The following is a 54,890-nucleotide window of genomic DNA, read 5'->3' on the forward strand; positions in this document are numbered from 1 at the left end:
TGGCTAAATCGAACTCCGATAGCAATGGCCTCCGGCAGGATCAACCGGAATGGTCCCGAGCTCAAGGCTCGGGGGGTGGCGGGACACACTCGAATAGAGTGTGTTCCTCACATTGCAAATGGATCTGGTTCGACGCATCCGATCGGATGTCGCCGAACCGTCGAGGCTAACATCAGATTCCGTCTTGACGGCGGACCGCAGGGGCGGAATCCTCATACGTTGGCGCCCGGGGCGTCCCGGGGCGCCGTTCACATTATTTTGAAATGGCTGGTCCATACTTAACCCCGTTGTTTCGGTCGTGCGCCTGCTATCGGTTCCCATCCTCGAAGGTACCTAAGGGCGTCGTTTCGAGTACATAGTCGGTTGGTTTTGATGCAGTTCTTTGGCCTTCGAACGTATTTTTGGGGTGTTGTATATAGCTAGAAGCTGCCGAGGCTGGCTTGGATGTCGCGCGTTGCTGGTTCGGGCGTGACGTCGTGGCCGACGAGGTCGCGGAGGTCGGTGGCGTAGGTGGTGTCGTTGTGGTCGAGGACGAGGAGGCGGCCTTTGGTGCCGCGGATGGTGCCGGTGGCGAGGGTTTCGGCGACGGGTTCGGTGTCGAGTTGGGGGCCGTGGTCGTACGTGTAGGTGTCGAGTGGGTCGTGTTCGTCGAGGAGCGCGGTCCAGGCGTGGTCGTCGACGGTGGTGGCGAGACTCTGTCGTTTGGTGGGGGTGCGGACGCGGTCGGTGAGGGTGCTGGCGATTTCGGCTTCGAGTTGCCGCGCGATGCGGCCGTCGGGGACGGTGTTGATGTGCGCACCGCGGTCGGCGCCTTGTTCGTAGAGGCGTGTTTGGAGGCGCCAACTGCGTGTGACGCCGACTTTGAAGGTGTCGGGGGCGAACGCGGCGAGGTAGATGGCGTGTTCGTCGGTACAGGCGTCGAGTGGGAGGTTGCAGTCACCTGTGCAGCGCGCGCAGGCCCACGTGCGGGTGTGTTGGTGGCAGTGGGGGGCGTCGTCGTTGGGGCAGGGATGGTGACTGGTGTCGTCGCTGTGGCCGGCGCAGTGTCTGTCGTGGAGGGTGTACGCGAGTTCGGTCTTGGGTGTTAGTTCGAGGTGTTGGACGATGCCGCCGTCGGCGACGTGGAGGGTTGCGGGTTGGGCCGGCTGGTCGGTGGGTGGTCTTGCGGGGTCGTAACCGACGATTTGCACGCGTGGTGGTTGGGGTGGGTGTCGTTTAGCGGTACCGTTTGGGTGGGTTGGCTTGGGTTGTTCGGGTGGGGTTCGGTGTCGACGTGTTCGTCCGAGTGAAGATGCTGAAGGTTTTCTGGCGGTCGGTCGGGATTTCTTGCATGTGCCTTCGGAACCCATGGATAGTTTTAAATACCATTGGTTATCACCATTGGTGTGCATGTCTGGTAAGGACAAGCATACTTCGCGACGGGATGTACTGAAGGCGGCGACTGGTGCGCTCGCGGCGACGGGCATCGTCGGGATGGCCGAGGCGCGGCCTGCGGACAAGGTCGAAGTGAACGTCGGGTTCGACGACGTTCGTGGGAAAGCGGCTGTGGAGCGAAAGGCGGACTCGGTGGTGCGAGAGTTCAACTTCGACGCGATGACCGTCCGATTGCCGAAGAAGGCGGCGGACGCGCTCGGCCGGAACCCGAGCATCCGCTACGTCGAGGAGAACGGCGAGATGCACGCGCTCGCGCAGACGACACCGTGGGGCATCGACCGCACGGACTCGGAGGTTGCGCACGCGAACGGCGAGACGGGCTCGGGCGCGGACGTGGCCATCATCGACACGGGTATCGACTCCGACCATCCCGACCTGCAGGCGAACCTGGGTGCGGGGAAGTCGTTCGTCCAGTGTTCGACGAAGGGTGGGTGTCGGTACGGAGCGAAGCCGGCGGACAACACGTGTTACACGTCGTGGGACGACGACAACAACCACGGGACGCACTGTGCGGGCATCGCGGGCGGTGTCGACAACTCGGAGGGCGTCGTCGGCGTCGCGCCGGACGTGACGCTGCACGCGGTGAAGGTCCTCGACAAGTGTGGGTCGGGGTCGTTCAGCGACATCGCGGCGGGCGTGGAGTGGGTCGCGGACCAGGGCTACGACGTCGGCTCGATGAGTCTCGGTGGTTCCTCTGGGTCGTCGGCATTGAAGGACGCGGTCCAGTACGCGACGGACAAGGGCGTGTTCCTGGTTGCGGCGGCGGGTAACTCCGGACCCTGTAGCGACTGTGTCGGGTATCCGGCGGCGTACTCTGAGGTGATGGCGGTGTCTTCGACGGCGAGTGACGACACGCTCTCGGACTTCTCCTCGACCGGTCCGGAGGTCGAGATCGCGGCGCCGGGGACGGACATCTACTCGTCGGTCGCGAGCAACGGTGGGTACGACACGTATTCGGGGACGTCGATGGCGTGCCCGCACGTCGCGGGTGCGGCCGGCCAGTTGATGGCTGACGGCGCGACGGCGTCGGATGCGCGCGGTACGCTGAGGTCGAGCGCGGAGGACATCGGTCTCGGTAGTAACGAGTCGGGCGCGGGTCTGCTGGACGTCGCGAGCGCGCTCGGGCTCGATTCGAGCGACAACTGAGTCGGGCGCGCCCCAGGTCTGCAGCGGGAAACGAAGCCACCACCGGATTCTTTTCGCCGCCGAAGCTGCTAGATGTATGTTGCATTCCACTGGATTTTCTTTATTCCGTCCCCTTCCCACACAGATATTTTCATATTAGCTGGTTGTTTTCCGCGCTGACTGGGAAAGCTTTAATTACTATCCGCTATCACCGTTGGTTGTATGGTAGACAACGACAGGCGGGTGAGTCGGCGTCAGGCACTGAAAGTGGCGGGGTCCGCGGTCGTCGGGGCGAGCGCTGCGGGACTCGCGAGCGGGGAGCCGGCGGAGAAGGTCGAGGTGAACATCGGGTTCTCGGGGACGAGAGGGCGAGCGGCGGCGGAGAAGGCGGCGGATTCGGTGAGTCGACGGTTCGGGTTCGACGCCATCACAGCTGAACTTCCGCGCAAGGCCGCCAAGGGGCTTCGGAACAACCCGAACATCCGGTACGTCGAGAAGAATGACCTGATGCACGCCATCGACCCGGTGGAGTCCAGTGGCGGCCCGCCGGGGTCCTGTGACCCGTGGCCGGACTGTCGTGGGAGCGACGGCGGCGACGGCGGTGACACGAGTCAGACGCTCGAGTGGGGCGTCGACCGCGTCGACGCGGAGGTTGCGCACGCGAACGGCGACACGGGCGCAGGTGCGGACGTCGCCATCCTCGACACGGGCATCGACTCGGACCACCCGGACCTTCAGGCGAACCTAGGCTCGGGGAAGGCGTACGCGACCTGTAACGGCTGCAACGAGTCCTGGGACGACGACAACGACCACGGCACGCACTGTGCGGGCATCGCGGGCGCGGACGACAACACCGAGGGCGTCGTCGGCGTCTCGACGGAGGCGACGCTGCACGCTGTGAAGGTTCTCGACAGTCAGGGCTCGGGGTCGTTCAGCGACATCGCGGCGGGCGTGGAGTACGTTGCGGACCAGGGCTGGGACGTCGCGAGCATGAGTCTCGGCGCGTCCTCCGGGTCGTCGGCGTTGCAGGACGCCTGTCAGTACGCGGCCGACAAGGGCGTGTTCCTGGTTGCGGCGGCGGGTAACTCCGGGCCCTGCAGTGACTGCGTCGGCTATCCGGCCGCGTACTCGGAGGTCGTCGCGGTGTCCTCGACGGCGAGCGACGATTCGCTGTCGTCGTTCTCGTCGACGGGATCGCAGGTCGAGATCGCGGCGCCGGGCTCGGACATCCGGTCGACGATTCCGGGCGGGTACGACACGTTCTCGGGGACGTCGATGGCGTGCCCGCACGTCGCAGGTGCGGCCGGTCAGCTGATGGCGGGCGGGATGTCCGCGTCGAACGTCCGGAGCACGCTGAAGTCCAGTGCGGAGGACATCGGACTCGGCGGCAACGAGTCCGGGTCCGGCCTGCTGGACGTCGCGAGCGCGCTCGGCTACGACTCGAGCGACAACTGAGTCGGGGAGTGGCGCCCTGCGGACGCGCGAGAGCGCGTCCGCGCACACGCGAAATCGAGAATCTCTTCTTTCGAGGTGGCCGTCGTCGGACGGTGCGTCTCCCACCGAAGGCACCCGGTGATCGTGCTATGGGGGAAGAGTTTACGTCGCGTCCGCGGGTACGGCTGGGCATGACGCTTTCCGGGTCGTTGTCTGCGACGGTCGACGAGGGGACGGTCGAGTTCAGGTACGAGGTGACGAACACGGGTGATGAGGCGGTGGAGCTCCAGTTCTCGAACGCGCAGACCCACGACGTGGTGGTGTTCGAGGACGGCGAGGAGGTGTGGTCGTTCGCGGCGGGTCGGATGTTCGCGCAGATGCTCCAGTCGGAGGCGTGGGCGCCCGGCGAGTCGTCGTCGTACGGCGCGACGTGGGAGGATGCGCCGTCGGGCGAGTACGAGGCACGAGCGTGGCTCGCGTCGAACGACGTGGACGCGGAGGCGGCGACGTCGTTCTCGGTGTAGTCCGGGGGCTCTCGAAGCGGTCAGTTCCATCGTCGAGCCGCCGCGCTACTGCGTGCGGCGTGCTCGAAGGGTCAGTATTCGTCGCGGAGTTCGGCGGCGAGTTGGCGCGTCGCTTTCTCGACGGATTCGTCGCTGGAGCGCGGCGGTTCCCAGCCGAGCGCGCTGAGTTTCTCGATGGAGAGCCGCATCTTCGGGACGTCGCCGGTCCACCCGCGGTCGCCGCCGGTGTACTCGTAGTCGGGGTCGCAGTCGAGTTCGTCGGCGACGATGTCGGCGATGCGGTTGACGCTCGTGGTCGTTCGCGTGCCGAGGTTGTACGTGTTGAGGTCCGCGTCGGCGTGTTCGACGACGTGGATCATGGCGTCGATGCAGTCCTCGACGTGCATGTAGGACTTCTCCTGGCGCCCGTTCCCGAGTATCTCGAGGGTCTCCGGGTTCTCGAGGAGTTTCTCGATGAAGTCGGGGACGACGTTCCCGCGCTGGTTCGGGCCGACGATGTTCGCGAACCGGTACACCCACGCCTGGATGCCGTAGGAGTGCGCGTACGTGGAGATGATGGCTTCGTCGGCGAGTTTGGAGGAGCCGTAGATGCTGATGGGTTCGAGGGGTGCGTAGTCCTCGGGCGTGGGCATGGGCGCTTCGCCGTACACGGTCGAGGAGGAGGTGAACGCGAGTTTGTCGACGCCGACGTCGTGCATGCGTTCGAGGACGTTGTACGTCATCCCGCCGTTCTCCTCGAAGAGCTTGCGGTCGTCGTCGTAGTTCGTGTCGGTGTACGCGGCGAAGTGGAAGACGACGTCGACGTCGCCGGTGATGGTGTCGGCGACGTCGGCTTCGTCGGTCATGTCTCGCTGTCGGAATTCGACGGTCTCGGGGACGCGGTCGCGCGTGCCTTTCGAGAGGTCGTCGACGGCGAGGACGTCGTTGTCGGCGGCGAGTTCGGCGGCGAGGTGCGAGCCGACGAGGCCGGCGGCGCCGGTCACGACGACGCGCTTGTCGGTGAGGTCCATGCCTGGGACGTCGCCGGAGTCGCGTATGAGATTTGTGATGTTACGATGCGCTCGTAGCTGGCAGTGGGTGGGACAGTGGCTTCGGGCGGGTCGTGGTCAGTCGTCGCTGGCTGGCGTGGGTGGGTTGGCGATGAGGGATTCGGTGCGGTCCCAGAGTTCGCGGGCGAGGTCGTCGTCGCGTGCGGTCGCGGACGGTGTCTTCGGGTTGGTGTTCGAGAAGTACTCGCCGGTGACGTCGTAGTCGTCGGCGGCGGCGAGGTAGACGCTGGTGGCGGCGGCGGTCTCGACGGTGTCGGCGATCCGTTCGAGGACGAACGCGGGGAGGACGCCGAGTGCAGGCATGAGGGCGGAGACGGGGAAGGAGGCGTCGCGCCAGAGTTCGCTCCCGGGGACGAACCCGGGGTGCAGCGAGTTCACGAGCTTGTCGGGGTTGCGCGCGGCGAGTTCGCGCGAGAAGAGGACGTTCGCGAGCTTCGAGCGCGCGTACGCCTGGAAGCCGTCGTAGTCGTCGACGGTGGTGACGGCTTCGGTCGTGAGGTCGCTCGCGGTGGCGCGTCCGTGGACGGCGCTGGCGACGGTGACGACGCGCCCCTGGGGGGCGAGGTCGTCGAGGAGTTCCCGCGTGAGTTCGAACGGCGACAGGTGGTTGACGCGGAACGTGCGTTCGACGCCGGCGGCGAGGCTCGGGCCGTCGAAGTGCGCGCCGGCGTTGTTCACGAGGACGTCGAGTTCGTCGACGCGGTCGGCGACGGCGGCGGCGAGTTCGCTCGGCGCGTCGGGGTCGGCGAAGTCCGCGCGGACGAAGACGGGGTTGGCGTCGAGCTCGCGGAGTTCGTTCGCGAGGGCGCGCCCGGCGGTTCGGTCGCGGCCGTGGACGAGGACGCGCGCGCCGAGTCGGCCGAGCGCGAGTGCGGTCTCCCGGCCGACGCCGTGCGTGGCGCCCGTCACGAAGACGGTTCGCCCGTCGAGGTCGGCGTCGGCGACGCCGGCGACGGCTTCGGGTCGTGTCATGCCGGGGATTTCAATCGCTCGCGGGATAAGTCCCCGGTCGTGCGTCTGCGATGCAGCGGCGCGAGTGGTCATGCGTCGAGGATGCAGCGACGCTGGTGGTCGTGCGTCGGCGACGCCAGGCCGGCGTTCGTGCACGCGCGCCATCGGTATTTTGCCCGTTGGCGTCAAAAGGTGGGTCGTGTCGCTTTCGACGTCGACGGTCCTGTTGGTGCTGGTCGTGGTCGGCCTCGGCGGGGTCGTGAAGGGACTGGTCGGGTTCGGGTACGCGATCGCGGGGACGGCGGTGCTCGCGTCCCTGTTGTCGCCGACGACGGCGGTTGCGTTGATGATCGTGCCGATGCTCGCGGCGAACCTCCGGTTGCTCGGCGAGCTCACTGGGAGTGGGTTGCGGTCGTGCGTCGGCCGCTTCTGGCCGTTCGTCGCGGCGGCGGTCGTCGGGACGGTCGGTGGGATGGCTGTGCTCTCGGTCGTCCCGGGCCGCGTGGTCGCGACCGGGCTTGGGGCGTTCACGCTCGCGTACGTCGTCCTCCAGCAGGACCGCGTCCGCGTGCCGGGCGTCGCGGCGTTCGAGCGGACGTGTTTCGTGGAGACGACGACGATGAAAGCGCTCCTCGGGTTCGCGTCCGGCGTCGTGTTCGGCGTCTCGAACGCTGCGGTCCAGGTGGTCGCGTACCTCGACAGCCTCGACCTCGACCGGGAGACGTTCGCGGGCGTGCTCGCGATGATACTCGTCGGCGTCTCCACCGTCCGCCTGGGTGTCGCCTGGCAGTTCGGACTGTTCGAGGCGGGGAGCACGCTCTGGGTGTCCGCGGCCGCGGCCGTTCCCGGTGTCGCGGGCGTCGCGCTCGGCGAGCGTTTCCGTGACCGCGTCGACGACGCCGTCCTCGCGAGGGTGGCGCTCGCGCTGTTCGCGGTCATCGCCGTCCGCCTACTCTCGAAGGGCGTCCTCGGCGTGTGACCGGGAGCCTGCGCCGGTCGGTTCGCGCGAAGCGTAACCCGCTTACGCGCACCAGCCGAATCGTGCGGCATGCAGGGTGAACACGAGGTCGTCGTCTGCCGCCTGGAGCACCGGCCGGGGCGCGACGACCGGATGACGACGCACGTCGGGCTCACGGCGCGCGCGCTCGGCGCTGATCGACTCGTGCTCCCGGACAACGCCGCGCAGGCCGAGGAGACGGTCGTCGACATCACCGCGCGCTTCGGCGGGCCGTTCGACGTGGAATGCACCGAGGGCACGGTCGGGTTCGTCCGGAACTTCGAGGGCACCGTCGTCCACCTCACGATGTACGGCGAGCGCGTCCAGGACGTCGAGGACGACGTGCGAGCAGCTCACGCGGACGGCCCGGTCCTCGTCGTCGTCGGCAGCGAGAAGGTGCCGTTCGACGTGTACGAGCACGCGGACTTCAACGTCGGCGTCACGAACCAGCCCCATAGCGAGGTCGCGGGCCTCGCCGTCTTCCTCGACCGGCTCTTCGACGGCCGCGAACTCGACCGCGAGTGGGCGGACCCGGAGGCGGTCGTCCTCCCACAGGACACCGGGAAGCGCGTCGTCGACCCCGAGGACGCACCCGCCGACCGCGTCGCAGGGGGCGACCAGGTCGCGAGCGGCGACGACGAGTGACCACCCGACACCAGGCGACGCCCGTATGCTCGTGCGGGCGGGTCGTTCCGCTCGCCACACCCTCAACCAATGGAAACGGCCGCCTGGCGGCGGCCGTATGCTCGTGCGGGCGGGTCGTTCGGTAGTTTTAAACTCGCCAAGACCCGCTTTTCGTACAAGATGGCTTTTGAGGACCTCCTCGAAGACCCCGTGATACAGAAGTACCTCCACGAGTTGGTCGGCCCGAAGGGGATGCCGGTTGCGGCTGCACCCCCGGACGGCGAAGTGACCGACGAGGAGCTCGCCGAGGAGCTGGACCTCGAACTGAACGACGTGCGGCGCGCGCTGTTCATCCTCTACGAGAACGACCTCGCGGAGTACCGGCGGCTGCGCGACGAGGACTCCGGGTGGCTCACGTACCTGTGGACGTTCCACTACGAGAACATCCCGGAGAACCTCGAAGAGGAGATGCATCGCCTGCTGGAGGCGCTCGAGGACCGCGAGGAGTACGAGCGCAACCACGAGTTCTACCTCTGCGAGGTGTGCTCGATCCGCTTCGAGTTCGGTGAGGCGATGGACTTCGGGTTCGAGTGCCCCGAGTGCGGGTCGCCCCTGGAGTCGATGGACAACGACCGCCTCGTCACCGCGATGGACGACCGGCTCGCGGCGCTGCGCGAGGAACTGAACGTGGAGTCGGGCGCATAATGGTCGTTCTCGCGACGAAAGTCTACGTGTCCGGTGACGCTCGCGACCGCGTCGTCGACAGCCTCAAGAGCCTCGTGGGGAACGAGCTCGCGGACCTGGACGTCGAGTTCGACGTCGGCGTCCGTCAGGACGGCTTCCCGTCCGTGACGGTCACGGGCGAGGACGAGGTGGTGGCGCGGAACGTGCTCGCCGAGGAGTTCGGCGAGATAGACGCGCACATGGACGAAGGCGAGACGTACGTCGGCACGTTCGACTCGTGGAGCGAGGAGGGGTTCGTGCTCGACGCGGGCGAGGACGTGTACGTGCCGGCCGAGGACATCGGGCTCGGGCAGGGGACGCCGAGTCAGGTCCGCGAGCGGTTCGGGCTCGTCCAGCACATGCCCCTGGAGTTCGTGTACGGCGGCGAGGGGAAACCCAGTCGGTTGAGTGACGCGCAGCGCGACGAACTCTACGAGTGGACGCGCGGCGACGGGCGCGTGAACGTGAACTCGGCGACGCGCGCCGAGGTGCGTGCGACCGTGAACCGCGCGGGGCACGCGCGCGACATCGTGACCGTGGAACGCATCGGGCTCCTCGAGCAGAGCATCGTCTGTAAGGAGGGCACGGACCCGCCGGGGTTGCTCGCGGCGATCGGCGAGTACCTGCCGGCGGAGATCCGCTGCGTCATCCCCTGAGGTATGACTCGGAAACGACTCGTCCTCGCGGTGCTGTCGCTCGCAGCGCTCGCCGCTCTCGCGGGCTGTACGTCGCCGTTCGGTGGTGGCGTCAACGAGGAGCGCCTGAACGAGAACGCGACCTACGAGTGGAACGACTCCGCGGACGTCTACGTGAACGTCACGGGCGGCCAGTACAAGGCGGTGTACGACGTCTCGGGGTTCGAGGGCACCGAGTTCGAGCTGTGGCGACCGGGTATCGAGTCCCGGAATCCGCTCCCGATAGCGGCGCTCAAGTACCGATATCCGAACGGGACGACGGTGACGGCGGACAACCTCACGGTGGAACGCCGCGGCGGGGCGACGGTGGTGAACCTCCCGCAGTCGTCGGGGAAGGTGGCGTTCACGGCGCGGACCGACCAGAAGTCACTGTTGCTCCCGTCGTACCTCGAGGGGTCGTATCACGTGGTGCTCCCGGAGAACATGCGGGTCGGGTTCCCGCTGTTCGGGCAGGTGTCGCCGGGCGCTGACGAGCGGTCGCTCGACGAGGCGACGGGCCGCGTGCACCTGCGGTGGGACGAACTCTCGCGGAACATGTCCCTCCAGTGGTATCTGGCGCGGGACATCTGGCTGTTCGCTGGGCTCGTGCTCGTCCTCGGTGGTATCGGCGCGGTCGGCGTGTCGTACTACGTCTACCAGATACGGCAACTGGAGCAGAAGCGCGAGGACCTCGGGTTGGACGTGAGCGACCAGGACGACGGTCGCGACCCGCCGCCGGGGATGGGCTGACCGGTCGCCCGCGACCCGCCGCCGGGGATGGGCTGACGTCGGTGTCGACTCGCCTGGCGTCGACTCGGCGTCGGCGTTCTCTCTGTTGGGCGTCGCACTCGTTTTGAACCTCGACCGCCGAGGGGGAGGTATGGACGTAGCTGTGGTCACCGTCGGGGACGAGTTGCTCTCGGGGGAGACCGAGAACACGAACGCGACGTGGTTGTGTCGTCGACTCACCGAGCGTGGGACGCGCGTTCGACGGGTGATGACGGTCCCGGACGACGAGGCGGACATCGCGCGCGTCGTGAACGAGTTCCACGCGGAGTACGACGCGACGATAGTCACTGGTGGGTTGGGGCCGACGCACGACGACCGGACGATGGCGGGCGTTGCCGCGGCGTTCGGACGCGACCTCGAGCACAGTCAGGACGTGGAGGACTGGCTCGTCGAGCACGGCGGGTACGCCGCCGGCGACCTCGCTGCTGGGACGACCGCTGTCCCGGTGGACGCGCGCGTTCTCCACAACGTCGAGGGCGTTGCGCCGGGCGCGGTCGTGGAGTCGACGTACGTCCTTCCGGGCGTGCCGGGCGAGATGAAGGCGATGTTCGAGCTCGTCGCCGAGGAGTTCGAAGGCGAGCAAACGCACGTCGAGACGGTGTTCGCGGCGGAGCCGGAGTCGGCTCTCGTCGACCGCTTCGAGCGCGTGCAAGCGGAGTTCGACGTGACCGTCGGGAGCTATCCGGGCGACGGCGTCCGCATCCGCGTCTCGGCCACGGACGCTGACGAGGTCGCGGCGGCGGCGGCGTGGCTCCGCGAGCGCGTCGACGGCGGCGAGGAGTAGATCGACGGCGGGCGTTCGCTGTCGTTACTGGTAGATCTTGTAGAGCCAACCGGCGGTGATGGCGAGGCTGAGCACGAGGACGCCGAGGCCGAGTTGCGTGTTCGCGACGAGGTCCGCTGCGAGTGGAATCGGTGTCATGAACGGGCGTTGTGACCCCGGTGGCTTAAGCGTTGACAGAGGAACCGACTGCTTTTCCCGGCGACGGCCGTACGAGCGGGTATGCGAGTGGGCGTGGTCGTGAACCCCATCGCGGGGATGGGTGGACGCGTCGGGTTGAAGGGGACCGACGGGCTGGTCGAGGAGGCCCGCGAGCGGGGTGCCCAGCCGCGCGCGCCGGAGCGCGCGAGGACGGCGCTGTCGGCGCTCCGGGCGCGCCGCGACGACGTGACGATAGTGACGGCGAGCGGCGAGCTCGGCGCGGACGCCGCGGTCGACGCCGGGTTCGACCCGGAGGTCGTCTACGAGTTCGAGCCAGACGACGCGGGTGCGTCGACGACGTCGGCGGCGGACACGCGTGCGGCGGTGCGGGCGTTCGTCGACGCGGACGTGGACCTCGTGCTGTTCGTGGGTGGGGACGGGACGGCGGTGGACGTCGCTCGTGCGCTCGAGGCGGCGGGCGACGGGACGGCGGCGGTCCCGATGCTTGGCGTGCCGGCTGGCGTGAAGATCTACTCGTCGGTGTTCGGGGTGACGCCGAGCGACGCCGGCCGCGTCGTCGCGTCGTTCGATGCGGTCGAGGAGCGCGAGGTGAACGACATCGACGAGGCGGCGTACCGCGACGGCGAGGTGCGGACGACGCTGCGTGCCGTGGTGCCGGTCCCGGTGGCGGAGGCGGTGCAGTCCTCGAAGCAGGTCGCGGGCGGGAGCGTCGACGGCGTCGCCGCGGGGTTCGCGGGCGACGTCCGCGAGGGCGTGACGTACGTCCTCGGCCCCGGGAGTACGGTCGGTGCCATCAAGCGCGAGCTCGGGTTCGAGCCGTCGCCGCTCGGCGTGGACGTCTACCGCGACGGCGAGGTCGTCGTTCGGGACGGCACCGAGGACGAGATACTGGCGGCGCTCGGCGAGGAGAACGTCGTCGTGGTGTCCCCCATCGGCGGCCAGGGGTTCGTGTTCGGCCGCGGGAACCACCAGATATCGCCGCCGGTCATCGAGCGGTCGACGGTCGAGGTGGTGGCGTCGCCGAGCAAGCTCGACGACGTCGGCGTCCTCCGCGTCGACACCGACGACGAGGCCGTCAACGAGTCGCTCCGGGGCTGGCAGAAGGTCCGCGTCGGCCGGTACGAGCACCGGCTCCTGAAGGTCGTCTGAGCGCCGGCCGTCGCCGCCCAGTCGTTCGTTTTCTGTGACACCACTGTCGAGAATCGCGTGCAGAGACGACCTAGAAGACAGGTGAAGGTATATTATGGAACGAGGGGCAAATATAAGGTATACCGTTGCCTAGGCGGGGGCATGGAAACGCGTAAAGTGCAGCGGCTCGGGCCGTCGACGCTGGCGATGACGCTCCCGGCCGAGTGGGCGAAGGAACACGACGTCGAGAAGGGCGACGAGGTGTCCCTGCGGATGGGTGGCAAGGGCACGCTGACGGTGATGCCGGAGTCGGCGAACAGCGAGGAGACGGAGGCGGTCATCCACGCGGACGACCTGGACGCCGACGCCGTCGAGCGCGCGATCGTCGCGCAGTACGTGCTCGGACGCAGAGTCATCCGTATCGAGAACGAGTCCGGGGCGCTCGACAGCGAGCAGATCAACGCGGTCTATCGTGCGGAGACCCAGCTCATGGGTCTCGGCGTCATCGAGGAGACGCCGGAGAGCATCGCCATCCGGTGCTCGGTCGACCCGGAGGACTTCACGCTCGACAACCTCCTCGAACGCCTGGAGTCGACGGGGTCGACGATGCGCGGGGAGGCAGTGAAGGCGCTCGCGCACGGGAACCCGGACCTCGCGCAGCGCGCGCTCAACCGCGAGCGGCAGGCGAACAAGATCTTCGTCCTCCTCCTGCGCCTCATCTTCACGGCGTACCAGAATCCGAACCTCGCTCGCGCGGTCGGGCTCGCGGACGGCTTCCCGCTCATCGGCTACCGGAGCATCGCGAAGAACCTCGAACTGACCGCGGACAACGCCGAGGACATCGCCGAGATCGTCCTCGAGGCCGAGGGTCACACGTTGAACGTCGACCAGTCGACGATGCGGCGCATCCGGGAGTTCACCGAGCAAGTCGACGAGCTCACCGCGCTCGCGGTCGAGTCGGCGGTGACGCGGGACTACGACAAGACCATCGCGGCCCGCGAGCTCTTCCACGAGATCAGCGACCGGGAGCGCGAGATACTCAACGACCTCCCGGAGATGGACAACCAGGACCTCCTGCAGGTCCGCGAGGTCCTCGTGAGCCTCCAGCAGACCGCGCAGTACGCGATGCGGAACGCCGAGATCGCGGTGAACCTCGCGCTGAACGAGGAGTCCGACCACACGACCATCAACTGACCGCGTCTCACGCGACCGTCGACTGACTGCGCGAGCGGGTTCGCGAACGAACGCGAGACCGCGTCAGTCGCTCGCGACCACCTCTTCTCGGTCGCCCTCCCGTGTCTCGTGAGCGTCCGCGTCGGTCTTCCGGACGCGTAGTGGGCTTCGACTGGTTATCTCGCAGTCGAACGCGGGATGTTCGGCGAAGTGCCGGACGAGCATGTGGCGTCGCGACCCCGTGATGCCGGTCCGCGAGACGTCGTCGGCGTCGAACGTCTCGGGGAGGCGCTCGTAGAGGCGTTCGACGGCGTCGAAGTCCCGGAACACCTTCGCGTTCCCGGCGGAGTCGGCGCCGCGACGCCGGACCTCGTAGGAGCCGTCCTCGCGGTGGCGGCCGGCGGTCCGGAAGAACTCGCGGTCGGCGACGACGGCGTCACCCAGTTGCTCTTTGAGCGCGACGGCGTCGGCTCTGGACAGTTCCACGCAAGCATCGTCGACAGTAACCTGAATGCGCTCGCTCGATGCGTCGGTCGTTACCTCGGGCTCACCCGAGAAGAACTCGATCCGGAGAGTGAGTACTCCGTTCCATACGCTACGGGTACGCCGCCACCGTCAAAACACTTCCGCCGACGGGTCGCCGGGTCCGGCGCGTCGACCCGCGCCGCTTCGGCCGCGAGTCGCTTCGCCCGCGGGTCAACCGAGGCGAGCGTACTGCGGGTCGAGTGCGGGCAGGACGCCGCCGTCGTCGGTCGTCGTACTGTCGTCGCCGTTCGACGTCGACCCGCCGTCGTCGGTCGTGGTATCCTCGCCAGTCGTCGTGTCCTCGCCGGTCGTCGTATCCTCGCCGGTCGTCGTGCCGTCGTCGCCGTCACCGGCCTCGTCACCGCCGTCGTCGCTTCCGGTCTCGTCTGCGGCCTCGTTCCCCGGTGCGGTGTCGTCCTTCGTCCCGAACACGTCCGTCTCGATGGTCTCGCGGTGCGTCATCCCCTGGAGCGGGATGTCGAGTTCGGTGCCGGCGACCTCGACGCTCGCCGCGAAGTCGATGACGACGTCGGTGCGCTGGTTGCGCTCGACGTGAGTCACCCACCAGTCGTCGAGGTTCTCGTTCTGGATGTACGTCACCGTCCGCACCTGCGTGAGCGAGTTCGGCTCCAGTATCTTCTCGTCGGTGTTCTCGCCCGCGCCGACGCGCACGTCGTTCATCTCGATAGTGTAGTTCAGCTTCGAGACCGGTATCGCGTAGTCCTTCGGGTTGTAGATGTAGAAGTCGACGACGATACCCGTCCGCTCGCTCGTGACCTCTCCCCACTGCGCGCGCGTCTCGTTCACGTACAGGACCGGGTCGCTCACGAGCGGACTGCTCGAGTTCACCGGGCGCGTCTCCGTGGAGTTGAACGACGAGAGCATGTCCGTCTCGATGCTACGGGTCTGCGTGACCGGGACGGACCGACCGAGGAAGTCCGATTCCACGGTGGCGTTCACGTTCACGGTCGTCTGCTCGTCGTTCCGGACGTGACTCACCCACCAGTCGGGGATGCGGTCGTTGTCGAGGGACGTATCGAGGTCGATCGTCGAGTTCCCGGGCGGCATCGCGATGGCGCCCGTCGACCCGTTCGCCATGCGGAGGTCGTTCATCGCGATGGCGTACTCGCCGGAGACGCCGAGGAAGCTCGCCCCGATCGGGTTCGGGTTCGTCACCTCGATCGTCGACCCGATCGTCGTCGTCTCGTCGTTCACGCCAGTGAACTCGTTCTGGAACTCGTTCACCGCGGGGACGCCCAGGAATCCCGCGGCGAACGCGACGCCGACGGCGACGACGACCGCGAGCACGCCCGTTCCCACGATTCGGAAGAGACTCCCGAGGAACAGCGACCTCAGTGTCGCGACGACCGACGAACCTGTACCACCGTCTCCTGCGGAGTCGGCACCCATCTTGTTCCCGGTTCAATCGTCGAACGCTAAAGGTCTTGTCGCAAGACGATTTGGGGGCTACAGTCCGGCAGCGCCCACGAAGCACGCCGGTCGGTCCGTCGGGTCGCGGTCGCTGACCGGAGACGGTGGTACTAAGTCAGCCGCGTGGATACGAGCGAGTATGACTGCTACGGACACCGGTGGGTCGGACAAGGGCGTGGGGTTCACGATGCTGTTCGGCGCTGGCGCGGTGCTCGGCGCCGTCGTCATGGCGGCCGCGGGCTTCGTCGCGACGGGGTCGCTGCGCGGCGGTATCGACGTCCCGGAGGCGACGACCGCGGCGATGGAGGTCAACGCCTCGATAGGGTTCGCGCTCGCGATGGCGTTCGCGGTCCTGGCGGTCGTCGCGGTTCAGGTGTACGACGCCTGACGACCGGGAAACCGTTAATACGCTAAGTCACGTACCTCCGGCATATCGATGAGTGAGTATTCCGAAGAGGAACAGCGCATTCTCGCGTACCTCCGCGATAGCGTCTCGCGCGGACAGCAGTACTTCCGCTCGAAGAACATCGGGGACGCGCTGGGGCTCTCTTCGAAACAGGTGGGCGTTCGACTCCCGAACCTGGACGAGAAGTCCGAGGAGGTCGACATCGAGAAGTGGGGGCGTGCTCGCTCGACGACGTGGAAGGTCACGGTGAGTTAGTTCTCGATGACTGTGACCGTCGAGCGGACGTTCGCGTTCAAAGCGCCGCCTGAGGACGTCTGGGCGTTCATCTCCGAACCGGCGAAGCGAGCGGAAGCGATCAGCGTCGTCGAGTCCTACGACATCGATGCGGACGATCGCGGCGACAAAGCGACGTGGCACGTGAGCCTCCCGATTCCGGTTATTTCGCGGACGGCGGCGGTGGAGACGCGCGACGTGGAGCGTCGCGACGGCGAGTACGTGAAGTTCGTGGGGCGCTCGAAGGTGATGCGCGTGGTCGGCGAGCACGAGGTGGTGCCGACCGAGGACGGCTGCGAGCTCGTGAACCGGTTCCGCGTGGAGGGGAAGCTCCCGGGCGTGGAGCGGTACTTCAAGAAGAATCTCGACGGGGAGCTCGACAACCTCGAGGCTGCATTGCGCGCGGACCTCGGGCTCCCAGCATGAGGCGGTCAGCATGACGTCGACTGCCGGCGGCGGCGCGGGCACACGCGGCGACCCCCTTCGCGTTGCGCTCGTCCAGTTCAGTCCTGACGCGGGGAAGGTTGCTGCGAACGTCGAGCGTGCGCTCTCGGAACTGGACGCTGCGGTGGCGGCTGGTGCGGACCTCGTGGCGTTCCCGGAGCTGTTCGACGTCGGGTACTTCGCGTTCGATTCGTACGCGCGCCACGCTATCGGGTTGGACGGCGAGCGATTCCAGCGGTTCGCGGCGGCGGCGCGCGAGCACGACGTGTGGGTGCTCGCGGGGACGATGATGGAGGACCTGGCGGCGACGGCGGCGAGCGACGTGGACGTGCCGGTACCTGCGGCGGAGGGCTTGGCGAACACGGCGGTCGTGTACTCGCCCGACGGCGAACGCGAGCTCGTGTACCGAAAGCACCACCTGTTCGGGTACGATTCCGCGGAGGCGGAGTTGCTCGTTCCGGGGGAGCGACGGCCGACGGTGGACGTCGGTGGGTTCTCGCTGGCGGTGTCGACGTGCTACGACCTCCGGTTCCCCGAACTCTACCGGGAGTACCTGGACGCGGGCGCGGACCTCGTGCTGGTGCCGTCGGCGTGGCCGTACCCGCGCGTCGAGCACTGGAAGACGCTCCCGTCGACGCGCGCCGTCGAGAACCTGAGTTACGTCGCGACGATCAACGGCGCGGGCACGGTCGGCGGGACGGACCTCGTCGGGCGCTCCACGGTGTACGACCCGTGGGGGACGCCGGTGGCGACGACGGACGACCACGAGACGACCGTGTACGCGGACCTCGACCCCGAGCGCGTCGCCGACGTCCGCGAGGACTTCCCGGCGCTCGACGACCGCCGGCTCTGACGCCCGAGCGGCCGACGACGGAACCGGGCGCCACGACCCCGCCGTAATCGTGCCATACCGACGCATGCGATGGCGTCGCGAACGTTGTCGTGGAACCAACCATTTATAAGGCATGCGGCAGTAGTCCCTGTTGCCGGACGCAGACGCTTTTCACGTCTATTCCGGCACACAACGCCCGTCGCACCTACGCCCGCGCCCAACTGCGGCACCTCGGGGCTACCCGGGAGCCTATTCGAGGTGTCGCATCTCTCGTCCTCACCACTCGAAGTGACGACGTTCCTCGTCGCCAGCCGATAGGTTCACTGTCGTAACCGCTGAACGAGTGGCCATGCGCGTCCGTCAGGCCACGCTCCCGCTCGGGTTCTTCGTCCTGTCCAGCGTGTGGCCGGCACCATTGCTCCTCGTGGAGTTCTCCTGGTCGACCTTCGTCCTCGGTGGGTTGTTCTTCGGCGCGCTCGGCGGCGCGCCGAGCACGGTCGTCTTCCTGCTGCTCGTCGACGACTCGTCGACGCCACGCCGCGGTGCAGTCGCGGCCCCCCTCGCGACGCTCGTCGCCGCGATAGCCGGACTGCCCGTTTTCTCGTTCGCGTACTGGCTGGTCGAGACTATCGTCCTCGGCCGGGGCGTCGACTTCGGCCCGAACGTCCTCGTGGGGTCGATGCTCCTCGGCTGCGTCGCGCTCGTGCTCTCCCCGATCACGGCCGCGCTCGGCTACGGTGTCGCATCGGAGCCGTCGCGGATGCCTTCGCTCCCACGCCGCCTCGAAGCCGTCGACCGCGCGTGGCTCCGTCGTTCACCGAGCACGCGAGCGCTCGTCGTCGCGTTCGCAGTCCTCGCTGCCGGTGTGGGAGGCGCCGCTGGCGTCCAGTACGCAGACCCGACCACGGCCGACGTCGGCGACGCGCCTGCGTACGCCGGCCCCGCTGCCGCCGCCGAAGCCCAGGTCGAGCAAGCGCAGGCCCGCACCCGCTCGGTGTCCCACACCGTCGTCTGGACGGTGCCTGCCGATGGCGCGGACACACCATCGCGCATGGACGACCGACTCGTGCTCCGCCACGACATGCAACGCGACGTGCTCCTGTTCACGACGCGCTTTTCCGGCACGTACCAGACGAACCTCGTCACCGTCGACGGACACTGGTACTGGCCGGGGAACGAGACGACGCCACCGACGGCTGCAGCGGTGACGCGGCGCGACGAGGTGAGCGTGCTGTTCCCGCATTATACCCCTGTCGCGCTGGATGCACCGGCGTCGGTCACCGACCGAGGCGAGGGCTACGTCGAGATCGCGTACGAGGCGGCGGGTGGAACGTGGCACAACCCTGGGACGACCCTGAACGGGACGCGAACGGTCAGGATCGACACGAAAACTGGCCGGGTCGTCGCCGTTACCGACCGGAACGCGAACGGAACCGTCTTCGCGCGGATTCGCTTCGAGGACTACCGGGCGACGAACGTCGACCCGCCGTCGATGCCCGTCGGCTCCATCGAGCGCGTCGTCGAGGACCTCTTCCACGGACCACTCACCGGCGACGGAACGCTCTACTGACCCGACTCCCGGCGGACTGGCTCGTGTGCACCTGGCAATCTGCACCCGGCCCCGAACACCGAGACGTCGCTTCTCGACGAACGAGAACGAAGAGAAAGAACCGCTACCGGACTGCGCTTAGTCGTCTTCGGTCTTGATGTCCGCGGAGAGGCCCTGTGCCATCTCGATGTCCTTCGAGTTGTTGAGCGTCCACGCGGTGCGCTCGGTGACGGCTTCGATGGCTTCGCGCGCCGACGGGGCGCCCTTCCCGGACTTCTTCATGCCGCCGAACGGCAGCTGGACCTCCGCACCGATACAGGGGAGGTTGCCGTACGCGAGGCCGACCTCGGCCTTGTCGCGGTAGTAGTTGATCTGGCGGTAGTCCTCGCTGATGATGGCGCCAGCGAGTCCGTACGGGACGTCGTTGTGGATCTCGACGGCGTCCTCGATGTCGCCGCTGTACTTGACGAGCGCGACGTGCGGCCCGAAGCACTCCTCCTTGAGGCAGCGGAGGTCGGTGTCGTACTCGATCTCGTAGACGAACGGGCCGACCCAGTTGCCGTCCTCGTGGCCCTCGGGGATCTCGTCGTCGTCGAGGTCGAAGCGGTCGACGAGGACGTTCGCGCCCTCCTTGCGCGCCATCTCGTTGTGGCGCGCGATCTTCTCGACGTGCTCTTCCTCGATGGCGGGCCCCATGAACGTGTTCTCGTCGAGCGGGTCGCCGACCGCGACGTCCTGCGCGATGTCGACGTAGCGCTCCTTGAACTCGTCGTAGACGTCCTCGTGGACGATGAGGCGCTCGCTGGAGACGCAGCGCTGGCCGGTCGTCTTGAACGAGGACATCACCGCGGAGTGCACGGCGGTGTCGAGGTCCGCCTTCTCCGTGACGACGATACCGTTCTTCCCGCCCATCTCGCACGCGCGGTTCTTCCCGGGCATCCCGCCGACCTTCGAGGAGATCTCGTGGCCGACCTCGGCGCTGCCCGTGAAGAGGACGGTGTCGGTGATGTCGTTCTCGACGATCTCGTTCCCGGCGTCACCGAAGCCCTGCACCATGTTGAAGACGCCTTCCGGAACGCCGGCGTCCTCGAGCATCTCCGCGATGATCTGTCCGCACCACGGCGTCTGCTCGGCGGGCTTCCAGACGACCGTGTTCCCTTCGACGAGCGCGATGGCCATGTGCCAGAACGGGATGGCGACCGGGAAGTTCCACGGCGTGATGCAGCCGACGACGCCGTTGGGCTTGCGCCGCATGTACGCGTCCTTGCTCGCGATCTCGCTCGGGATGATGTCGCCGTGGGGGTGGCGGGCGTTCCCGGCAGCCCACTCGACCATGTGCCACGCCTCGGTGACGTCGGCTTTCCCTTCGCTGATCTCCTTCCCGCACTCTTTGGTGACGATCTCGCCGAGCTCCTGGTGTCGGTCCTTGAGCTCGTGGTAGACGTCCCAGAGGTACTCCGCGCGGTCGATGTGCGAGAGGTCGCGCCACTCCTCGAAGGCGTCTTCGGCGGCGTCGAGCGCTCGCTGTACGTCCTCGGGTGTGCCGCGGTGGAACTCGCCGAGCGTCTCCCCGGTCGCGGGGTTCTCGCTCGTGAACGTCTCGTCGCCGGAGCCGCTGGTCCACTCGCCGTCGATGTAGTGCTGGAAGGTGTCGGTCATCGTGTTCGGCAAAATTTTCGCGGGACGCCTTCAAAAAGCCACCCCTTCCATCGACGGGTTGGCGCGAGTTCTGCCGCCTATGGTCGGGTGCGGTTCGGGTGCGAGACCGTGGGCGTCGGGGCGCGACGCGGTGGTATGTGAGGAGCTAGCGCGTCTCGTTCCGCCGGCAGGTGCTCGGGTTCGACTCCCTGTGGGGGGGACGCTGGGGGATACGTTTATGTACGGCGTCCGGGGTCACGTCGCTGCCTTCTCTATCTCGCCTTTGAGCGCGTTCGCGTCGAAGTCGTGGTCGGGGCGGAGCGCGACGAAGTCGAGGAACTCGCGAGCGGCGAGGACGTCGCTGACGCTGTAGGCGCTGGTCGCCGCAGCGACGGCGTCCCGTGCGCCAATTCGGGGGGCGAGCTCGGCGAGTGCGCACGCGAGGTCGTACGAGCGCGCACCGACGAACCCTTCGTCGCGGACGGTCGTCGCGTCGATGACGTACAGTTCGTCGTCCTGGAGGAGGACGTTCTCGCCGCGGACGTCGCCGTGCGCGATGCGCTGGTCGTGCATCCGCGCGAGGAGCGCGAACAGGTCCGTGGCGTGCGAGCGCGCCTCGGCGTCGCTGAGGTCGTCGAACGTCCGGAAGTCGGGGAGGTACTCGAGGACGAGGACGCCGAGGCCGTCCACCTCGAACGCGTCCACTGGCCGCGGGACGTTCAGGCCGACGGCGTGCATGCGGCTGACGGCTTCGAGTTCGCGTTCGGCGAGCGCGAGCGGCGTGCCGACGTGGTCGAAGAACCCCTCGGTGCCGGCGCTGAACGCGCCGAGGTTCCGGCCGGCGGTGAACAGCGCGTGCACCACCGAGTTCTGCGGAGTGACGACCTTCACGAACCACTCGTCGTCGACGACCATCGGCGTCGACAGCCAGTTGTCGGCGTCGAGGAACTCGACGCGGACGCCGTCGCGGTCGTTCCGTTCGGCGACCGCTCGCGCGACTGATTCGAGTCGCGTCCAGTCGACGGTCCCCCTGAGGAACTCGCGGATGGCCACGGTCGAACGTCGTTCCCGGGGGTGAAAACTCTCTCGCCGCGGCCGCGCGTTACCGCGGAACGACCGTTCGAGGAACGGGCGCGGAAGCCGGCGTCAGGCGCCGGACTCGGTGACGGTGAGCGTGTACTCGCCGCTCCCGCTGTAGGCGTCGACGAGGATGCCGAGTTCGTCGTCGGGCGTGACGGCGTCGACGACGACGGTCTCGGTGCTGGATTCGCTCGTCCCGGCCGCGTCGTAACGCACGGTCGTGGGTCGGTGCCCGGAGCGCGTGACGTAGAGGTCGAAGTCGGCGTCGCTCGGGCCGTCGAGCGCGATCTCGACCTGGCAGGGGTCGCTCAGGTCGGTCGTGTACGTGAACGAGTCGTCGTCGTACCAGCCGGCGAGTTCGCCGCTCACGCTGTCGGCCGTGGTGACGCGCCCGCAGCCCATGTCGCCGTTCGCGTGGAACGGCTCGCGGAGCCCCCACGGGTCGGGACCGAAGTTCGTCGTCGTCGGGAGCGTCTCGTCGCCCGCGAGGTTGTTCGCGGCGTCGGTGACGGCAGTGTCGGAGAATCGGAGCGGGCTCCCGAACGCGTTCGCGATGGCGTTCAGGCGGTCGCGAGCCTCACTGGAGGCGTTCGCGCCCGAGGCGAGGACGACGGCGCCGCCGTCGGCGGCGAACGCGTACAGCGCTTCGAGTTCCGCGTCGGTGAACTCGGCGAGTGGCGTGGAGACGAGGATGGCGCGTGCGTCGTCGAGCGCGTCACTGGTGACGTCGTTGACGCCCGCGAGGTCGACGTCGAACCCTTCCAGGTATCGCTGGAAGTACGCGACGTCCTCCGCGGACAGGCCGGCGCTCGCGTTGAACTGGCCGTGCCCGCCTTCGACGAGCACGCGGCCCTCCGCGCGGTCGCTGAGGCCGTCCATGAGGTTCGCGACGAACGCGAAGTTGTCGTACGCGCTCGTGTCCTCGTCGAACCCTTCGGCTTTCTCGTAGCCCTCGTCGAGCACGAGCCCGCCGAGCACCGCGAGGTTGTGGTTCGGGTCGACGCCGACGAGCGGTGCGCGCGAGGCGGACGCGTCGCGGCTCGCGCGGATCGGCGCGAACGGTCCGTTCAGGCGGCCGCGCGTCGTCTCGACGCGAGTCGCCTTCGGGACGTACACCTCCTCGACGCCGTCGTTCCGGATCGTCGGCGTGAGGTTCGGGTTGCTGTTCGCCCAGATGCCCTTCGAGGCGTCGCGTGCCGCGTACTCGGCCGCCTGGAAGTCCTCGAGCTTCGAGAGGCTGGACGCGTACGAGCGCGCGTACCCCTCTTCGACGAGTTGCTCGTTGTAGAGCGTGTCGCGGCTCCCGGAGCCGTCGTCGTACTCGATGTACGCGAGCACGCGACCGAACGGGTCCTTGACGCCGCCGTTGAACTCGCTCCCGGCGGGGTCGAACGAGATGTCGACGGTCTCCCCGGCGAGCGCGTCCTTCGCGAACTGCGTCGCGAGCTCGGCGTGGTACGCGAGGTAGGGATAGTCGGCGTCCCAGAACTCCTCGACGTCGTCGACGCCCTGGCGCTTCGCGAACCACGCGCCGAACCCGCTCGCGTTCAGGTTCGTGGTCGCGGGCGCGAACGGCGCGCCGGCGTTGTTCTCCTCGTCGACGACCTGCGCGTCACCGAACCGGAACCCGAGGCCGAGCGCGTCCGCGATGGCGTTGAGGTTCCCGGTCTGGTCGTAGTCGTTGTAGTCGTCCTGGTCGTGGAGGAAGACCGCGCCGCCGTCGTCGACGAACGCGGAGAGTGCCGACAGTTCGCCCTCGCTGAACGCGCCCGGGGAGGTGACGACGAGCGCGTCCGCGTCGCTCGTGTCGCTCGGAATCGACGAGCCGGCTTCGAGCTCGAACCCGTTGTCCTCGGCGTACGCGGCGAACCCGCTGAACTTGTCGAGCGAGTAGAACTGGCCGTGGCTCTCGTCCCAGCGGACGGTCCCGGACCCGACGAGGTCGCTCCAGACGTTCAGGACGAACTCCTCGTTGTCCGCTTCGGTGTCGTAGCCGTCGGCCACGACGGGTGCGGGGAACCCGACGACGTTCCCGTCGCGCGCGACCAGCGGGACGTCGGTGCCCTCGGGGTAGGAGACGGCGTCGCCGTTCCCGTCACCGTCCTGGACGGTTGCGGGCGACTCCGCCCACACCGCGACCGAGGACGCGTCGGTGAGCGGTTCGCCGTTCGCGTCGAGCAGCGGTGCGGCGCCCTCGCCGAACACGAGCCGGGAGACGGGCTCGCCCTCGCCGCCGACGACGAGGTCCGCGCCGACGCCCTCGCGCGGCGCGAACACGTCGAACGCGGGGTTGAATCGCCGCGTGACGGGACGGAACGGCTTGCCGGTGTTCGAGGCCTCGTCGACGACCTGGTCGTCGTTGAACCGGAAGGGCGCGTCGAGCGTCTCGGCGACCGCGTTCAGGTCCTGAGTGGCGTCGTAGTCGTCGTAGTCAGCCTGGTCGTGGAGGAACACCGAGCCGCCGTTCGCCGCGAAGTCCGCGAGCGCGGACAGCTCGCTGTCCGTGTAGGATTCGCTCGTCGACGGGACGACGACCGCGTCCGCGCTCGACAGGTCGTTCGCGACGTCGCTCGTCGACTCGACCGTGTAGCCGTTCGAGCCCGCGTAGTCAGCGAACGTGGAGAACCCGTCGAGGCCGTTGTACTGGTTGTGCGTCTCGTCCCAGAGGACGGTCCCGGAGCCGCCGAGTTGCTGGTCCCAGACGTTCAGGAGCAGTTCCTCGTTGTGGAGGTCCGAGTTGTACTTGAGCGTGTCGTCGTCGACGAGCAGCGACCCGACCGCGACGACGTTCCCGTCGATCGCGAGCAGCGGGATGTCGCCGTGCTCGCCGTAGTCGACGGCGTCGCCGTTCCCGTCGGCGTCCTTGTTCGTCGCGGACTCCTCGGCCCACACTGCGACGACGGAATCGTCGAGCAAGCGGCCGCCGTCGGCGTTCAGGAGGCTACAGGTGGAGCCGAACTGGACGTCGGTGAGGCCGACGCGGTCCGCGAGTCCTTCCCACTCCTCGGGGCGCTCGTACTGGCCGTTACCCTTCTTCTCGGCGGTGTCGATGCCGAGCACGCGGATGGACTCCACGCGACCGTCGTCGAACTGGACGTCGACGGTGTCCCCGTCGGAGACGCCGACGACGTCGACCGTGTACGTCTTCGAGGGGTCGAGCGCGTTCGCCTCGTCGATGCCCGGTCGGTTCTCGAAGTAGCCCGCGAAGTCCGCGGTGTTGAAGTTCGCGGTCTTCGGGACGTAGTTCGCGCCGTTGTTGTTCGAACTGTCGACGACCTGGTCGTCGTTGAACCGGAAGCCCGCGTCGACGGCCGCGGCGAGCGCGTTCGAGTTCGCGGTCTGGTCGAAGTCGTTGAAGTCCGATTGCGAGACGAGCAGGAGCGTCCCGCCGTTCGCGACGAAGTCCGCGAGCGCCGTCTTCTCGGCGTCCGTGAACGCCTCGCTCGGTGGCGTGACGACGAGCGCGTCAGCGCCCGAGAGGTCGGCGGCGACGTCCGTCGTCGACTCGAGCGCGTACCCGTTCCGTTCCGCGTACGTCTCGAACTGCTTGAACCCGGGGCCGTTCCCGCCGTTCCCACTGGAGTCGAGCTGGTAGAACTGGCCGTGGCCGTCGTCCCAGAGGACGGTCCCCGAGCCGACGGTCTCGTCGAGCGCGTTCAGGAGGAACTCCTCGTTCCCGGCCTTGAAGTCCGTGTCGTTCGGGACGAGTGGACACCCGATACCGACGACCGCGCCCGCGTTCGATTCGTCGACGGCGACGAGCGGGATGTCCGTCCCGTCCGGGTACGTCGTCGCGTCGCCGTTCCCGTCGGAGTCCGTGTTCGACGCGGTCGATTCCGCCCAGACGGGGACGAGCGAGGCGTCGGTCAGCGGGTCGCCGTTCGCGTCGAGGAGGCTCGCCGTGGAGTCGAACGCGAGCGGGTCGACCGTCGCGGCGGCCGCACGCACCTGTTCTGCGCCCAGTACCCCGAGCCCGCTGGCGACCCCCGCGCCAGCGACCCCCGAGAGGAAGTTTCGTCGTTGCACACGGTGTAACCCCGCACACATTCTAATAAAACAAGCGAAATCGGGCAGTAAATTTACTCTCGTTGTACCGAGATATACTGTGGCATCGGTTCGCATTGATTGGCGGCCCGAAGGACCCCGGTCGCGGCGACCAGGTCACCGACGGGTCACGGCCGGGGTCGCCGATGGATCGCGTCTGAGTCGACGTCGAGCCAGCCGGGGGCGAGTGTAGAAGCCTTTATTTTCGGTCTGTGCAAGGTTTGCGTATGGACTTCGACCTGCCGACCGAGCACCAGATGATCCAGGAGGAGGTACGGCGGTTCTGCGACGAGGAGATCGAACCGATCGCCCAGGACATCGAGGACGAGCACCGGTTCCCGCAGGAGATCTTCGACCAGCTCGCCGACCTGGACGTCATGGGCGTTCCCATCGACGAGGAGTACGGCGGGCTCGGTGGTGACACGCTGATGTACGCGGTCGTCGCGGAGGAACTCGGTCGCGTCTCCGGGTCGGTCGCGCTCTCGTACGTCGCGCATACCTCGCTGGGCACGAAGCCCCTGGACCTGTTCGGCACCCCCGAGCAGAAGGAGGAGTGGCTGGAGCCGCTCGCGTCCGGCGAGGGCATGGGTGCGTGGGCGCTCACCGAACCCGGCAGTGGGAGCGACGCGAGCGACATGGACACGATGGCGGTCAAGGACGGCGACGAGTACGTCCTGAACGGCACGAAGCAGTTCATCACGAACGCGAACGTCGCCAACTCGGTGCTGGTGAAGGCCGTCACCGACCCGGGCGCTGGCTACGACGGCATCTCGACGTTCATCGTCGACCCGGAGAACGACGACGGCTTCTCGGTGTCGACCGTCTGGGACAAGATGGGCCTGAACGCGTCGCCGACGTGCGAGATACAGCTCGACGACGTCCGCATCCCCGAGGACCGCCTGCTCGGCAAGGAGGGCGAGGGCTGGAAGCAGACGATGAAGACGCTCGACGGCGGCCGCATCAGTATCGCCGCTATCTCCACGGGGCTCGCACAGGGCGCGTACGAGGCCGCGAAGTCCTACAGCAAGGAACGCGAGCAGTTCGGCCAGCCCATCTCGAAGTTCGACGCCATCCGCGACAAGATCGTCCACATGGAGCGCCAGGTCGAACGCGCGCGCCTCCTCACGCACAAGTCCGCGTGGCAGTACGACCAGGGCGAGTCCGTCACGAAGTCCAGTTCGCTCGCGAAGCTCGACGCGAGCGAGGCCGCGCGCAAGGTCGCGGAGGAGGCCGTGCAGGTCCTCGGCGGGTACGGCTACACGGAGGACTTCTCGCCGCAGCGGTTCATGCGCGACGCGAAGCTCATGGAGATCGGCGAGGGCACCAGCGAGATACAGCACCTCGTCATCGGTCGCGAACTCGGCCTCTAAGCGAGCGACGCTTCCTAGACTCCGCGGCGTTCGTCCGTACTACCGAGTGTTCTCAGAATCCACGACGCTCGTCCGTGTTGCGGACGTTCTCGCGGGCGGCCTGGGCGTTCGCGACGGTGACGAGGATGACGCCGCCGAGCATCGCGATGCCGCCTGCCAGTCCGAGTCCCTCGTAGCCGTTACTGTACAGCCACGGCATGACGAGGAACCCGTAGAGGAGGACGGCGCCCGTGAATATCCGCTTGTGCTCGACGAGGACCGCGGTGAGCTTGTCGACGAGCGGCGGGTCGTCCTGCTCGTCGGGTGCGTCCGCCCGTGCTTGGGCGGCGGCTTCGTCCGCGCGCGGCGGTGGACCACCCTCGTCGCCGCCACCGCCACCCCACGCGGCGTTCAGTCCGTCGCCCGCGTCGGTGTCGTCGTCGCGGTCCGCTGGCATACTGCACGGTCACGGCCGAATCCTGATAAATCCACGCAGACGCGCCGCTGTGGAGGGCGACGACTGCAGCAGTTGACGGATCGGTGATCCCGAGAACGAAGAAGCGTCGAGAGTCCGCGGAGCGCCCAGTTACGGCCAGTTACCGGCGTCCTCGTACGCGTTGAGGACGCGCTGGATGGCGTTGACGTAGCACGCCGTGCGGAGGTTCGGCGTGTCGAAGGACTCGTAGGCCTCGGTCATGCGGTCGAACGCGTTCACGATAATCGTCTCGAGTTCGTCGTTCACGCGGGCCTCGTCCCAGTAGAAGCGCTGGCGGTTCTGGACCCACTCGAAGTAGCTGACGGTGACGCCGCCGGCGTTCGCGAGGATGTCCGGGACGACGTGGACGTCGCGCTCGGTGAGGACGTCGTCGGCGTCGGGCGTGAGCGGGCCGTTCGCGGCCTCGACGATGACATCCGCGGAGACCTCGCGCGCGAGCTCCTCGTCGATGGCGTTCTCGAGTGCGGCGGGAACGAGGAGGTCGACGTCCATCGTGAGGAGGTCCTCGTTCGTGAACTCGTCGTCGGCGTCCTCGTAGCCCGCGACGGAGCCGGTCTCGCGCTTGAAGTCCTTCACGGCGACCGGGTCGAACCCGTTCGGGTTGTGGATGGCGCCCGAGGAGTCGCTGACGGCGACGACGTCCGCGCCGAGCTCGTCGATGAGCTTCGCCGCGATCCAGCCGGCGTTCCCGTACCCCTGCACGGCGACCTTCGCCTGCGAGATGTCGCGGTCGAGGTAGTCGAAGACCTCGCGCGCGGCGAGCATCGTCGACCGGCCGGTCGCCTCGACGCGACCCTCGCTCCCGCCGGACTCGATGGCCTTCCCGGTGACGACGCCCGGCTCGGTCTTCCCTTCGAGCGTCTCGTACGTGTCCTTGATCCAGTTCATCTCGCGCTGGCCCGTGTTCACGTCGGGCGCTGGGATGTCCTCGTCCTCGCCGACGAACGGGCGGAGTTCCTTCGCGAACGCTCGCGTGACGCGCTCGACCTCGCCCGCGGAGTGCTCGCTCGGGTCGATGACGATGCCGCCCTTCCCGCCGCCGTAGGGGATGCCGACGGTCGCGCACTTGTACACCATCCAGCCCGAGAGCGCCTTCACTTCGTCGCGGTTGACGCCCGGGTGATAGCGGATGCCGCCCTTGTAGGGACCGCGGTCGCCGTTGAACTGCGATCGGAACGCCTTGAAGCGCCCCGTCGTCCCGTCGTCCATGTCGATGGTGAGGTTCGTCTCGAGGACGCGCTCGGGGTGCTTCAGGCGGTCGATGACGTCGTCGTCGGCGTCGATGTACGCCGCCGCGTCGTCGATCTGCTCCTGGAGGCTCTCGAAGGGGTTCGCTTCTTGGGTCATCGAGTGAAGAAACTCGAAGCCCCGGGTTAAGCGTGGCGGAATTATAGGACTGAATACGACTTATAGCCAATGAAGGGTCCTTATATGGAGTGTGCTAGCATGACTGTGGCTCTGGATGGGTGAGTTCACCGGGGGAGTTGGCGCCAGGGCCGTGCGTTCAGGCGTCGTCGGCGGCGCGAGCGCGGTCGACGATGCGTTCGGCCTGCGCGACGAGCGGTGCGTCGATCATCTCGCCGTCGACCTGGAAGACGCCGCGGCCCTCGGCGTCCGCGTCGGCTTTCGCGTCCAGCACGCGTTCGGCCCAGTCGACGTCCTCGGGGTCGGGCGTGAACGCGTCGTTGATCGGGTCGACCTGCGAGGGGTGGATCGCCATCTTCCCGTCGAACCCGAGCTGGATGGCGAACGCGGTCTCCTCGCGGAGCCCCTCGGTGTCCGAGAAGTCAGTGTAGACGGTGTCGATGGCGTCCACGTCGGCGCTCGCGGCGGCGAGCACGACGTGTTCGCGAGCGTAGAGCACCTCCGTGCCCTCGCTCGTGCGGGTCGCGCCGACGTCCGCGGAGAGGTCCTCGGCGCCGAAGACGACGGCGTCGGTCGCGTCCGCGGTCGCGATGGATTCGGCGTTGAGGACGCCGCTGGCGCTCTCGACGAGCGCGAGCACGGGCGGTGTCTCCCGCGGGAAGAGGTAGTCGAAGCTCCGGACGTCGTCGCCGCTCGCGCACTTCGGGAGCATGAACGCGTCCAGTCGCGCGTCGTCGAGGTGCGGTTCGAGCGCGTCCACGTCGGCTTCGGCGGTCGCGTCGGCCTCCTGGCTGTCCGAGCCCTCGTCGTCGCCGACGGGGTTGACGCGGACGCACACCTCGCAGTCCGGGTCGAACGCGTCGTCGGTGAGGACGTTCGCGACCGCCTCGCGCGCTTCGGACTTGCGAGCGGGTGCGACGGCGTCCTCCAGGTCGAAGACGACGACGTCCGCACCCGTCGCGGGCGCTTTCCGCATCAGTTCCGGTCGGTCCCCCGGCGAGAACAGCACGCTACGTCGAGCCATACGACCCCGTGCGTCGTGGACCCCCGTAAGTGTCCGCGATTCGACGCCGTTCTGGCGGTCGAGTCGACAGGTCACCGCCGCTCGAGCGGGAGAATCAGTGGCGTCGAGGGCAGGCAGATATATCCGTTCGCTGGCCGAACCTGTTGGCGTGCTCGATAACTCTCGCCGGGACGTCCTGAAGAACGCGCTCCTCAGTCGGCCGCGGGACTTCTTCGTCGGCGCTGCGACCACGCTCGTCGTCCGCCTCACCGGTATCGAAGCGCTCGAGGACGACGAGAGCGAGTCCACCGACGACGAGAGCGAGTCCATCGACGAGTGACGTTGCGGGCGACGTGCCGAGCGGCGTTCGGCCGCTCGTTCGACGGTGTCGCCGCGGTCAGGGCCAGAGTCCGCGGGCTTCGTGCGCGTCGGCGACGCGGGAGAGTGCGACGACGTACGCGGCGTCCCGCCACGTGCAGTCCCGGGCCTCGACCTCCTCGCGGACGGCGTCCCACGCTTTCAGCATCTCCGTCTCCAGTTCCTCGTTGACGCGTTCGAGACTCCACTTGCGGCGGTTGATGTCCTGCAGCCACTCGAAGTAGCTGACGGTGACGCCGCCGGCGTTCGCGAGGATGTCCGGGATGACCTCGACGCCGCGTTCTTCGAGGACGCGGTCGGCGGCGCTCGTCGTCGGCCCGTTCGCGCCCTCGACGACGATGTCCGCCTTCACGTCGTTGACGTTGTCGGCGGTGATGACGTTCCCGACGGCGGCCGGGATGAGGACGTCGACGTCGAGTTCCAGGAGGTCGGCGTTGTCGAGCGAGTCGGCGTGCTCGTACCCCGAGACCATCCCGGGGCGTTCGTCGTGGTCCTGGACGTCGCGCGTGTCGAGGCCGTCCGGGTCGTAGATGGCGCCGTCGACGTCGCTGACGGCGACGACGTCCGCGCCGCGGTCGTCGAGGTAGCGCGCGGCGTTCGCGCCGACGCTCCCGAACCCCTGCACGGCGACGGTGACGTCCTCGATGTCGTAGTCGTAGTACTCGATGGCTTCCTTCGCGACGATGCCGACGGAGCGCCCGGGCGCCTTCTCGCGGCCGTAGCTCCCGCCGACGACGGGTGGTTTCCCGGTGACGACGCCGGGCGTCGTCTCGCCTTCCTGCATCGAGTAGGCGTCCATGAACCACGCCATCTCCTGCGGGCCGGTACCCATGTCTGGCGCGGGGATGTCGTGGTTCGGGCCGATGGAGTCGCGGAGTTCCTCGGCGAACCGGCGCGTGAGACGTTCGACCTCGTCCTCGCTGAGGTCCTTCGGGTCGACGACGATGCCGCCCTTCCCGCCGCCGAAGGGCAGGTCCATGACGGCGCACTTCCAGGTCATCCACATCGAGAGCCCGATGCACTCGTCCTCGCTGACCTCCGGGTGGAAGCGCAGGCCGCCCTTGAACGGACCGCGGACGCTGTCGTGCTGGGCGCGGTAGCCCGTGTAGACCTCCCACGAGCCGTCGTCGCGTTCGAGCGGGACGCTCACGCGCTGGACGCGGTCGGGGTGTTCGAGGCGCTCGATGACGCCGTCGTCCACGTCGAGGTGGGCGGCGGCGCGTGCGAGCTGGCGGCGCGCTGTTTCGAGGGCGGTCTCTTCGTCGGTGTCGTCGGGTTTGGTATCGGTGGCTGTGGCCATGTGGTCACCTCTGGCGCGACGTGCGTGCTCCCGGACCGTAACCGACCGACCGACCGTGAGAGGTGTTCGCACACGCCGCGCCGAGAACTGCCGGCGTCGGATACGCGTCAGGTGCGACGCCGGGCATCGCCTCCGCCTACCCCGCTCTCCGAGTTAACCCTTGTGATAAGGATTCGGGTCGTGCCAGTATCTGCCAACGCGGCGTGGTAACACGCCACCACCAGCCGCCTGCTGCACGTGGGAAGGCAACGCATGGCTAAGTCCGTCGGGAGCGTAGGGAGAGTATGCAAGAGAGCGTCAAACTCGGCGAACTGGATGCGGTCATCGACGACCTGCACTACCCGACCGACCGGGACGGCGTCCTCGACAGCTACGGCGAACTACGCCTCCAGCTCGCCGATGGCGAGGTCACCGTCCGGGAGGTCCTCAGCGAGTCGAGCGTGACGCGCTTCGAGAACGCCACGGAACTCGCAAGCGAGGTGTTCGCGTTCCTCCCCCGCGAAGCCGTCGGCGAACCATACCAGGCCGAGGGCGAGGGCTAACGCGCGGTCGCGGGCAGAAACCCCCGCGCAGTGCTCACTCCCCCAGCGCAGTGCTCACTCCCGCAGGAGGGTGACGACGGGTCCTGCGCCGAGCGTCAGGAGCACGCCGAGCGCCCACGCGATCAGGTCGGCGTTCGACGACCCGTGCTCGCGGTCCGTCGTCTTCGCCGGTTCGTCGGTCGGCTCGGCGGTCGTCGCGGTCTCGTTCGCGCCGCCGGCCGTCGACGCGGCCGCTGTGGCGACGCCGCCGCCGAGCGAGACCAACTGGGCCGCGACGGCCGCGTCGACGCGGGATTATGGCACCGATAATCCCGGTGCCGGCTGCGGATAATCGACCGCCAAACCCCGCTTACGGCCTTCATAATAATCCACTCGTGGGGCGACGGTCCCGACAGCATGGACTCTAGCACACAGGACCGAACGCGCACGCGACAGTCCCGCGCTCGGACGCCACCGAGCGTCCACGTCGAGCGCGTCGGATCGACGTCGACCGTCGAGCACGGACGCGCCGATGGCGAGCGGCGTCGCGACGTCGTGGTCGTGCCGCGCGTCCCGTCGAACGTGGAGGGCGAGGTCGACGCGTGACCCGGAACGTCGCACTCGTCGTCCTCGACACCGTCCGGAAGGACACGTTCGACGAATACGCGCCGCGACTCCGACGTCGCTCCGGGAGCTCGTTCGAGCAAGCGCGCGCCGCGAGCTCGTGGAGCACGCCGAGTCACACGAGCATGTTCACGGGCGACCTGCCGTCCGAGCACGGCGTGCACGCCGAGCACTTCGACTCGACCTTCGACTTCTCGGACTTCGACGTCGACGACACGTTCTACGGCGACCTCCCCGAGCACCGCCGCGTCGGTCTGAGCGCGAACTCCTACATCAACCCGCACTTCGGGTACGACGAACTGTTCGACTCGTTCCACGACTTCTCCATCGGCTCGCACACCGCCGAATCCCTGTTCACGGAGGGGAAGACCGTCCAGGAGTACATGAAGCGCACGGACGAACCGAGCGCCGCGAAACGCCACCTCGGGTTCCTCAGGGAGTGCATCGAGCACGACCGGCCCGCGAAGAGCGTCGCGAACGGCGTCTGGGCGCTCCTCGGACCGAAACTCAAGCAGTGGGACGTCCCGTTCCCGGAGTTCGTCGACGACGGCGCGAGCGTCATCACGGACACCACCGTCGAGGAAGCCGAGCGCGGCCCGGAACCGACCGCGTTCTTCCTGAACTACATGGACGCCCATACGCCGCTCCGGAACCTCTACCAGCACGACGACGGCATCCACGACGTCCCGAACTCGTGGAGTTCCACCGAGATCGACAAGTGGGAACTGAACGAGGACGGGCTCGCGACCGACGAGTACGCCGAGAACTACCGCGACGTCTACCGCGCCGCCGTCGACTACCTCGACCGCACGGTCGTGGACCTGATCGACCGCGTGCAAGCCGCGACCGAGCGCGAGACGACGTTCGTGATCGTCTCCGACCACGGCCACAACCTCGGGTACGACGCCGACGACGGCCTCTGGCACCACACGGGGAGCATGAGCGAGGGCGTCATGCACACGCCCCTCGAGATAGTGAACCCGCCCAAGGGGTACCACGAGACGGAGGACCGGTTGTTCTCGCACCTCCACCTCGGCGACCTCCTCGTCGACCTCGCGAACGAACGCCCGCTCGACGACACATACTTCCAGGACCGCATCCCCGCGGAGACCGTCGGCCTCCTCGGCGGCGACAACCGAACGTGGGGGCGCGAGTTCAGCGAGGAGACGTTCGCGTGGTGGGACCGCATGATGCGCGTCGTCTACGGCGAGCCGTCGGCCGAGAGCGACAGGACCGCGCCCGTCAAACGCCAGTGGAACTCGCTCGGCGAGCGCTTCCGGTACCGGCTCGACCGCGACCGCCCGAGCTGGCAGGAACTCGCCGCGGAGGACGTCGACGTCCCCGCCGCGGACCGCGCGCTGTTCGCGGAGCCCCTCGAGGAGTACAAGCGCGCGGCGGCCGCGACCGAGCAGGACACCGACTTCGACGAGGACGTCGAGGACCACCTGAAGCAACTCGGGTACCTCTGAATCATGGTCGGGATCGCTGGCGTCCTCGGCGACGGTCGTCTCCCCGACGACGTGGCGTCGTGGACGCAGTGGCGGGACGACGAGGCATCGTTCGAGTACGTCGACGACTACGTCGACCTCGAGCTTCGCGCGCACCCAGTGCAGGTCGACGACCAGCCGGTCGCACTCGACGACGGCGACGTCCTCCTCTGGGTGTGGGGTGACGTGTTCGGGCACGGCACTCGCGGCGAGTACACGCCTCGCCCCGGTGGGCCGGACGCGAGCGCCGACTACTGCGCGACGCTGTACGAGCGGCACGGACTGGAGTTCGTCGAGGAACTGAACGGACACTACGCGATCGTCCTCTACGACCGTGCAGACCGCGAGCTGACGTTCGTCACGGACCGGTTCGCCACCCACCCGATATATCACGCGTCGGTCGGCGGGAGCGTCGCGTTCGCGTCCAACCCGCAGGCGCTGACCGCGCACCCGGACGTCTCGCCCGCGTTCGACGAGGACTACCTCCACGAGTACCTCGCCCTCCGTCGCGTCTTCGGTCGCGAAACCGCGCTCGAGGACGTTCGCGAACTTCCGCCCGCGACGACCGTCACCGTCGACCTCGACGACTTCGCGACGAGCCACGAGACGTACTGGCGTCCGACGTACGAACCCGAGGACCGTCCGTTCTCGTACTTCGTGGATCGACTCGTGGACGTCCTCTGCACGATGTTCGCGGACTGGACGACCGACGACCTCGCGTACGGGACGCTGCTCTCCGGCGGCAGCGACTCGCGGATCGTGCAGGCCGCGATCGACCAGTCAGTCGTGGCGTTCCACAACGCGGACTGGATGAGTCGCGAAGCACGGATCGCGAACCGGGTCGCTGACAGCGCCGGCGACGAGTTCTGTCTGCTCGAGCGGTACGACGACCACGAAGCCCGGACGCTCACGACGACGCCGCGGCTCTCGTCGTTCAGCGGCTGGTTCGACCAGGCGTACTTCGCGGAGTTCCAGGACGAGATCACTGATCGCGTCGACGTCCTCGTCTCCGGGCTGTTCGCGGACATGCTGTTCGACGGTGGCCCACTCCAGACGCGGACCGTGTCGCTCGGGTCGGTCGGGACCGTCGACCTCCCCGTGGAGACGCCGATCGAGTCCGTCGACGACTACGTCGACGCGAAGGTCTCGAGCGCGACCGAGGTCCCGTACTTCGACGCGAACCGCGACCTCGCCGACGTCGTCCGCGACAACATCCAGGTGCTCGAGGACGGTCGCGTCGTCAGTCACGGCGTCGAGTACGCGTCGCTCGAGGACCTCGTGATGTACGGCGACTACTATCCGCTCGGCGCGGACACCGAGGCGATCTTCCCGCGGAGTCTCGGACAGATGCGTCCGTACCGGACGCCGTTCCTCGACAACCGCGTCGTCGACCTGCACCGCCGGATGCCCCAGCAGTTCTTCCTCCGCCGGAACGTCGTGAACGCCGCCCTCGAATCGATCTCGCCTGCGCTCGCGGAGATCCCGCACTCCCGGACGGGCGTGTCCCTGAAGCGCTCGTTCCCCGCGGCGTTCCTCAGCCGGAACATCACTGGGTTCTACCGCAAGCACCTGGACGACGAACCGACTCCGCAACCGCACTTCACGCACAAGCCCTGGCCGGACCGGAGCGAACTCCTCCGCGTCTCGCCGTTCGCGATCGACGCGATCCGCGAGAACGAGCACGTCCTCGACGCCCTCCCGTTCCTGGACGCCGACGCGGCCGAACGAACGTACGCCGAGCACGTCGACGGCGCCGAGTACCACCAGGTCCTGTACTCGCTGCTGACGCTCCTCGAGATGCCGGTGACCGAGCGCGTCGCGGGCGTCGACGAAGACGCTGCGAACGACGACTCGGAGGACGACTCCGGGCGGCGCGGGGTGGTCGCGTCGAGCATCGGCCGGGACGAACCCGGTGGGGGCGACGCATGAGTGCGGCAGTCGGCGAGTCGGACGCGTCGCGACGCAGCGCCCGATCGTCGATGAACACAGAGCTGTTCGGCGTGTTCGGCGACCGCGAGGAGTTCGAACGGCATCGCGACCCGACCGCGTTCGACGTCGTCCTCGAGACGCCGGGGGCGACCGTCGGCGTGCGCGCTCGCGACCTCGACGTCGACCGGCGGACGGACACGTACAGCACCGACGCGGGCGGCTGCGCGCTCTTCGGGGAGGTCGTGGAACCACAGGGCCAGGACGGGCCGGCGCGAGCGGTCTACGAGCGCGCCGACCGCGACGTCGACGCCGCACTCGACGCGCTGAACGGCTCGTACCTCGCGTTCGTCGACGTCGACGACGACCCGTTCGTCGCGACCGACCCGCTACGGTCGTGGGAGTGCTTCTACGCGGACGTCGACGGGACGCGCGTCTTCGGGACGGACGTCGCCGCACTGGAACGACTCGTTGACGACCGCACGCCCGACGAGACCGCGGTTCTCGAACTGCTCCACCTCGGGACCGTTCTCGGCGAACGCACGCTGTTCGCGGACGTCGCACGCGTGCCGCCGGACGCGACGCTCACCCCGACCGGCACCGCGGACCTGTCGCGGTTCGTGTACGAACCCAGCGAGTTCGACCACGTCGGCGAACTCACCAGGCGTCTGGAGGCCGCGATCGAACGTCGCTCGCACTACCCGGGCTCGAAGGGCGTCCTCCTCTCGGGCGGCCACGACTCCCGGCTCCTGCTCTCCCAGATCGACGACGTCGCGGCCTCGTACACCGTCGGGAGCGAGGACTCGCGGGAGGTTCGCGTCGCGAAGAAACTCGCCAGCCAGTACGACGCCCCACACACGACCCTGGAACCGGGCGCTCGCTACCTGTACCCGAGCGACGACAAACTGCTGTACGCGCAGGGCGTGAAGGAAGCCCTCCACATCCATCACGCCGGGTACGAGGACGCGTTCGACGTGGACGTCATGTACCACGGTCTCCTGTTCGACACCATCCTGAAGGGATACTTCCTCGAGTGGGACGACACGACCGCGCTCGGCGCGACCGTTCCGTCGAACTCGCTCGTCGACGACCCCTCGCCCGTCGACTGCCTCCTCGACACGCTCGGGTTCGAGCCCGATGCGAGCGCGCGACTCGGAACCGCCGCCGGCGACCTCCTCGCGAACCTCGACGTCGACGTCGACCTCCACGTCGATTCGTCGTGGGAGTTCCTCGCGGACCGCTTCCGCGAGGAACTGGACGCGTGCCGCGAGCGCGCGGACTCCCTCCACAACGCGACGGACCTCCTCGTCCTCCGGAACCAGCCCGTGATGCCGTTCCGCGTGCACCTCGCGGACAACTACCTCGAGCCGTTCGTCGCGATGGACGCCGACCTCCTCGACTGGCACCTCCGCACGCCGCCCGGGAAGCGAAACGGCGACACGTGCCGACGCGCCCTCGAGCGCGTCGACGAAGACATCTTCGAGCACGCCGCACCGAGCAAACCTCACTCGTCGCCGTACCTGAACGTCGCGGAGGAGCTCGTTCGGCGGGTCACGCCGTTCGTCGAGGAGTTCGAGCGCGCCTGGCCGAACCGCGGCGAGGTGTACGACGAAAACGACCTCGCCGAGCGATTGTTCCCCGATCATCCCGCCGTTCGCGACCTCCCCGAACGCCAGCAACTCCGCGTGAACGGCGTGCGCTGGTGGCTCGGCTGACAGCGCTGGCGACGCCGCGGTCCCGCGACCGGCTGCAGTGGGTCGCTCCGAACCGACGCGATTTTTCACGCCCGGCGTCGTCGCTTCGCGTATGCCCGGGCTGTACTACGAGGAGTTCGAAGAGGGCCAGACCATCGAGCATCGGCGTCGACGCACGGTCTCGGAGAGCGACAACCAGCGGTTCTGCGACATGACGATGAACCAGCAGCCGCTGCACCTCGACGAGGACTTCACCGCCGACACGCAGTTCGGGCAGCGGCTCGTGAACGGCCTCTACACGATGAGTCTCGCGGTCGGCATCACCATCCCGGAGACCACCGACGGCACGATCGTCGCGAACCTCAGCTACGACGACGTCGAGCACCCGAACCCGGTGTTCCACGGCGACACCATCCGCGTGCAGTCGACGATCACGGACAAACGAGAGACGAGTTCGGGCGAGCGCGGACTCGTGACGATGCGCGTCGAAGCGTTCGTCGTCGACGCCGACGCGGAACGACTCGACGAGGGCGAGGACGAACTCCTCGTCTGCGAGTTCGAACGCACCGTCCTGTCGCTGAAGCGCGAGCACGCCGAGTGACGAGGTGCGTGCTTCGGCGGACCTCACGCGCCGGCGAGGACCGCGACGTTCGCGACGGCGACGGCGCCCCACGCGACCGCGAGGGCGCACGGTGCGACCGCGGGCCGGTCGAAGCACTGGGTTCCGACGACGGCGGCCGCGAGGAGGATGCCCGCCTTCAGGAGGACGAACCCGGGGACGCCAGCGGCGGCGAGGACGCTGGCGACGAGCGGGTTCCCCTCCGCGTGACCGAGTCCGGTCCCGAGCGCCGTCGTCGCGACGTCCGCGACCGTCGCGAGCACGGCGAGACCCCACGCTACGCGCACGTGTCGTTGCCGCGACGCCGTGGAGACCGGCGTGGTCGACCGGAGGGCCTGCACCAGCGGGGACACACTAAATTCCATGTCTCTATAGGTTAAATTAGTTTCGCCACCCGCGGGTGTGTTTGTGGCTCCTGCAGCCGCGGACCGCGCTGTCGGTCAGGCGCTCGTCTCGTTCGCCGCCGTCCCGCTCGTCGACTCGTTCGCCGCCGTCCCGCTCGTCGACTCGTCGTCCTCGTAGGTGACGGTGACCTCCTGCGTGACAGGCTGGATATTGTACGTCGACCCCTGGCCGCGCTTGACCGGCGTGAAGTCCGCGGTGAAGTTCGTCGTCGTCCCCTCGCGGACCTCGAACGCCTTGTTCAGCTTCAAGCCGTTGCTGGGGACCTTCACCGTCGCGTCCCCGCCACCGTCCGCGAGGGTCGCGTCGACGTCGCCGTCGATGGTGACGCGCAGCCAGTCGTACTCGCCGGTCTCGAGGTCCGACCTGTCCACCAGCTCCGACTTCTCGCCCTTGACCTCGGTCAGGTCCACCGAGCCCTCCTCGACGTCGAGCGTCTCGGACTCGTCCGCGTCGGCCGGCATGACGTCCAGTTCCGTGACGGTGACGACGCAGGACTCGAAATCCTCGATGTCGCCAGGCCGGTCGCTGACGTGCGTCGCGAGCGTCCCCGTGCTCGCACCAGTGATACTGCTCAGGCACCCGCCAAGCGCCGCGACCGTCGAAACCGCCGTCGCGCCGAGTAGTGTACGTCGTCGCATACGTCACCGTCTCGGCGGTCTATGCGTGAATGACCGACCTAATCGTTCGAACAGTAACCGGACCAAACCTCCAACCACACAACACGAAACTGATGCTGGAGAGGTCAAACACTCCCCGCGACCCGAGCGCAGGACTTCGCGCGACCCGGCTCAGATGACGGTGCCGTGCTTCTTGTCCGGGAGGTCCTTCTCGACGGTCTCGTAGAACGCGAACCGGTTCTCGAGTTCCTCGCGGAGCGTACTCGGCGGGACGATCTCGTCGATGACGACCTCGCTCGCCATCCGATGCACGTCGATGTCCTCGCGGTACTCCTCGCGCAACTCCGCCTCGCGCTCGGCGCGCTCCTCGGGGTCGTCGATGTCGTTCAGCTTGTTCGCGTACACCGCGTTGATGGCGGCTTCGGGCCCCATGATGGCTATCTCGCCGGACGGGAGCGCGATCGTACTCTCGGGGTCGTACGCCGGGCCGCTCATCGCGTAGATGCCCGCACCGTACGCCTTCCGCACGACCACGCACTGCTTCGGGACGGTCGCGCTCGACGTCGCGTAGATCATCTTCTTCCCCTTCTCGAGGATGGCGTCCTTCTCGACGCCACTCCCCGCCATGAACCCGGGCGTGTCAGCGAGGTACAGCAGCGGGACGTTGAACGCGTCTGACTTCCAGATGAACTCCGCGGCCTTCTCCGCCGCGTCCGGGAAGATGGCGCCCGCTCGCTGCGCGGGGTTGTTCGCGACGATACCGACCGTGCGCCCGTCGATTCGCGCGTACCCCGTGACGATCTCCGCCCCGTAGTCGGGCTGGAGTTCGAAGAACGAGTCCGCGTCGACGACGCGGTCGATGACGTCGCGGATGTCGTACCCGCGATTCGGTTCCTGCGGGATGACCGAGTCGATACCCTCCGGGGACTTCTTCGGCGGCTTCCCGTCGGTCTTCGGCGGCTTCTCGTCGCTGTTGTTCGGCAGGTAGCTCACGAGGTCCGCGACGAGTTCGCGCGCGTGCTCCTCGTCCTCCGCGACGAGGTCCGCGCTCCCGGACTCCTCGGCGTGCACGTGCGCGCCGCCGAGGTCCTGCATGCTGATGTCCTCGCCCGTCACCATCTTCACCATCCGCGGGCTCGCGATCGCCATCGCGCTCATGCCCTCGACCATCACGGTGAAGTCCGCGAACACGGGCGTGTACGCCGCGCCAGCGATACACGGCCCGTACAGCACGCACACCTGGGGGACGCGCCCGGAGAGCATCGAGTGATTGTAGTAGTACTTCCCGATGCCCTCGCGGTTCGCGAAGAACCCCGTCTGCTGGTCGATGCGACCCCCGGAGGAGTCCATCAGGTACAGCACGGGCTTCGCGGTCTTCAGCGCGCGCTGCTGCATCCGAAGGAACTTCTCGACGCCCTTCCCCGCCATCGACCCCGCTTTGACCGTGAAGTCGTTCGCCATGAAGTGAACGTCACGACCCTCGAAGTCCGCGGCGCCCGTCAGGAGGCCGTCGGCGGGAATCCGGTCCTCGTTGTCGAACTCCGCGAACTTCCCGTCCTCGAACAACATCCCGTCCTCTCCGAACCACAGGTCGATGCGGTCGCGGACGAACAGCTTCCCCTGGTCGCTCAGACGATCCTTGTACTTCTCCGGGCCGCCCTCGAGTATCTCCTCGATCTCCGTCCAGAGCGCCTCTTCGCGGTCGGTCGGGCCGAGTTCGTCCTCGACGGCGGCGGCGACCTCCCCGGCGTCCGCTGGCGTCTCGGCGGTCGCGTCCTCGGGTGCCTCCTCGACTGCCGCGGGCTCGTCGGCGTTCCCGACGAACACCTCGACGTCGTCGCCGAAGCGTTCGGCGAGCGCGCCGGCGATCGCCGACGCCTCAGCCTCCGTCGCCCCGTCGCTGATTCGGACCTTCATGCCCGGGATTGCTCGCGGCGGTGAGAGAAAGGTTTCCCTTTCGGTCGCGGCGACTCTCGCCGCCCGACCGGGTTCGCTCAGGCGGTACGGTACCGGAGTGCGCGTCGGGCGCGCTTGACGCCCTGGCCGAGCGCGACGACGGCTGCGGCGACGGCGGCGAGCGCTGCGAGCGAGACCACCATCCCGAACGCGACGTAGTACATCGCGGACGCGCCGACGAACGGGATGATGCCGGCGAGCGACAACAGCACGGCCTCCAGGACGAGGAAGCGGACGGCCCACGGGTGTCTGACGAACAGCGCGCCGAGCGTCTCGCGGTCGAACGAGAGGTCGATGGACTCGGTCGAGTTCTGGTGTTCGTGTATCTGCGCCATCGTCTACGTCCCGGTCGTGGCGCCAGCCCGGTATGAGTCCGGCCAAGGCTGTGCTCCGTGAAACTCCGTCCCTGCGCGTCTCGGAGCGTTGCGAGGCGTCCTGGCGGTTCGTCGAACTCGATGCCGTGAGCGAGCCGATTCGCTACCGGCGCGCGTTCTCGTTCCGTGAAGCCGCGGGCGCGAGCCCGGACCGTCGACGCCTCTTGGCTGAGCCTTTTTGCGTGTCGGGTCGCTGTGGCTCGGACGTGACTGGTGAGTGGGACGCCGAGACCCTGTTCGACGTGTTCGAACGCGAGACTGCGCGCAAGATACTGGCGTTGACGTCAGTCGAGCCGATGGCGGCCCAGGAGCTCGCCGAACGAACCGACGAGTCCGAACCGACGATCTACCGGCGACTGGACGCGCTCGAGGAGTACGGCCTCGTCGAGGAACGCACGCACATGGACGCCGACGGGAACCACTACAGCGAGTACGAGACGAACCTCGAGGCGGTCTGCTTCCGGCTCGAGGACGGTGGGTTCACCATCGACGTCACGTACCGGACGGAACTCGTGGACTGAGCCGGTCGCGTGGGCGTGACCGACGCCACGCGAGACCGCGACGCCCGGGCGCGGTCAGTCCAGTGCGGCCTCGAGCCGGTCGATGAGGGCTTCGTTCCCGACGTGCAGGGGGACGCGCTGGTGGACGTCGCCGTCGGGCTCGACGTCGAGGAGCGACTGCGTGCCGTCGCTGGACGCACCGCCCGCGGTCTCGATTATGTGCCCGATGGGGTTCCCCTCGAACTGGAGGCGGAGCTTCCCGTCGGGCGCCGACTCCAGCGACGGGTACGCGAAGACGCCGCCGTACTCGACGACCTGGTTCACGTCCGCGATCATCGCGCCGCCGTACCGGAGCTTCAACTCTTGCTCTATCTCGCGAACGTACGCCTCGAAGTCGTCGTGCCAGTCCGGAACGCGGCCGCCGAACCCGTAGACGACGGGGTCGTCGGGGACCGTGACGTCGGCGTCCCTGACGCGGCGGTCGCCGTCGACGACCTCGTACTCGGTGACCTCGTCGTCGCGCGCGACCGTCATCGTCGTGATAGGGCCGTAGAGGACGAACGCGCTCGCGACGAGGTCGCGGCCCGACGCCGGAATCGAGCCGTCGTACACCGCGAGGATGGTCCCCATCGCGTTGTTCGACTTGAGGTTCGACGACCCGTCGAGCGGGTCGACCGCGACCGCGAGCGCGCCGTCGGCGTCCGCGTCACCGCTCGCGGAGTCGCCAGAGCCGGTACCGGAGGCGTCGCCCGCGGAGTCGCCAGAGTCAGTAGCGCCGACGGCGACCACGCCCGTGCGTTCCTCGCTCGCGTACTCGACGACGCCGTCGATGCCGCCGAGGCGTTCCTCGAGGAGCTGGTCGGCGTACACGTCCGCGGCGAGCTGGCGTTCACCGCTCTCGTTCTCGGTGTCCTGGTAGCTGCGTCGACCGACCAGCCCCTCGCGAATCTCGGGCGTGGCGCTGGCGAGCGCGTCGAGGACCGCGTCGACCGTGGTCTCCATCGTCGCGTGCATCTACTGGACTGCGTCGAGCGCTTGCTCCGCGGACTGTTCCTCGAAGATGACCTTCTCGAGCGCGTCGAGGATCTGGACGGGGTTGTCGCGCTGGAAGACGTTCCGGCCGACCGCGAGGCCCTTCCCGCCCGCACTGATGCACTCCTCGACCTGTTTGAGGAACGCGTAGTCGTCGCTCTTGGAGCCACCACTCATGACGACCTTCGTCTTCCCGGCGGCGTCGACCGCCCACTCCATCGCCTCGGGCGTTCCGGGGTACTTGACCTTCGCGACGTCGGCGCCGAGTTCGAGCGCGAGACGCGCGGCGTACGCGATGGTCTCGGGGTCGCGGTCGCTCCGGAGGCCCTGCCCGCGCGGGTACGACCACATCACCATCGGGAGGTCGTGCTCGCGTGCCTTCTCCTGGGCGTCGCGGAACTCCTCTGCCATCTCGATCTCGTTGTTCGAGCCACCGTAGAGCGTGAACCCGAGCGCGTCCGCGCCGAGTTCCTCCGCGGCGTAGTCCACCGAGCAGTTCACCGCCGAGTCGGGTTCGCCGCGCCAGAGGTTCGACGTCCCGTTGAGCTTCGCGAGGAGGTTCACGTCGTCCTCGTAGCTCGGGTAGTACGCCTCGGCGACGCCCTTCTGGACGGCCATCGCGGTGACGGCGTCGTGGGTGCCGACCTCGAAGACCGTCTCGGGGTCGATGGTCTCGGGGACGGGTTCGAAGTCGACGGGGCCGTGTTCGAGGCCGTGGTCCATCGCGAGGATGAGTATCTTGCCGTCGCGCACGAGCGGGGTGTCGTCGATGGGGAGCATGCTATGCGGGACTCCGCAAACTGACTACTAAGGTTTGACGGTCGTTCCCCGCCTCGTCGACGGTTCCCAATCCGGTAGGAGCCGGCTTCTCCAGGCAGGAATCGCTGGAATCGAGATTCTGGAAACTGACTACTGGTGTAGTTAATAGTACTTAAACCGGGGTTGCGGGGTCAGTCCGCGAGTTCGCGCGCCTGGAACCGCCACGTCCGCACCGCCATCACGTTCATCTCGAGGAGGTCGGCGACGGTGCTCGCGGAGGCGAACGCGAGCTGGCGGACCGAGGTCACGCCGACGTCGGCGAGGTCTTCGGCGTCGTCGGGGCCGACGCCGGGGACGGCGGTGACGGGCGTCGGGCGGTCGCGGTCCGCCCAGACGTCCGCGGGTTCGCGCTCGACGGGGTCGTACTCGGGGACGCCCATCTCCTCCCAGTCGCTCGCGCTCGCCGCCACCCACTCGCGCTCGCCGTCCTGGAGGCCGGAGACGTCGGCGGAGCGGTCCTCGATGCCCTCGCCGAATCGCGTCGAGTACGGGAGGCTGAACTCGCGGCGGAGCGCCGTCGCCGTGTCGGCGTCGACGCCCGCCGAGAGGAGGTCCCTGTAGCTCACCGCGCGCTCGTGGACGTCAACCGCGTCGACGTCCGCGTCCGCCATCGCGCTGGCGTCCGACTCGTCCACCCCTGGGAGCGCGGTCCGGTCCACCACTGCCTCACCCACCCCGCGCTCGGACTCCTCGCTGGCCACGTTGTCCAACCCAAGACGGGGTATCGCTTCAATGTTGGCACTCGCAGAATCGAACTTACACTTTCCTCACTAGTTCGCGCCAGTTATATTTCAGAATCCAAATCGGTTTTAGTTGAGACAGCACCGTCCAGCCAGATAGAAGCCGGCATACCTCCTCGCTTTCGTCTGCTTTTTCCGAAACTAGTTGGCACTTGCCTTCAGATACCAATTACATTATATTTAAATAATTGGTCCGGATTTCGAACTGTATGCATCGACGAGATGTACTCAAGGCGGTAGCTGGAACGAGTGTGATAACGAGCGTCGCGTCGACGGCCACGGCTGAGCGGTCGGACGGCCCGAGCACGGACGTCCGGTACCGCGGCACCCGCATCTTCGAGTACGAACCCGAGCGCGACGGGGTCGCGTACACGGAGAAGTTCCGGAGCAAGGAACTGCGGTCGACCGTCGGCCGGACCGTGGTCACCATCGACCGCGGGGTCGTCGCCGAGCGCGAACTCCCGGAGCGATACCGCGACCGCACGTCCGCGTTCAGCGTCGAGTTCGAGGACGTCGCGTACCTCGCAACCATCGAGACCTTCGCCGAGAAGGAAGCCGATATCAAGCGTCAGGCGAAGTCGTCGTCCGAACCGACCGTCTCGTCCATCGACACGGTCCCGCTGTACTCGTACTCGGACACGTCCACGGACCTCTCCGAGCGCACGGGCCCGATAAGCGTCATCTGGGACACGTTCCGCGACGCGGACCAGATACAGTACGAGATGCAGAACCTCGACGTCTGGTCGGGCAAGTGCTGGTGCTCGGCGCTCCCGAGCAAGGACCGCTACGTCATCCTCGACGACGGGAGCACGCCCGCACAGCACGCGGGGTTCGCGAAGGGCACCGGCTACCTCGGCGCGCAGTGGCACGCCCGCCTCTGGGACCTCCCGGACGGCCGCGTCGTCGCGCAACCCCACTACGACACTGCGGACCACTGTCAGATAGCGCTCGAGTGCGACTTCCGTTTCGACGAGACGCGTGACAAGGTCGTGGACTCGTTCACGTCGAACGTCGGCGATTACAGCGCCGACATGCAGTGGGCCGGCAACGGCGACGGCTACACGGACGACGAGAGCGCCGATGGCTGGGCAAAGATTATAACGCGGAACTGATAGGTACTACGTATGACTGCTACCGTCGACTCCACGTCGGTGAACCGGGACGACCTGGTCCGCGTCGCCGTGGCCACGGTACTCGGCGTTCTCGGTATCTACGTTGCCGTCGTCGCGGCCGACGCCCTCCTGCACGGGTCCGTGTCGCGGCCGGGAGACGCGGTGCTGGTGCCGTTGCTCGGCCTGCACGCGCTCGTCGTCGGCATCTGGTGCGGGCTCCGGGACATGTCGGAGAACAGCACGGTCGTCGTCAGCACCAGTTACGTCGTCGCCCTCGTGGCACTGATGCCGGTGGCCGAGTTCGTCGAACCCGTCGGCGCGCTCACCGACCCGAACCTCCCGCTGCTCGCGGTGCTGTTCGTCATGGTGCTCGGCGTCGTGCAGGGACTCTCGTACGTCGGGTATCGAGTCGGCGGCGCGCTCGCGGACTGACGCGGCGACGAGCGAACCTCCCACATTTTTACTGCCGTTCGGCGAACTACCGCTCATGGTACGCACACTCGACGACGTGGAGCGCGTCGGCGTTGTCGGCGCCGGCACGATGGGCAGCGGCATCGCGCAGGTCGCGGCGCAGGCGGGCTACGACGTGACGATGCGCGACATCGAGCAGGACTTCGTCGATTCCGGGTTCGAGACCATCGAGGACAGCCTCGACCGGTTCGTCTCCCGCGACAGCATCGACGCGGACGAGAAGGCGGCTATCCTCGACCGTATCTCGGGGACGACCGCGCTCTCGGACCTCGCGGACTGCGACGTCGTCGTCGAGGCCGCCCTCGAGGAGATGGACGTCAAGCAGAGCATCTTCACGGACCTCGAGGACGCCGTGGACGACGAGTGCCTGCTCGCGACGAACACGAGCACGCTCTCGATCACGACCATCGCGAGCGCGATCGACAGCGAGGAGCGCGTCGTCGGCCTGCACTTCATGAACCCCGTGCCCGTGATGGAGGGCGTCGAGATCGTCGAAGGCGAGAAGTCCAGTAGCGAGGCGCTCGACCTGGCGCACGCGTTCGCGGAGGACCTCGGGAAGACGACGTGGGAGTCCGACGACAAGCCGGGGTTCGTCGCGAACCGCATCCTGATGCCGTGGATCAACGAGGGCATCCGCGCGTTCGACGAGGGCGTCGCGACGAAGGAGGACATCGACACCGGGATGGAACTCGGAACGAACGTCCCGATGGGGCCGCTCACGCTCGCGGACCACATCGGCCTCGACATCTGCCTGCACGCCAGCGAGACGCTCCACGAGGAACTCGGCGACCGCTACAAGCCCGCCTACCTCCTCAAGCGGAAGGTCGACGCCGGCGACCTCGGGAAGAAGACCGGCGAAGGCTTCTACGAGTACGACTGAATCTCGTTCAGTCGTCGTCAGTGGCTGTGGTGGCAGCAGTGGTCTCGAACATCTCGCGGGGGTACTCCTCATAGCCCGTTCCGGTGACTGCGAGCTTCGAACTCGTCTCCAGCGTGAACTTCGGGACGACCCAGGGGGCGTGGTCATCGATGAGTTCCTTTGCATCGGCAACGACGTCCGTATCGGCGGCTTTCGCAGCGACCAGGTAGTCGCTTCGCGTATCTGTCCCGCCAACGATTGTCTGTTGGTTGTTCGCATCGATCTGCACAGTTTTCGAGTATGGGACCGGTTTCCCGCCATCGGTCACGCCAAGCTCGAACGTCCGCGTCCGCTGTGTCTCGTTTCGTGCGATGTATCCCGCGACGTTCAGCCACTCGTCACGGTTGTTCGACGAGAGGCAGCCGGCGAGTCCACACGCGACGGCCGACCCTGCAGTCGTCAGTAGCTGTCTTCGCGAGGTCATGTTGGGCACGACCTAGCCGTCGGACAAATGCTTCGTGGTGTTTCTGGCCGCAATTATCGGGGAATGACACGGGGAGCGGACCGCTCCAGTTCGTGGCCGGTACAGTCGGCGTTTCACTCTGGCGTGGTTTCTTGTCAGTTCGGGGAGACGGTCGAGTCGTGACTCGCAGGTTGGTCCCCGTGGTCGCCGTGGTCGCGGTCCTCGCGCTCGTCGTCGTCGCGCCGGCGCCAGCGGCCGGCGCGCACCCGCCGGTCCCGCTCTGTGGCGGGTGTACTGGCGGGTTCGAGGACGCGGCCGCGGACCACGGCGCGAACGCGACGGTACAGCGAAGCGAACTCACGCTCCGCTTCCACGAGAACGGCACGGCGACCGGGGAGGCGACGCTCCGCGTCGACGAGCGCGCCGCGAACCGCTTCCACGAGAACGCGTCGCTCCTCGACGCGGTCGCGCGGGACGCGTTCGTCACGCCCGAGCGGAGCGAGCGCTCGCACTGGGTGAGCGGGGCGGTCGTCCAGGGCGTCGAGAACGTCCGCGCCGGTATCGACGACCGGACGGTGACGGTCCGGTTCGCGCTCGACGACGTGGCTCGCGACGGCTACGGGGGCGTCGTCTATACCGACCTGTTCCGCCGGAACGGCACGGTCGGCGGTATCGACCTCCAGGTCGACGAGGCGACGGTCCTCGGGCCCGACGACCACGTGATCGTCCGCGCGCCGGACGGCTGGGGCGGGGACGCGATACGGTTCGTGGCGACGGACGGCTCGCGGTTCGTCGGGTACGGCGGGTACGTCGCGTGGGCGCCCGACGCCGGCGCGGCGAGTTACGTGAGCGCGGCGGCGAGCATCTGGACGTCGGAGGCGAGCACGGAGGTTCCGCGCGTGCTGTCGGTATCCTGGATCGCCGGGGTGCTCGCCGGCGCGCTCGCGGGGCTGTTCGCGCTCGTCGCGCACCGGTTCGACGGCCCAGAGTGGGACGACGCGGCGTGGTCCTCGCCTGGCCGCCTCGCGGTCGGGTACGCCGCGGCCACGGTCGCCGGCCTCGCAGTGACGTACGTGGCGCTCGCGTGGTTCGGGCTCGGCGGCCTCGGGATGACGGTGCTCGCGACCGTTCCCGGGGTCGTCGTCGCCGCAGTCCTCGCGGGTGCGCTCGCGGTGGTCGGCGGTCGCGTCCGGCGACCGGTCGCTCGACTCCCGACCGCGGTGCTGTACGTCCTCCCGGTACTCGCCGTCGGGTCGTTCGCGGCCGCGGTCGCGGCACCGGGGACGGCGGCGCTCTGGGCGTCGTCGACGAGCGTCCTCCTCCTCGGCGCGCTCGGCGTGGCGACGACGCGCGGAATCCGTCCGACGCTCGCGGTCGCGGTCGCGTTCGCGCTCGCACCCGTCTGTCTGGCGTTCCCGACGCTCTCGCCGTCGAACTTCGCGCCGCCGCTCGGCCTCGCGTGGGTGCTGGTCGTCGCGCTCGTCGGCGTGCCGCTGTTCGCGCTCGGCCGCCGTCGCGGCGGCACGGAGCGGCGCGGGTCCGGAGAAGGCCCCGCGGCGACCGCCGACTGACTCAGAGGTATCCGGCGCGGTCGGCGAGCAAGAGCGGCGTGAGCGTCCACCCGGTCGCCTCGGCGCTCGTCGCGACCCCCATGGCTTCGTCGGGGTCGACGACGTGCACGTCCAGGAACTCGTCCGCGTCCGGGTCCGCGCCGTCTGGGGTCGGTTCGACGTCGGTCGCGACCGCGACCGCACGGCGGACCCTCGCGACGCCCATCGGTCGGTACGTCTGGAGGACGTGGACGTTCCGACTCTCGACCGCGTACCCGGTCTCCTCGCGGAGTTCGCGACGCGCCGCTGACTCGAAGGACTCGCCGTCGCGCACGCCGCCGGCGGGGCACTCGACGCACGCCTCGCCGAACGTCGGCCGGTACTGCTCGACGAGCACCACGTCGCCGTCGGGCGTGAGCGCGACCACCGCGACCGCCTCTGGTGTGTCCTCGTCGCCTGCGTCCACGTACGCGTGCTCGTCGCGGACGCCGTCCGGGCGGACGAGGCCCTCGCGGACGAGCGCCAGCGAGCCCGCGGTCGCGACGCGCTCCTCGTCCCCGTCGTGCTCCCACTCCTCGACCATGCCTGATGACACCGGGTTCTCGGACAAGACACTTACCGTCGCCGGGCGCACCGCGTTGGTATGAGCGCCCTCCATCGCGCTATCGCGGTCACGTTCGCGGTCCTCGCGGTCGCGAGCGTCCTCGCGCCGCTCGCGGTCGTGCCGGCGACGGCGAGCACGCCCCCGGACCCGGTGTGTCCGGTGTGTGCGCGCCACGTCGAGTACGCGAGCGACGACGCGGGCGTCGAACTCGAGGTCGTCGAGAGCGAGGTCGTGATGCGAGTACAGGACGACGACAGCGCGCGGTTCCGCGCTCGCGTCACGGTCACGAACGACACCGCGAGCGCGCTCCGCGGGAACGAGAGCGCGGTCGACGCCGTGGTCGACGAGGCGTTCGAGTACCGGTACGTCGGCGACGAGCGCGGTGCGCGGAACGTCACGGCGTCGTTCGCTGGCGACGAACTCGTCGTCGCGTGGACCATCCCGGACGCGGCACGCAGCGGCCCTGGTGGGACGACGATACTGACGCTGTTCGGCGAGTCACGGGTGGGCGTCCAGCTGAACGCGGACCGCCTCGTCCTCTACGGCGACGACGACGCGCGCGTCGTGAACGCACCGCGCAGCGGCGTGGTCGAGGACCTCGCGGCGACCGGGAACGGGTCGCTCGACGGCGAGCGCGTCGTCTGGAACGGGAACGCGGACTACGACGCGCCCGGGCACCTCGAATCGGGGACGTACGTCGCGTTCGCACCCAGCGAGGGCGTCGTCGCGAGTGCCGGCGGCGAACTCGGCGTCGCGCTCGCCGTGGGGCCGGCGATGCTCGGCGACGCCGTGATGGCGGGCGGCCCGAGCGCGCTCGTGCTCGCCGCGGCGCTCGCCGCGTGCCTGTTCGTCCTCGGCGGGAGCAGTGATCCGGCGCGAGACGCCCGCTGGCTCGCGGTCGTCGCCGCGCTCGCGGTCGTCGGAGGCGGCGCGTACGCGCTCGTCGACGGCTACGGCCCGCTGCTCGACCGGAACCTGGAACTGCTCGCGCTCCCCGCCGGCATCGCCGCGTTCGGCGCGCTCACCGCGCGCGCTCCCGCGGTGGCGAACCTCCGCGAGGCCGCGCTCCGCGTCGCCGGCACCGTCGGCGTCGGCGGCGCCATCGCCGTGGCACTCTCCGGGTCCTTCGTGAACGTCGTCGTGGCGACGTTCACCGTCGCCGTCGGCGGGTTCTACCTCGTCGGCGTCTACGACGGGCGCGTCGGCTGGCCCGTCGCCGCCGTCACCGCACTCGTGCTCGCGACGCCCGTCCTCGCCGTGCTTCCGGCCACGCCCGTCGGCGGATTCGGTCCCGGGTTCGTCGCGTTCATCGTGACGCCCGTCGCGCTCGTCGCCGCGCTCGTCGGCGTCGTCGCGTACCGCATCGGCGCCGGCAAACCGGTGACCGGCGAACGCGTCGTCGAACGCGCCCAGACCGCCTGAAGCGGTCGCGTCGAACCAGCACCGAAGCCGCGAGAATCAGTACTTCCGCGCGAACGTCAGGTAGCCGGTGTGGCCGACGCCGCCGGTCGCGGGTCGGCTCCCGCGGTCGTCGAAGTCCATCGGTCGCTGGATGGTCTCGTCCGTGCGGGCGTCCTGCAGGCCCGCCTCGCGAGCGGCTTCGACGGCTTCGCGGGTCTGTTCGACGAACGGCGAGTACACCGCGACGAACCCGCCGTAGCGCAGGACCTCGGGCGCTCGCGCGACGACGTCCGCGGCGTCGCCGGTGTCGAGCGTGAGGACGTCGTAGGACTCGTCGGCGTGCGCGTCCAGTTCCTCGGTGAGGTCGCCCGTACGGACGTCCACGTTGTCGTCGACGCCCGCGAGCCGCATGTTCTCGCGAGCGACGTCCGCGAACTCGGGGTCGCGCTCGTACGTCGTCACGTCCGCGCCCATGCGGCCGAGGTACGCCGACAGGACGCCCGTGCCGGTTCCGGCGTCGAGCACGCGATCACCTGCTGCGACGCCGGTATTTCCGACGACGAGGCCGACGTCTCGCGGCATCATCGGCGCGCCGGTGCGCTCGAAGTGCTCGAAGAGGTCCGGGCCGCGGAGCGGCCGGACCGTGAACGTCTCGCCGAGATGCGTCTCGAGGACGTCGCCGTGTTCGACGTCCTCGGGGACGTCGAGCACGCCCAGGTCCGTGTGGAGTTCGTCCCCGGGAGCGCGGAGGTACTCGCGGTCCTCGTGGACGAGGAGGACGCTCACTCTTCGAGCTCGGAGACGGCCGCGGCGAGGTCGCCGTCGTTCGCCTCCAGGGCCTCGCGGGCCTGGTCCTCGGGGACGCCGGCGCGCATCGCGACGAGCTCGACGTCGTCGTCCGGGATGCCCGCATCGTCGGCGTCGCCGTCCGCGTCGCCGGACTCGACTGCGGGCGCGTCACCGCCGCCCTTCTCGCGGGTGTCGGGCGACCCGACGACCTGGTAGGTCTCCTGGCCGCGAGCGTCCATCTTCGTCACCTGCGCGTCCGAGAAGTACAGCTCCTCGTCCGCGGTCCGGATGATGACCTCCTCGACGTCGAGCTCGTCGACGTCGATACCCATCTGCTTCATCATCTGCTGCATCTTGCGCGGGTTCATGCCGCCGCCGCCTCCTCCAAACATACCCGAGAGTCCTGCGTCGACGAGCAAAAGAGTGACGAACGGTCGCGTCCGGGTCGAAGACGCCCGACGGCGCGCTCGCGGCTCGTCGGGACCGCTACTCGTCGGCGCCGTCGCGCACCTGGACGGCCATCCCGGCGTCGAAGTCGAGCATGGCGTCGGCGGGGAGTTCGGCGCGACCGACCGCGAGGACGTCCCCAGAGTCCTCGTGGACGACCGCGACCTCGTCGTACGGACGGATCTGGGGGTCGGCGTCGGTGACGAACTTCGCGAAGACGTTCTTGCCGTCGCGGACGAACGGTTCGCTCTCGTCGCCGACGACGACCTGGTAGGCGTCGTCGCCGAGGCCGGCGACGAGGCGGCGGCCGGCTTCGATGCCGAGCGTGTACCGGCCGTCGGTGCCGAGCGTGACGAGGCGGTCGTCGCCGACGGCGACCTGCTCGATGCGGCCGCTCGACGTTCGCTTCACGTCGTACTCGTCGTCGGCGGGGAACAGCGCGTCGCCGGCGCCGGCGCCGAACTGGTAGTCGGCGACGGTTCGGGCGCGGGCGGCGTCCGCGAAGGCGTCCGTGGTCATGGCGAGGCGTTCGCGAGTGCGGACCGAAAGGGTGTCGAAGCGACTCGGCGGGTCCGTGGTGACCGACGACCGACAGAATATCACGTTCGTTCACGATTCATCCTGGTCTTGCATGAGACGCGGTAGCATATTTCTCAGGTATTTCGAGAGAGAAAGATATAACCTTGGAGAACCGCACTAGGCGTGTACGCATGGACACAACGAAAGTCGCACTCGGCGCGCTCCTGCTCGTTGCGAGCACGGCAGCGCTCTTCGCACTCAGCCCGACGGACAGCGTCCTCCCGCTCCTCGTCGGAGGCGTCGCCTCCCTGACCATGGCAGCGGGCGCACTCCTCGTCGGAACGTCCGGCGAAGGCCGCCCGGTCTGAGTCCTCTCCCTTCTCGCTGCACGCAACACGCTCGATAGCACCCGCGCTGTCCGTCGAGCACTCGTGCTGTCCGTCGAGCACTCGTGCTGTCCGTCGAGCACTCGTGCTGTCCGTCGAGCGGTCGCGGTGCGAACGACGCCGCGCTCAGAGCAGGAACGTCTCGTGGCGTTCCTCGAGGTCGATGAACTCGTCGACGGCGTCGACGAGGTCCTCGCTCGTCGACGTCTGGAAGCCCATCGCTTCGACGCGCACGCCCTCGTGGCGGAGGTGACTGCAGAGCCGCGAGAAGTCGCCGTCGCCCGTGCAGAGGACGACGGTGTCGACGTGGTCCGCGAGCGTGACCGCGTCGAGGCTCATCCCGACGTCCCAATCTGCTTTCTTCGACCCGTCGGCGAACGTCTTGATGTCCTTGATCTTCGTCTCGAATCCGATGTCGACGAGCGCGTCGAAGAACGACTCCTCCTCCTCGTGGTCCGCGCGGATGACGTACGCGATGGCGCGCGTCAACGTCCGGTCCTGTACGGCCTTCTCCAGCAGCGACGAGTAGTCGATGTTCCGCGTGTACTTCGATTGCGCCGTATGGTAGAGGTTCTGGGAGTCGGCGAGCACCGCGACGCGCTGGCCGGGATGGATGTCGGTCATGCCTCGAACTGCGGCCGTCTCCCTGAAGGGTCTTGCTACCGACCCGGCACCAGCGAACACCCCGCATCCACGACCCCGCATAGCAGCGCGCCGTGTGAGCACGAACCACGGTATCGCTGGGTGACACGGGCACTTTCTGCGGTCGGCACAAACATTATGCCACTCGGTCCCCCTCGAATCTCATAATGCGGCGTGACACCTCGCGACCGGTTCGCTCCCGGCCCGAGAGTGCCACAGCTGGTTTTACATTCGGCAAACGGACGCGATAGCCGCTCGCAGCGGGCGTAGCACCCCCGTTCCGGGCGATACCGACGACCCGAATCGCGTCCGACATCGAACGCCGACATCCGCAATCCGACAGCCGAACCCCACGTAATGACAGACCACATCGACCTGCGCGGCGTCTACCCCGCGCTCACCACGCCGTTCGCGAGCGACGGCAGCATCGACTTCGAGACACTCCGCGAGAACGCCCGACGCGTCGAAGCCGCTGGCGTCGACGGCGTCGTCCCCGTCGGTTCGACCGGCGAGTCCGCGACCCTCACGCACGACGAGCACGTCGAGGTCGTCGAGGCGGTCGCCGACGCCGTCGACGACGTCCCCGTCATCGCCGGTGCGGGCTCGAACAACACCCGCGAGGCGCTCGACCTCGGCGAGCGCTCCGTCGAGG

The 54,890-nt window shown here is 68.1% G+C and carries 58 protein-coding genes (1 of these 58 running past the window's edge); 32 read left to right on the plus strand and 26 right to left on the minus strand.

Features of this window, described 5'->3' with window-relative positions:
* Positions 1–419: 419 nt before the first annotated feature.
* A complete protein-coding gene (locus VYJ16_RS00005) occupies positions 420–1,190 on the minus strand; it encodes a DUF2797 domain-containing protein (RefSeq protein ID WP_336348270.1) in 771 nt (256 codons plus the stop codon).
* Positions 1,191–1,389: 199 nt separating this feature from the next.
* Between VYJ16_RS00005 and VYJ16_RS00010 the strand changes: the two genes are divergently transcribed.
* The 3 genes from VYJ16_RS00010 (at position 1,390) to VYJ16_RS00020 (ending at position 4,517) form a co-directional block, all read left to right on the plus strand.
* A complete protein-coding gene (locus VYJ16_RS00010) occupies positions 1,390–2,580 on the plus strand; it encodes a S8 family peptidase (RefSeq protein WP_336348271.1) in 1,191 nt (396 codons plus the stop codon).
* Positions 2,581–2,781: 201 nt separating this feature from the next.
* Positions 2,782–4,014 (plus strand): S8 family serine peptidase, encoded by a 1,233-nt coding sequence (locus VYJ16_RS00015; RefSeq protein WP_336348272.1) that lies wholly within the window; start codon positions 2,782–2,784, stop codon positions 4,012–4,014.
* A gap of 170 nt (positions 4,015–4,184) precedes the next feature.
* A complete protein-coding gene (locus VYJ16_RS00020; RefSeq protein ID WP_336348273.1) occupies positions 4,185–4,517 on the plus strand; it encodes a BsuPI-related putative proteinase inhibitor in 333 nt (110 codons plus the stop codon).
* A 71-nt stretch (positions 4,518–4,588) separates the two neighbouring features.
* Here VYJ16_RS00020 and VYJ16_RS00025 read toward each other — a convergent pair whose 3' ends face one another.
* Complete coding sequence (locus VYJ16_RS00025; RefSeq protein ID WP_336348274.1) at positions 4,589–5,527, minus strand: NAD-dependent epimerase/dehydratase family protein; 939 nt, start codon at positions 5,525–5,527, stop codon at positions 4,589–4,591.
* A 96-nt stretch (positions 5,528–5,623) separates the two neighbouring features.
* On the minus strand, positions 5,624–6,538 hold the full coding sequence (locus tag VYJ16_RS00030) for an SDR family NAD(P)-dependent oxidoreductase (RefSeq protein WP_336348275.1): 915 nt from the start codon (positions 6,536–6,538) through the stop codon (positions 5,624–5,626).
* Between the two features lie 178 nt (positions 6,539–6,716).
* On the opposite strand from VYJ16_RS00030, the gene VYJ16_RS00035 reads away from it, so the two are divergent.
* The 8 genes from VYJ16_RS00035 to VYJ16_RS00070 all read left to right on the plus strand — a co-directional run bounded on the left by VYJ16_RS00035 (position 6,717) and on the right by VYJ16_RS00070 (position 13,589).
* A complete protein-coding gene (locus VYJ16_RS00035; RefSeq protein ID WP_336348276.1) occupies positions 6,717–7,496 on the plus strand; it encodes a TSUP family transporter in 780 nt (259 codons plus the stop codon).
* 69 nt (positions 7,497–7,565) lie between these two features.
* On the plus strand, positions 7,566–8,159 hold the full coding sequence (locus tag VYJ16_RS00040; protein ID WP_336348277.1) for a tRNA (cytidine(56)-2'-O)-methyltransferase: 594 nt from the start codon (positions 7,566–7,568) through the stop codon (positions 8,157–8,159).
* Positions 8,160–8,318: 159 nt separating this feature from the next.
* Positions 8,319–8,843: a transcription factor E gene (gene tfe / locus VYJ16_RS00045; protein ID WP_323675223.1), complete on the plus strand. Its 525-nt coding sequence runs from the start codon at positions 8,319–8,321 to the stop codon at positions 8,841–8,843.
* Positions 8,843–9,517, plus strand: coding sequence for a DUF2110 family protein (locus VYJ16_RS00050; protein WP_336348278.1), 675 nt, complete (start codon positions 8,843–8,845; stop codon positions 9,515–9,517). Before tfe ends, VYJ16_RS00050 begins: the two co-directional genes overlap by 1 nt.
* A 3-nt stretch (positions 9,518–9,520) precedes the next feature.
* Entirely contained in the window at positions 9,521–10,285 is a 765-nt protein-coding gene (locus VYJ16_RS00055; RefSeq protein ID WP_336348279.1) for a DUF5803 family protein, read from the plus strand.
* Between the two features lie 130 nt (positions 10,286–10,415).
* Positions 10,416–11,108, plus strand: a complete 693-nt coding sequence (locus VYJ16_RS00060; RefSeq protein WP_336348280.1) for a competence/damage-inducible protein A — start codon at positions 10,416–10,418, stop codon at positions 11,106–11,108.
* 219 nt (positions 11,109–11,327) lie between these two features.
* The gene (locus VYJ16_RS00065) at positions 11,328–12,416 is read left to right on the plus strand and encodes an ATP-NAD kinase family protein (protein WP_336348281.1); all 1,089 of its coding nucleotides are present in this window, start codon (positions 11,328–11,330) and stop codon (positions 12,414–12,416) included.
* A gap of 141 nt (positions 12,417–12,557) precedes the next feature.
* Positions 12,558–13,589 (plus strand): phosphate uptake regulator PhoU, encoded by a 1,032-nt coding sequence (locus VYJ16_RS00070; protein WP_336348282.1) that lies wholly within the window; start codon positions 12,558–12,560, stop codon positions 13,587–13,589.
* A 63-nt stretch (positions 13,590–13,652) separates the two neighbouring features.
* Here VYJ16_RS00070 and VYJ16_RS00075 read toward each other — a convergent pair whose 3' ends face one another.
* A complete protein-coding gene (locus tag VYJ16_RS00075; protein ID WP_379761968.1) occupies positions 13,653–14,048 on the minus strand; it encodes a DUF7528 family protein in 396 nt (131 codons plus the stop codon).
* A gap of 216 nt (positions 14,049–14,264) precedes the next feature.
* A complete protein-coding gene (locus tag VYJ16_RS00080; RefSeq protein ID WP_336348284.1) occupies positions 14,265–15,503 on the minus strand; it encodes an LEA/WHy family protein in 1,239 nt (412 codons plus the stop codon).
* Positions 15,504–15,663: 160 nt separating this feature from the next.
* On the opposite strand from VYJ16_RS00080, the gene VYJ16_RS00085 reads away from it, so the two are divergent.
* From VYJ16_RS00085 to VYJ16_RS00105, 5 genes are all read left to right on the plus strand, one after another.
* Positions 15,664–15,912, plus strand: a complete 249-nt coding sequence (locus VYJ16_RS00085; protein ID WP_336348285.1) for a DUF7525 family protein — start codon at positions 15,664–15,666, stop codon at positions 15,910–15,912.
* Positions 15,913–15,960: 48 nt separating this feature from the next.
* Positions 15,961–16,185: a DUF7123 family protein gene (locus VYJ16_RS00090; protein WP_227134887.1), complete on the plus strand. Its 225-nt coding sequence runs from the start codon at positions 15,961–15,963 to the stop codon at positions 16,183–16,185.
* A 6-nt stretch (positions 16,186–16,191) separates the two neighbouring features.
* Positions 16,192–16,629, plus strand: a complete 438-nt coding sequence (locus VYJ16_RS00095; RefSeq protein WP_336348286.1) for an SRPBCC family protein — start codon at positions 16,192–16,194, stop codon at positions 16,627–16,629.
* Between the two features lie 10 nt (positions 16,630–16,639).
* The gene (locus VYJ16_RS00100) at positions 16,640–17,500 is read left to right on the plus strand and encodes a carbon-nitrogen family hydrolase (RefSeq protein ID WP_336348287.1); all 861 of its coding nucleotides are present in this window, start codon (positions 16,640–16,642) and stop codon (positions 17,498–17,500) included.
* A gap of 328 nt (positions 17,501–17,828) precedes the next feature.
* On the plus strand, positions 17,829–19,049 hold the full coding sequence (locus VYJ16_RS00105; protein ID WP_336348288.1) for a hypothetical protein: 1,221 nt from the start codon (positions 17,829–17,831) through the stop codon (positions 19,047–19,049).
* A 117-nt stretch (positions 19,050–19,166) separates the two neighbouring features.
* On the opposite strand, the gene VYJ16_RS00110 is transcribed toward VYJ16_RS00105, so the two are convergent.
* From VYJ16_RS00110 to VYJ16_RS00120, 3 genes are all read right to left on the minus strand, one after another.
* Positions 19,167–20,687 (minus strand): aldehyde dehydrogenase family protein, encoded by a 1,521-nt coding sequence (locus VYJ16_RS00110; protein ID WP_336348289.1) that lies wholly within the window; start codon positions 20,685–20,687, stop codon positions 19,167–19,169.
* A 234-nt stretch (positions 20,688–20,921) separates the two neighbouring features.
* Complete coding sequence (locus VYJ16_RS00115) at positions 20,922–21,719, minus strand: RIO1 family regulatory kinase/ATPase domain-containing protein (protein WP_336348290.1); 798 nt, start codon at positions 21,717–21,719, stop codon at positions 20,922–20,924.
* A gap of 93 nt (positions 21,720–21,812) precedes the next feature.
* Positions 21,813–25,772, minus strand: coding sequence for a DUF4350 domain-containing protein (locus VYJ16_RS00120; protein ID WP_336348291.1), 3,960 nt, complete (start codon positions 25,770–25,772; stop codon positions 21,813–21,815).
* 245 nt (positions 25,773–26,017) lie between these two features.
* On the opposite strand from VYJ16_RS00120, the gene VYJ16_RS00125 reads away from it, so the two are divergent.
* On the plus strand, positions 26,018–27,160 hold the full coding sequence (locus VYJ16_RS00125; protein ID WP_336348292.1) for an acyl-CoA dehydrogenase family protein: 1,143 nt from the start codon (positions 26,018–26,020) through the stop codon (positions 27,158–27,160).
* A gap of 52 nt (positions 27,161–27,212) precedes the next feature.
* Here the strand turns inward: VYJ16_RS00125 and VYJ16_RS00130 are convergent, their stop codons facing one another.
* The 3 genes from VYJ16_RS00130 to VYJ16_RS00140 all read right to left on the minus strand — a co-directional run bounded on the left by VYJ16_RS00130 (position 27,213) and on the right by VYJ16_RS00140 (position 30,024).
* The gene (locus VYJ16_RS00130) at positions 27,213–27,596 is read right to left on the minus strand and encodes a hypothetical protein (RefSeq protein ID WP_336348293.1); all 384 of its coding nucleotides are present in this window, start codon (positions 27,594–27,596) and stop codon (positions 27,213–27,215) included.
* A gap of 129 nt (positions 27,597–27,725) precedes the next feature.
* A complete protein-coding gene (locus tag VYJ16_RS00135; RefSeq protein WP_336348294.1) occupies positions 27,726–28,982 on the minus strand; it encodes a Glu/Leu/Phe/Val family dehydrogenase in 1,257 nt (418 codons plus the stop codon).
* 157 nt (positions 28,983–29,139) lie between these two features.
* Positions 29,140–30,024, minus strand: coding sequence for an HpcH/HpaI aldolase/citrate lyase family protein (locus VYJ16_RS00140; RefSeq protein ID WP_336348295.1), 885 nt, complete (start codon positions 30,022–30,024; stop codon positions 29,140–29,142).
* A gap of 148 nt (positions 30,025–30,172) precedes the next feature.
* Here VYJ16_RS00140 and VYJ16_RS00145 point away from each other — a divergent pair, with 148 nt between their 5' ends.
* A complete protein-coding gene (locus VYJ16_RS00145) occupies positions 30,173–30,343 on the plus strand; it encodes a hypothetical protein (protein WP_336348296.1) in 171 nt (56 codons plus the stop codon).
* Between the two features lie 57 nt (positions 30,344–30,400).
* Here the strand turns inward: VYJ16_RS00145 and gdhB are convergent, their stop codons facing one another.
* Entirely contained in the window at positions 30,401–31,681 is a 1,281-nt protein-coding gene (gdhB, locus tag VYJ16_RS00150; protein WP_336348297.1) for a glutamate dehydrogenase GdhB, read from the minus strand.
* Positions 31,682–31,965: 284 nt separating this feature from the next.
* On the opposite strand from gdhB, the gene VYJ16_RS00155 reads away from it, so the two are divergent.
* A complete protein-coding gene (locus VYJ16_RS00155) occupies positions 31,966–32,223 on the plus strand; it encodes a DUF5789 family protein (RefSeq protein ID WP_336348298.1) in 258 nt (85 codons plus the stop codon).
* A 54-nt stretch (positions 32,224–32,277) separates the two neighbouring features.
* Here the strand turns inward: VYJ16_RS00155 and VYJ16_RS00160 are convergent, their stop codons facing one another.
* Positions 32,278–32,487, minus strand: coding sequence for a hypothetical protein (locus tag VYJ16_RS00160; RefSeq protein WP_336348299.1), 210 nt, complete (start codon positions 32,485–32,487; stop codon positions 32,278–32,280).
* 132 nt (positions 32,488–32,619) lie between these two features.
* On the opposite strand from VYJ16_RS00160, the gene VYJ16_RS00165 reads away from it, so the two are divergent.
* From VYJ16_RS00165 to VYJ16_RS00185, 5 genes are all read left to right on the plus strand, one after another.
* Positions 32,620–32,808: a hypothetical protein gene (locus VYJ16_RS00165; protein ID WP_336348300.1), complete on the plus strand. Its 189-nt coding sequence runs from the start codon at positions 32,620–32,622 to the stop codon at positions 32,806–32,808.
* The gene (locus tag VYJ16_RS00170; RefSeq protein ID WP_336348301.1) at positions 32,805–34,295 is read left to right on the plus strand and encodes a sulfatase-like hydrolase/transferase; all 1,491 of its coding nucleotides are present in this window, start codon (positions 32,805–32,807) and stop codon (positions 34,293–34,295) included. Before VYJ16_RS00165 ends, VYJ16_RS00170 begins: the two co-directional genes overlap by 4 nt.
* 3 nt (positions 34,296–34,298) lie before the next feature.
* On the plus strand, positions 34,299–36,242 hold the full coding sequence (locus tag VYJ16_RS00175; RefSeq protein ID WP_336348302.1) for an asparagine synthase-related protein: 1,944 nt from the start codon (positions 34,299–34,301) through the stop codon (positions 36,240–36,242).
* On the plus strand, positions 36,239–37,954 hold the full coding sequence (locus tag VYJ16_RS00180; RefSeq protein ID WP_336348303.1) for an asparagine synthase-related protein: 1,716 nt from the start codon (positions 36,239–36,241) through the stop codon (positions 37,952–37,954). The genes VYJ16_RS00175 and VYJ16_RS00180 overlap by 4 nt, the downstream gene beginning before the upstream one ends.
* Positions 37,955–38,045: 91 nt before the next feature.
* Entirely contained in the window at positions 38,046–38,534 is a 489-nt protein-coding gene (locus VYJ16_RS00185; protein ID WP_336348304.1) for a MaoC family dehydratase, read from the plus strand.
* A 23-nt stretch (positions 38,535–38,557) separates the two neighbouring features.
* Here the strand turns inward: VYJ16_RS00185 and VYJ16_RS00190 are convergent, their stop codons facing one another.
* From VYJ16_RS00190 to VYJ16_RS00205, 4 genes are all read right to left on the minus strand, one after another.
* Complete coding sequence (locus VYJ16_RS00190; RefSeq protein WP_336348305.1) at positions 38,558–38,905, minus strand: DUF5658 family protein; 348 nt, start codon at positions 38,903–38,905, stop codon at positions 38,558–38,560.
* 87 nt (positions 38,906–38,992) lie between these two features.
* Complete coding sequence (locus VYJ16_RS00195; protein ID WP_336348306.1) at positions 38,993–39,595, minus strand: DUF4382 domain-containing protein; 603 nt, start codon at positions 39,593–39,595, stop codon at positions 38,993–38,995.
* Between the two features lie 150 nt (positions 39,596–39,745).
* Positions 39,746–41,491: an acyl-CoA carboxylase subunit beta gene (locus VYJ16_RS00200; RefSeq protein WP_336348307.1), complete on the minus strand. Its 1,746-nt coding sequence runs from the start codon at positions 41,489–41,491 to the stop codon at positions 39,746–39,748.
* A 77-nt stretch (positions 41,492–41,568) separates the two neighbouring features.
* Complete coding sequence (locus tag VYJ16_RS00205; protein ID WP_336348308.1) at positions 41,569–41,865, minus strand: hypothetical protein; 297 nt, start codon at positions 41,863–41,865, stop codon at positions 41,569–41,571.
* Between the two features lie 245 nt (positions 41,866–42,110).
* Here VYJ16_RS00205 and VYJ16_RS00210 point away from each other — a divergent pair, with 245 nt between their 5' ends.
* Positions 42,111–42,425, plus strand: a complete 315-nt coding sequence (locus VYJ16_RS00210; RefSeq protein WP_336348309.1) for an ArsR/SmtB family transcription factor — start codon at positions 42,111–42,113, stop codon at positions 42,423–42,425.
* A 54-nt stretch (positions 42,426–42,479) separates the two neighbouring features.
* On the opposite strand, the gene VYJ16_RS00215 is transcribed toward VYJ16_RS00210, so the two are convergent.
* From VYJ16_RS00215 to VYJ16_RS00225, 3 genes are all read right to left on the minus strand, one after another.
* Entirely contained in the window at positions 42,480–43,406 is a 927-nt protein-coding gene (locus VYJ16_RS00215) for a class 1 fructose-bisphosphatase (protein WP_336348310.1), read from the minus strand.
* A gap of 12 nt (positions 43,407–43,418) precedes the next feature.
* Positions 43,419–44,216 carry a class I fructose-bisphosphate aldolase gene (locus VYJ16_RS00220; protein WP_336348311.1) on the minus strand — a complete coding sequence of 266 codons (798 nt, stop codon included), beginning with the start codon at positions 44,214–44,216 and terminating at the stop codon, positions 43,419–43,421.
* A 170-nt stretch (positions 44,217–44,386) separates the two neighbouring features.
* Positions 44,387–44,956: a DUF7409 domain-containing protein gene (locus VYJ16_RS00225; protein WP_336348312.1), complete on the minus strand. Its 570-nt coding sequence runs from the start codon at positions 44,954–44,956 to the stop codon at positions 44,387–44,389.
* Between the two features lie 248 nt (positions 44,957–45,204).
* Between VYJ16_RS00225 and VYJ16_RS00230 the strand changes: the two genes are divergently transcribed.
* Genes VYJ16_RS00230 through VYJ16_RS00240 form a run of 3 tightly spaced genes read left to right on the plus strand, consistent with a single transcriptional unit; the run spans position 45,205 to position 47,458 of the window.
* On the plus strand, positions 45,205–46,107 hold the full coding sequence (locus tag VYJ16_RS00230; RefSeq protein ID WP_336348313.1) for a hypothetical protein: 903 nt from the start codon (positions 45,205–45,207) through the stop codon (positions 46,105–46,107).
* Between the two features lie 12 nt (positions 46,108–46,119).
* Positions 46,120–46,539 carry a hypothetical protein gene (locus VYJ16_RS00235; RefSeq protein ID WP_336348314.1) on the plus strand — a complete coding sequence of 140 codons (420 nt, stop codon included), beginning with the start codon at positions 46,120–46,122 and terminating at the stop codon, positions 46,537–46,539.
* Between the two features lie 55 nt (positions 46,540–46,594).
* Positions 46,595–47,458 (plus strand): 3-hydroxyacyl-CoA dehydrogenase family protein, encoded by an 864-nt coding sequence (locus tag VYJ16_RS00240; RefSeq protein ID WP_336348315.1) that lies wholly within the window; start codon positions 46,595–46,597, stop codon positions 47,456–47,458.
* A 7-nt stretch (positions 47,459–47,465) separates the two neighbouring features.
* Here VYJ16_RS00240 and VYJ16_RS00245 read toward each other — a convergent pair whose 3' ends face one another.
* Positions 47,466–47,921 (minus strand): hypothetical protein, encoded by a 456-nt coding sequence (locus VYJ16_RS00245; protein WP_336348316.1) that lies wholly within the window; start codon positions 47,919–47,921, stop codon positions 47,466–47,468.
* A gap of 158 nt (positions 47,922–48,079) precedes the next feature.
* Here VYJ16_RS00245 and VYJ16_RS00250 point away from each other — a divergent pair, with 158 nt between their 5' ends.
* Positions 48,080–49,471 (plus strand): hypothetical protein, encoded by a 1,392-nt coding sequence (locus VYJ16_RS00250; protein WP_336348317.1) that lies wholly within the window; start codon positions 48,080–48,082, stop codon positions 49,469–49,471.
* 1 nt (position 49,472) lies between these two features.
* Here the strand turns inward: VYJ16_RS00250 and VYJ16_RS00255 are convergent, their stop codons facing one another.
* Positions 49,473–50,033: an NUDIX hydrolase gene (locus VYJ16_RS00255; protein WP_336348318.1), complete on the minus strand. Its 561-nt coding sequence runs from the start codon at positions 50,031–50,033 to the stop codon at positions 49,473–49,475.
* A gap of 60 nt (positions 50,034–50,093) precedes the next feature.
* Here VYJ16_RS00255 and VYJ16_RS00260 point away from each other — a divergent pair, with 60 nt between their 5' ends.
* Complete coding sequence (locus tag VYJ16_RS00260; RefSeq protein WP_336348319.1) at positions 50,094–51,476, plus strand: hypothetical protein; 1,383 nt, start codon at positions 50,094–50,096, stop codon at positions 51,474–51,476.
* Between the two features lie 36 nt (positions 51,477–51,512).
* Here VYJ16_RS00260 and VYJ16_RS00265 read toward each other — a convergent pair whose 3' ends face one another.
* From VYJ16_RS00265 to VYJ16_RS00275, 3 genes are all read right to left on the minus strand, one after another.
* Positions 51,513–52,241 carry a tRNA (adenine-N1)-methyltransferase gene (locus VYJ16_RS00265; protein ID WP_336348320.1) on the minus strand — a complete coding sequence of 243 codons (729 nt, stop codon included), beginning with the start codon at positions 52,239–52,241 and terminating at the stop codon, positions 51,513–51,515.
* Positions 52,238–52,636 (minus strand): nascent polypeptide-associated complex protein, encoded by a 399-nt coding sequence (locus VYJ16_RS00270; protein ID WP_336348321.1) that lies wholly within the window; start codon positions 52,634–52,636, stop codon positions 52,238–52,240. The genes VYJ16_RS00265 and VYJ16_RS00270 overlap by 4 nt, the downstream gene beginning before the upstream one ends.
* Positions 52,637–52,730: 94 nt before the next feature.
* The gene (locus VYJ16_RS00275) at positions 52,731–53,210 is read right to left on the minus strand and encodes a PUA domain-containing protein (RefSeq protein WP_336348322.1); all 480 of its coding nucleotides are present in this window, start codon (positions 53,208–53,210) and stop codon (positions 52,731–52,733) included.
* A 191-nt stretch (positions 53,211–53,401) separates the two neighbouring features.
* Between VYJ16_RS00275 and VYJ16_RS00280 the strand changes: the two genes are divergently transcribed.
* Complete coding sequence (locus tag VYJ16_RS00280) at positions 53,402–53,578, plus strand: hypothetical protein (protein WP_336348323.1); 177 nt, start codon at positions 53,402–53,404, stop codon at positions 53,576–53,578.
* A gap of 144 nt (positions 53,579–53,722) precedes the next feature.
* Here VYJ16_RS00280 and VYJ16_RS00285 read toward each other — a convergent pair whose 3' ends face one another.
* Complete coding sequence (locus VYJ16_RS00285) at positions 53,723–54,220, minus strand: LabA-like NYN domain-containing protein (protein WP_323675184.1); 498 nt, start codon at positions 54,218–54,220, stop codon at positions 53,723–53,725.
* Positions 54,221–54,595: 375 nt separating this feature from the next.
* Here VYJ16_RS00285 and dapA point away from each other — a divergent pair, with 375 nt between their 5' ends.
* On the plus strand, positions 54,596–54,890 hold the 5' end (the start) of the coding sequence (dapA, locus tag VYJ16_RS00290; RefSeq protein ID WP_336348324.1) for a 4-hydroxy-tetrahydrodipicolinate synthase. Its footprint extends 659 nt past the window's final position; 295 of the gene's 954 nt are visible here — the first part of the coding sequence; its start codon is at positions 54,596–54,598; its stop codon lies beyond the right edge, outside the window.

The sequence above is a fragment of the Halorubellus litoreus genome (assembly GCF_037081675.1).
Lineage (GTDB): Archaea > Halobacteriota > Halobacteria > Halobacteriales > Natrialbaceae > Halorubellus > Halorubellus litoreus.

Bases quoted from the DNA above. Each gene is read 5' to 3' on its own strand.
- VYJ16_RS00010 (WP_336348271.1), top strand. From the start codon at position 1,390: ATGTCTGGTAAGGACAAGCATACTTCGCGACGGGATGTACTGAAGGCG.
- VYJ16_RS00015 (WP_336348272.1), top strand. From the start codon at position 2,782: ATGGTAGACAACGACAGGCGGGTGAGTCGGCGTCAGGCACTGAAAGTG.
- VYJ16_RS00020 (WP_336348273.1), top strand. From the start codon at position 4,185: ATGACGCTTTCCGGGTCGTTGTCTGCGACGGTCGACGAGGGGACGGTC.
- VYJ16_RS00025 (WP_336348274.1), bottom strand. From the start codon at position 5,527: ATGGACCTCACCGACAAGCGCGTCGTCGTGACCGGCGCCGCCGGCCTC.
- VYJ16_RS00030 (WP_336348275.1), bottom strand. From the start codon at position 6,538: ATGACACGACCCGAAGCCGTCGCCGGCGTCGCCGACGCCGACCTCGAC.
- VYJ16_RS00040 (WP_336348277.1), top strand. From the start codon at position 7,566: ATGCAGGGTGAACACGAGGTCGTCGTCTGCCGCCTGGAGCACCGGCCG.
- tfe (WP_323675223.1), top strand. From the start codon at position 8,319: ATGGCTTTTGAGGACCTCCTCGAAGACCCCGTGATACAGAAGTACCTC.
- VYJ16_RS00050 (WP_336348278.1), top strand. From the start codon at position 8,843: ATGGTCGTTCTCGCGACGAAAGTCTACGTGTCCGGTGACGCTCGCGAC.
- VYJ16_RS00055 (WP_336348279.1), top strand. From the start codon at position 9,521: ATGACTCGGAAACGACTCGTCCTCGCGGTGCTGTCGCTCGCAGCGCTC.
- VYJ16_RS00060 (WP_336348280.1), top strand. From the start codon at position 10,416: ATGGACGTAGCTGTGGTCACCGTCGGGGACGAGTTGCTCTCGGGGGAG.
- VYJ16_RS00065 (WP_336348281.1), top strand. From the start codon at position 11,328: ATGCGAGTGGGCGTGGTCGTGAACCCCATCGCGGGGATGGGTGGACGC.
- VYJ16_RS00070 (WP_336348282.1), top strand. From the start codon at position 12,558: ATGGAAACGCGTAAAGTGCAGCGGCTCGGGCCGTCGACGCTGGCGATG.
- VYJ16_RS00080 (WP_336348284.1), bottom strand. From the start codon at position 15,503: ATGGGTGCCGACTCCGCAGGAGACGGTGGTACAGGTTCGTCGGTCGTC.
- VYJ16_RS00085 (WP_336348285.1), top strand. From the start codon at position 15,664: ATGACTGCTACGGACACCGGTGGGTCGGACAAGGGCGTGGGGTTCACG.
- VYJ16_RS00090 (WP_227134887.1), top strand. From the start codon at position 15,961: ATGAGTGAGTATTCCGAAGAGGAACAGCGCATTCTCGCGTACCTCCGC.
- VYJ16_RS00095 (WP_336348286.1), top strand. From the start codon at position 16,192: ATGACTGTGACCGTCGAGCGGACGTTCGCGTTCAAAGCGCCGCCTGAG.
- VYJ16_RS00100 (WP_336348287.1), top strand. From the start codon at position 16,640: ATGACGTCGACTGCCGGCGGCGGCGCGGGCACACGCGGCGACCCCCTT.
- VYJ16_RS00105 (WP_336348288.1), top strand. From the start codon at position 17,829: ATGCGCGTCCGTCAGGCCACGCTCCCGCTCGGGTTCTTCGTCCTGTCC.
- VYJ16_RS00110 (WP_336348289.1), bottom strand. From the start codon at position 20,687: ATGACCGACACCTTCCAGCACTACATCGACGGCGAGTGGACCAGCGGC.
- VYJ16_RS00125 (WP_336348292.1), top strand. From the start codon at position 26,018: ATGGACTTCGACCTGCCGACCGAGCACCAGATGATCCAGGAGGAGGTA.
- VYJ16_RS00130 (WP_336348293.1), bottom strand. From the start codon at position 27,596: ATGCCAGCGGACCGCGACGACGACACCGACGCGGGCGACGGACTGAAC.
- VYJ16_RS00135 (WP_336348294.1), bottom strand. From the start codon at position 28,982: ATGACCCAAGAAGCGAACCCCTTCGAGAGCCTCCAGGAGCAGATCGAC.
- VYJ16_RS00140 (WP_336348295.1), bottom strand. From the start codon at position 30,024: ATGGCTCGACGTAGCGTGCTGTTCTCGCCGGGGGACCGACCGGAACTG.
- gdhB (WP_336348297.1), bottom strand. From the start codon at position 31,681: ATGGCCACAGCCACCGATACCAAACCCGACGACACCGACGAAGAGACC.
- VYJ16_RS00155 (WP_336348298.1), top strand. From the start codon at position 31,966: ATGCAAGAGAGCGTCAAACTCGGCGAACTGGATGCGGTCATCGACGAC.
- VYJ16_RS00165 (WP_336348300.1), top strand. From the start codon at position 32,620: ATGGACTCTAGCACACAGGACCGAACGCGCACGCGACAGTCCCGCGCT.
- VYJ16_RS00175 (WP_336348302.1), top strand. From the start codon at position 34,299: ATGGTCGGGATCGCTGGCGTCCTCGGCGACGGTCGTCTCCCCGACGAC.
- VYJ16_RS00180 (WP_336348303.1), top strand. From the start codon at position 36,239: ATGAGTGCGGCAGTCGGCGAGTCGGACGCGTCGCGACGCAGCGCCCGA.
- VYJ16_RS00185 (WP_336348304.1), top strand. From the start codon at position 38,046: ATGCCCGGGCTGTACTACGAGGAGTTCGAAGAGGGCCAGACCATCGAG.
- VYJ16_RS00195 (WP_336348306.1), bottom strand. From the start codon at position 39,595: ATGCGACGACGTACACTACTCGGCGCGACGGCGGTTTCGACGGTCGCG.
- VYJ16_RS00200 (WP_336348307.1), bottom strand. From the start codon at position 41,491: ATGAAGGTCCGAATCAGCGACGGGGCGACGGAGGCTGAGGCGTCGGCG.
- VYJ16_RS00205 (WP_336348308.1), bottom strand. From the start codon at position 41,865: ATGGCGCAGATACACGAACACCAGAACTCGACCGAGTCCATCGACCTC.
- VYJ16_RS00215 (WP_336348310.1), bottom strand. From the start codon at position 43,406: ATGGAGACCACGGTCGACGCGGTCCTCGACGCGCTCGCCAGCGCCACG.
- VYJ16_RS00220 (WP_336348311.1), bottom strand. From the start codon at position 44,216: ATGCTCCCCATCGACGACACCCCGCTCGTGCGCGACGGCAAGATACTC.
- VYJ16_RS00230 (WP_336348313.1), top strand. From the start codon at position 45,205: ATGCATCGACGAGATGTACTCAAGGCGGTAGCTGGAACGAGTGTGATA.
- VYJ16_RS00235 (WP_336348314.1), top strand. From the start codon at position 46,120: ATGACTGCTACCGTCGACTCCACGTCGGTGAACCGGGACGACCTGGTC.
- VYJ16_RS00240 (WP_336348315.1), top strand. From the start codon at position 46,595: ATGGTACGCACACTCGACGACGTGGAGCGCGTCGGCGTTGTCGGCGCC.
- VYJ16_RS00245 (WP_336348316.1), bottom strand. From the start codon at position 47,921: ATGACCTCGCGAAGACAGCTACTGACGACTGCAGGGTCGGCCGTCGCG.
- VYJ16_RS00255 (WP_336348318.1), bottom strand. From the start codon at position 50,033: ATGGTCGAGGAGTGGGAGCACGACGGGGACGAGGAGCGCGTCGCGACC.
- VYJ16_RS00260 (WP_336348319.1), top strand. From the start codon at position 50,094: ATGAGCGCCCTCCATCGCGCTATCGCGGTCACGTTCGCGGTCCTCGCG.
- VYJ16_RS00270 (WP_336348321.1), bottom strand. From the start codon at position 52,636: ATGTTTGGAGGAGGCGGCGGCGGCATGAACCCGCGCAAGATGCAGCAG.
- VYJ16_RS00275 (WP_336348322.1), bottom strand. From the start codon at position 53,210: ATGACCACGGACGCCTTCGCGGACGCCGCCCGCGCCCGAACCGTCGCC.
- VYJ16_RS00280 (WP_336348323.1), top strand. From the start codon at position 53,402: ATGGACACAACGAAAGTCGCACTCGGCGCGCTCCTGCTCGTTGCGAGC.
- VYJ16_RS00285 (WP_323675184.1), bottom strand. From the start codon at position 54,220: ATGACCGACATCCATCCCGGCCAGCGCGTCGCGGTGCTCGCCGACTCC.